63 protein-coding genes and 1 other RNA gene (1 of these 64 running past the window's edge) are annotated in these 57,671 nt (G+C 42.1%); 48 read left to right on the top strand and 16 right to left on the bottom strand.

The genetic code is table 11. The annotated features are described in order from the left end of the window. The 20 genes from BB781_RS08035 to BB781_RS07940 form a co-directional block, all read left to right on the top strand. Window positions 1–641 carry the 3' portion of a response regulator gene (locus tag BB781_RS08035; protein WP_094227979.1) on the top strand. Its footprint begins 121 nt before the window's first position, so 641 of the gene's 762 nt are visible here — the last part of the coding sequence; the start codon falls outside the window, past its left edge; the stop codon is at window positions 639–641. A gap of 267 nt (window positions 642–908) precedes the next feature. Then, a complete protein-coding gene (locus BB781_RS08030) occupies window positions 909–1,499 on the top strand; it encodes a 50S ribosomal protein L15e (RefSeq protein ID WP_094227978.1) in 591 nt (196 codons plus the stop codon). 14 nt (window positions 1,500–1,513) lie between these two features. Further along, entirely contained in the window at window positions 1,514–1,951 is a 438-nt protein-coding gene (locus BB781_RS08025; protein WP_242492581.1) for an RNA-binding protein, read from the top strand. Further along, entirely contained in the window at window positions 1,944–2,690 is a 747-nt protein-coding gene (gene rnp3 / locus BB781_RS08020) for a ribonuclease P protein component 3 (RefSeq protein WP_094227976.1), read from the top strand. Before BB781_RS08025 ends, rnp3 begins: the two co-directional genes overlap by 8 nt. Continuing rightward, window positions 2,687–3,061: an Rpp14/Pop5 family protein gene (locus BB781_RS08015; protein ID WP_094227975.1), complete on the top strand. Its 375-nt coding sequence runs from the start codon at window positions 2,687–2,689 to the stop codon at window positions 3,059–3,061. The genes rnp3 and BB781_RS08015 overlap by 4 nt, the downstream gene beginning before the upstream one ends. A 65-nt stretch (window positions 3,062–3,126) precedes the next feature. Further along, the gene (gene psmA / locus BB781_RS08010; RefSeq protein WP_094227974.1) at window positions 3,127–3,906 is read left to right on the top strand and encodes an archaeal proteasome endopeptidase complex subunit alpha; all 780 of its coding nucleotides are present in this window, start codon (window positions 3,127–3,129) and stop codon (window positions 3,904–3,906) included. 33 nt (window positions 3,907–3,939) lie between these two features. Then, on the top strand, window positions 3,940–4,632 hold the full coding sequence (locus BB781_RS08005; protein WP_094227973.1) for a ribosome assembly factor SBDS: 693 nt from the start codon (window positions 3,940–3,942) through the stop codon (window positions 4,630–4,632). A gap of 9 nt (window positions 4,633–4,641) precedes the next feature. Next, window positions 4,642–5,421 (top strand): exosome complex RNA-binding protein Rrp4, encoded by a 780-nt coding sequence (rrp4, locus tag BB781_RS08000; RefSeq protein ID WP_094227972.1) that lies wholly within the window; start codon window positions 4,642–4,644, stop codon window positions 5,419–5,421. A gap of 57 nt (window positions 5,422–5,478) precedes the next feature. After that, on the top strand, window positions 5,479–6,498 hold the full coding sequence (gene rrp41, locus BB781_RS07995) for an exosome complex exonuclease Rrp41 (protein ID WP_094227971.1): 1,020 nt from the start codon (window positions 5,479–5,481) through the stop codon (window positions 6,496–6,498). Window positions 6,499–6,510: 12 nt separating this feature from the next. After that, window positions 6,511–7,293 (top strand): exosome complex protein Rrp42, encoded by a 783-nt coding sequence (rrp42, locus tag BB781_RS07990; protein WP_164997821.1) that lies wholly within the window; start codon window positions 6,511–6,513, stop codon window positions 7,291–7,293. A 50-nt stretch (window positions 7,294–7,343) separates the two neighbouring features. Beyond that, window positions 7,344–7,631: a 50S ribosomal protein L37ae gene (locus BB781_RS07985; protein ID WP_094227970.1), complete on the top strand. Its 288-nt coding sequence runs from the start codon at window positions 7,344–7,346 to the stop codon at window positions 7,629–7,631. A 6-nt stretch (window positions 7,632–7,637) separates the two neighbouring features. Then, window positions 7,638–7,775, top strand: a complete 138-nt coding sequence (locus BB781_RS07980; protein WP_094227969.1) for a DNA-directed RNA polymerase subunit P — start codon at window positions 7,638–7,640, stop codon at window positions 7,773–7,775. Between the two features lie 5 nt (window positions 7,776–7,780). After that, a complete protein-coding gene (locus tag BB781_RS07975) occupies window positions 7,781–8,254 on the top strand; it encodes a hypothetical protein (RefSeq protein ID WP_129582668.1) in 474 nt (157 codons plus the stop codon). Then, window positions 8,245–8,481 carry a KEOPS complex subunit Pcc1 gene (locus tag BB781_RS07970; protein ID WP_094227967.1) on the top strand — a complete coding sequence of 79 codons (237 nt, stop codon included), beginning with the start codon at window positions 8,245–8,247 and terminating at the stop codon, window positions 8,479–8,481. Before BB781_RS07975 ends, BB781_RS07970 begins: the two co-directional genes overlap by 10 nt. A gap of 126 nt (window positions 8,482–8,607) precedes the next feature. After that, window positions 8,608–8,961, top strand: a complete 354-nt coding sequence (locus BB781_RS07965) for a prefoldin subunit beta (protein WP_094227966.1) — start codon at window positions 8,608–8,610, stop codon at window positions 8,959–8,961. A gap of 61 nt (window positions 8,962–9,022) precedes the next feature. After that, a complete protein-coding gene (locus BB781_RS07960; protein ID WP_094227965.1) occupies window positions 9,023–10,012 on the top strand; it encodes a DHH family phosphoesterase in 990 nt (329 codons plus the stop codon). Between the two features lie 19 nt (window positions 10,013–10,031). Further along, window positions 10,032–11,336 (top strand): phenylacetate--CoA ligase family protein, encoded by a 1,305-nt coding sequence (locus BB781_RS07955; RefSeq protein WP_094227964.1) that lies wholly within the window; start codon window positions 10,032–10,034, stop codon window positions 11,334–11,336. 43 nt (window positions 11,337–11,379) lie between these two features. Continuing rightward, the gene (locus BB781_RS07950) at window positions 11,380–11,817 is read left to right on the top strand and encodes an ACT domain-containing protein (protein WP_094227963.1); all 438 of its coding nucleotides are present in this window, start codon (window positions 11,380–11,382) and stop codon (window positions 11,815–11,817) included. A gap of 102 nt (window positions 11,818–11,919) precedes the next feature. Next, window positions 11,920–12,273 carry a DUF2103 domain-containing protein gene (locus BB781_RS07945; protein ID WP_094227962.1) on the top strand — a complete coding sequence of 118 codons (354 nt, stop codon included), beginning with the start codon at window positions 11,920–11,922 and terminating at the stop codon, window positions 12,271–12,273. Between the two features lie 6 nt (window positions 12,274–12,279). Further along, complete coding sequence (locus BB781_RS07940; protein WP_207205260.1) at window positions 12,280–13,263, top strand: methanogenesis marker 12 protein; 984 nt, start codon at window positions 12,280–12,282, stop codon at window positions 13,261–13,263. A 122-nt stretch (window positions 13,264–13,385) separates the two neighbouring features. Here the strand turns inward: BB781_RS07940 and BB781_RS07935 are convergent, their stop codons facing one another. After that, on the bottom strand, window positions 13,386–14,936 hold the full coding sequence (locus tag BB781_RS07935; RefSeq protein ID WP_094227960.1) for a thiamine pyrophosphate-dependent enzyme: 1,551 nt from the start codon (window positions 14,934–14,936) through the stop codon (window positions 13,386–13,388). Then, window positions 14,933–15,844: a methanogenesis marker protein 11 gene (gene mmp11 / locus BB781_RS07930; protein WP_094227959.1), complete on the bottom strand. Its 912-nt coding sequence runs from the start codon at window positions 15,842–15,844 to the stop codon at window positions 14,933–14,935. The genes BB781_RS07935 and mmp11 overlap by 4 nt, the downstream gene beginning before the upstream one ends. 188 nt (window positions 15,845–16,032) lie before the next feature. Here mmp11 and BB781_RS07925 point away from each other — a divergent pair, with 188 nt between their 5' ends. The 3 genes from BB781_RS07925 (at window position 16,033) to BB781_RS07915 (ending at window position 17,913) form a co-directional block, all read left to right on the top strand. Then, window positions 16,033–16,908, top strand: coding sequence for a hypothetical protein (locus BB781_RS07925; RefSeq protein WP_094227958.1), 876 nt, complete (start codon window positions 16,033–16,035; stop codon window positions 16,906–16,908). A 220-nt stretch (window positions 16,909–17,128) separates the two neighbouring features. After that, the gene (locus BB781_RS07920; protein WP_129582667.1) at window positions 17,129–17,632 is read left to right on the top strand and encodes a hypothetical protein; all 504 of its coding nucleotides are present in this window, start codon (window positions 17,129–17,131) and stop codon (window positions 17,630–17,632) included. 56 nt (window positions 17,633–17,688) lie between these two features. Beyond that, window positions 17,689–17,913 carry a hypothetical protein gene (locus BB781_RS07915; protein WP_094227956.1) on the top strand — a complete coding sequence of 75 codons (225 nt, stop codon included), beginning with the start codon at window positions 17,689–17,691 and terminating at the stop codon, window positions 17,911–17,913. 144 nt (window positions 17,914–18,057) lie between these two features. On the opposite strand, the gene radC is transcribed toward BB781_RS07915, so the two are convergent. Then, window positions 18,058–18,747, bottom strand: coding sequence for a RadC family protein (gene radC, locus BB781_RS07910; RefSeq protein WP_094227955.1), 690 nt, complete (start codon window positions 18,745–18,747; stop codon window positions 18,058–18,060). Window positions 18,748–18,893: 146 nt separating this feature from the next. On the opposite strand from radC, the gene BB781_RS07905 reads away from it, so the two are divergent. Continuing rightward, complete coding sequence (locus tag BB781_RS07905) at window positions 18,894–19,724, top strand: molybdopterin synthase (RefSeq protein WP_094227954.1); 831 nt, start codon at window positions 18,894–18,896, stop codon at window positions 19,722–19,724. Window positions 19,725–19,753: 29 nt separating this feature from the next. Here the strand turns inward: BB781_RS07905 and BB781_RS07900 are convergent, their stop codons facing one another. After that, the gene (locus tag BB781_RS07900; RefSeq protein WP_094227953.1) at window positions 19,754–20,164 is read right to left on the bottom strand and encodes a winged helix-turn-helix transcriptional regulator; all 411 of its coding nucleotides are present in this window, start codon (window positions 20,162–20,164) and stop codon (window positions 19,754–19,756) included. A gap of 170 nt (window positions 20,165–20,334) precedes the next feature. Here BB781_RS07900 and groES point away from each other — a divergent pair, with 170 nt between their 5' ends. From groES to clpB, 4 genes are all read left to right on the top strand, one after another. Then, window positions 20,335–20,610 carry a co-chaperone GroES gene (groES, locus tag BB781_RS07895; RefSeq protein WP_094227952.1) on the top strand — a complete coding sequence of 92 codons (276 nt, stop codon included), beginning with the start codon at window positions 20,335–20,337 and terminating at the stop codon, window positions 20,608–20,610. A gap of 22 nt (window positions 20,611–20,632) precedes the next feature. Next, entirely contained in the window at window positions 20,633–22,240 is a 1,608-nt protein-coding gene (gene groL / locus BB781_RS07890) for a chaperonin GroEL (RefSeq protein ID WP_094227951.1), read from the top strand. Between the two features lie 168 nt (window positions 22,241–22,408). Further along, entirely contained in the window at window positions 22,409–22,870 is a 462-nt protein-coding gene (locus tag BB781_RS07885; RefSeq protein ID WP_094227950.1) for an Hsp20/alpha crystallin family protein, read from the top strand. A 187-nt stretch (window positions 22,871–23,057) separates the two neighbouring features. Continuing rightward, window positions 23,058–25,715: an ATP-dependent chaperone ClpB gene (gene clpB, locus BB781_RS07880; RefSeq protein WP_094227949.1), complete on the top strand. Its 2,658-nt coding sequence runs from the start codon at window positions 23,058–23,060 to the stop codon at window positions 25,713–25,715. Between the two features lie 88 nt (window positions 25,716–25,803). Here the strand turns inward: clpB and BB781_RS07875 are convergent, their stop codons facing one another. Both BB781_RS07875 and BB781_RS07870 read right to left on the bottom strand, forming a co-directional pair. After that, window positions 25,804–27,675: a hypothetical protein gene (locus BB781_RS07875; RefSeq protein ID WP_094227948.1), complete on the bottom strand. Its 1,872-nt coding sequence runs from the start codon at window positions 27,673–27,675 to the stop codon at window positions 25,804–25,806. Window positions 27,676–27,860: 185 nt separating this feature from the next. Continuing rightward, window positions 27,861–28,712, bottom strand: coding sequence for a TrmB family transcriptional regulator (locus tag BB781_RS07870; RefSeq protein WP_094227947.1), 852 nt, complete (start codon window positions 28,710–28,712; stop codon window positions 27,861–27,863). A gap of 195 nt (window positions 28,713–28,907) precedes the next feature. Between BB781_RS07870 and BB781_RS07865 the strand changes: the two genes are divergently transcribed. From BB781_RS07865 to BB781_RS07830, 8 genes are all read left to right on the top strand, one after another. Next, entirely contained in the window at window positions 28,908–29,102 is a 195-nt protein-coding gene (locus tag BB781_RS07865; protein WP_094227946.1) for a hypothetical protein, read from the top strand. A gap of 565 nt (window positions 29,103–29,667) precedes the next feature. Next, on the top strand, window positions 29,668–32,034 hold the full coding sequence (locus BB781_RS07860) for a hydrophobe/amphiphile efflux-3 (HAE3) family transporter (RefSeq protein ID WP_164997825.1): 2,367 nt from the start codon (window positions 29,668–29,670) through the stop codon (window positions 32,032–32,034). Further along, window positions 32,031–33,137: a COG1361 S-layer family protein gene (locus BB781_RS07855; RefSeq protein ID WP_094227945.1), complete on the top strand. Its 1,107-nt coding sequence runs from the start codon at window positions 32,031–32,033 to the stop codon at window positions 33,135–33,137. Before BB781_RS07860 ends, BB781_RS07855 begins: the two co-directional genes overlap by 4 nt. Before the next feature lie 11 nt (window positions 33,138–33,148). Further along, complete coding sequence (locus BB781_RS07850) at window positions 33,149–34,246, top strand: COG1361 S-layer family protein (protein WP_094227944.1); 1,098 nt, start codon at window positions 33,149–33,151, stop codon at window positions 34,244–34,246. A 37-nt stretch (window positions 34,247–34,283) separates the two neighbouring features. Further along, a complete protein-coding gene (locus tag BB781_RS07845) occupies window positions 34,284–35,102 on the top strand; it encodes a helix-turn-helix domain-containing protein (protein ID WP_094227943.1) in 819 nt (272 codons plus the stop codon). 25 nt (window positions 35,103–35,127) lie between these two features. After that, window positions 35,128–36,201 carry a PGF-pre-PGF domain-containing protein gene (locus BB781_RS07840; RefSeq protein WP_164997820.1) on the top strand — a complete coding sequence of 358 codons (1,074 nt, stop codon included), beginning with the start codon at window positions 35,128–35,130 and terminating at the stop codon, window positions 36,199–36,201. A gap of 20 nt (window positions 36,202–36,221) precedes the next feature. Further along, window positions 36,222–37,265 (top strand): AI-2E family transporter, encoded by a 1,044-nt coding sequence (locus BB781_RS07835; RefSeq protein ID WP_242492579.1) that lies wholly within the window; start codon window positions 36,222–36,224, stop codon window positions 37,263–37,265. Window positions 37,266–37,448: 183 nt separating this feature from the next. Then, window positions 37,449–38,144 carry a DUF169 domain-containing protein gene (locus BB781_RS07830; RefSeq protein WP_094227941.1) on the top strand — a complete coding sequence of 232 codons (696 nt, stop codon included), beginning with the start codon at window positions 37,449–37,451 and terminating at the stop codon, window positions 38,142–38,144. Between the two features lie 88 nt (window positions 38,145–38,232). Here the strand turns inward: BB781_RS07830 and BB781_RS07825 are convergent, their stop codons facing one another. The 3 genes from BB781_RS07825 to BB781_RS07815 are packed head-to-tail and all read right to left on the bottom strand — an operon-like array spanning window position 38,233 to window position 40,516. Then, on the bottom strand, window positions 38,233–39,216 hold the full coding sequence (locus BB781_RS07825; protein ID WP_094227940.1) for a radical SAM protein: 984 nt from the start codon (window positions 39,214–39,216) through the stop codon (window positions 38,233–38,235). A gap of 37 nt (window positions 39,217–39,253) precedes the next feature. Further along, complete coding sequence (locus BB781_RS07820) at window positions 39,254–39,916, bottom strand: MBL fold metallo-hydrolase (protein WP_094227939.1); 663 nt, start codon at window positions 39,914–39,916, stop codon at window positions 39,254–39,256. 27 nt (window positions 39,917–39,943) lie between these two features. Further along, complete coding sequence (locus BB781_RS07815; protein WP_094227938.1) at window positions 39,944–40,516, bottom strand: DUF1847 domain-containing protein; 573 nt, start codon at window positions 40,514–40,516, stop codon at window positions 39,944–39,946. Window positions 40,517–40,691: 175 nt separating this feature from the next. On the opposite strand from BB781_RS07815, the gene BB781_RS15340 reads away from it, so the two are divergent. The 5 genes from BB781_RS15340 (at window position 40,692) to BB781_RS07795 (ending at window position 45,932) form a co-directional block, all read left to right on the top strand. After that, window positions 40,692–40,871, top strand: a complete 180-nt coding sequence (locus BB781_RS15340) for a hypothetical protein (protein ID WP_129582666.1) — start codon at window positions 40,692–40,694, stop codon at window positions 40,869–40,871. Window positions 40,872–41,079: 208 nt separating this feature from the next. After that, window positions 41,080–42,804 (top strand): sodium-extruding oxaloacetate decarboxylase subunit alpha, encoded by a 1,725-nt coding sequence (gene oadA, locus BB781_RS07810; RefSeq protein WP_094227937.1) that lies wholly within the window; start codon window positions 41,080–41,082, stop codon window positions 42,802–42,804. Window positions 42,805–42,814: 10 nt separating this feature from the next. After that, window positions 42,815–44,296, top strand: a complete 1,482-nt coding sequence (locus BB781_RS07805; RefSeq protein ID WP_094227936.1) for an acetyl-CoA carboxylase biotin carboxylase subunit — start codon at window positions 42,815–42,817, stop codon at window positions 44,294–44,296. Between the two features lie 60 nt (window positions 44,297–44,356). Further along, on the top strand, window positions 44,357–45,328 hold the full coding sequence (locus BB781_RS07800; RefSeq protein WP_207205259.1) for a biotin--[acetyl-CoA-carboxylase] ligase: 972 nt from the start codon (window positions 44,357–44,359) through the stop codon (window positions 45,326–45,328). Window positions 45,329–45,347: 19 nt separating this feature from the next. After that, the gene (locus tag BB781_RS07795) at window positions 45,348–45,932 is read left to right on the top strand and encodes an S-layer protein domain-containing protein (RefSeq protein WP_164997819.1); all 585 of its coding nucleotides are present in this window, start codon (window positions 45,348–45,350) and stop codon (window positions 45,930–45,932) included. A gap of 21 nt (window positions 45,933–45,953) precedes the next feature. Here the strand turns inward: BB781_RS07795 and BB781_RS07790 are convergent, their stop codons facing one another. The 5 genes from BB781_RS07790 to BB781_RS07770 form a co-directional block, all read right to left on the bottom strand. Further along, window positions 45,954–46,877, bottom strand: coding sequence for a coiled-coil protein (locus tag BB781_RS07790; protein ID WP_094227933.1), 924 nt, complete (start codon window positions 46,875–46,877; stop codon window positions 45,954–45,956). Further along, a complete protein-coding gene (locus tag BB781_RS07785; protein WP_094227932.1) occupies window positions 46,874–47,548 on the bottom strand; it encodes a hypothetical protein in 675 nt (224 codons plus the stop codon). The genes BB781_RS07790 and BB781_RS07785 overlap by 4 nt, the downstream gene beginning before the upstream one ends. Before the next feature lie 18 nt (window positions 47,549–47,566). After that, the gene (locus BB781_RS07780) at window positions 47,567–47,857 is read right to left on the bottom strand and encodes a DUF424 domain-containing protein (protein WP_094227931.1); all 291 of its coding nucleotides are present in this window, start codon (window positions 47,855–47,857) and stop codon (window positions 47,567–47,569) included. 12 nt (window positions 47,858–47,869) lie between these two features. After that, complete coding sequence (locus BB781_RS07775; RefSeq protein WP_094227930.1) at window positions 47,870–49,960, bottom strand: minichromosome maintenance protein MCM; 2,091 nt, start codon at window positions 49,958–49,960, stop codon at window positions 47,870–47,872. Between the two features lie 116 nt (window positions 49,961–50,076). Beyond that, entirely contained in the window at window positions 50,077–50,805 is a 729-nt protein-coding gene (locus BB781_RS07770; RefSeq protein ID WP_094227929.1) for an RNA methyltransferase, read from the bottom strand. Between the two features lie 260 nt (window positions 50,806–51,065). Between BB781_RS07770 and BB781_RS07765 the strand changes: the two genes are divergently transcribed. The 5 genes from BB781_RS07765 (at window position 51,066) to BB781_RS07745 (ending at window position 55,592) form a co-directional block, all read left to right on the top strand. Next, window positions 51,066–51,854: a disulfide reductase gene (locus tag BB781_RS07765; RefSeq protein ID WP_094228040.1), complete on the top strand. Its 789-nt coding sequence runs from the start codon at window positions 51,066–51,068 to the stop codon at window positions 51,852–51,854. 1 nt (window position 51,855) lies between these two features. Next, window positions 51,856–53,103 (top strand): (Fe-S)-binding protein, encoded by a 1,248-nt coding sequence (locus BB781_RS07760; RefSeq protein WP_094227928.1) that lies wholly within the window; start codon window positions 51,856–51,858, stop codon window positions 53,101–53,103. 71 nt (window positions 53,104–53,174) lie between these two features. Beyond that, window positions 53,175–53,813, top strand: coding sequence for a DUF116 domain-containing protein (locus BB781_RS07755; protein WP_094227927.1), 639 nt, complete (start codon window positions 53,175–53,177; stop codon window positions 53,811–53,813). After that, on the top strand, window positions 53,806–54,426 hold the full coding sequence (locus BB781_RS07750) for a DUF116 domain-containing protein (protein ID WP_094227926.1): 621 nt from the start codon (window positions 53,806–53,808) through the stop codon (window positions 54,424–54,426). Before BB781_RS07755 ends, BB781_RS07750 begins: the two co-directional genes overlap by 8 nt. Window positions 54,427–54,440: 14 nt before the next feature. Next, complete coding sequence (locus BB781_RS07745) at window positions 54,441–55,592, top strand: geranylgeranyl reductase family protein (RefSeq protein WP_242492586.1); 1,152 nt, start codon at window positions 54,441–54,443, stop codon at window positions 55,590–55,592. Between the two features lie 9 nt (window positions 55,593–55,601). On the opposite strand, the gene rnpB is transcribed toward BB781_RS07745, so the two are convergent. After that, window positions 55,602–55,985, bottom strand: an RNA gene (gene rnpB, locus BB781_RS07740) — RNase P RNA component. Window positions 55,986–56,162: 177 nt separating this feature from the next. Here rnpB and BB781_RS07735 point away from each other — a divergent pair. Together BB781_RS07735 and BB781_RS15695 are read left to right on the top strand one after the other, a co-directional pair. Continuing rightward, window positions 56,163–56,408 carry a hypothetical protein gene (locus BB781_RS07735; protein WP_094227925.1) on the top strand — a complete coding sequence of 82 codons (246 nt, stop codon included), beginning with the start codon at window positions 56,163–56,165 and terminating at the stop codon, window positions 56,406–56,408. 248 nt (window positions 56,409–56,656) lie between these two features. Then, window positions 56,657–56,770, top strand: coding sequence for a DUF6444 domain-containing protein (locus BB781_RS15695; protein WP_394335331.1), 114 nt, complete (start codon window positions 56,657–56,659; stop codon window positions 56,768–56,770). 235 nt (window positions 56,771–57,005) lie between these two features. Here BB781_RS15695 and istB read toward each other — a convergent pair. Then, window positions 57,006–57,671: IS21-like element helper ATPase IstB (istB, locus tag BB781_RS07730; protein ID WP_129582663.1), on the bottom strand; the 666-nt coding region annotated here is incomplete at its 5' end.

Here is a 57,671-nt window from a genome sequence, read left to right as displayed (position 1 = left end):
ATAAGGTTAAGAGCGAGAAGCCTGACCTAATTCTGCTTGATGTGATGATGCCTGATATGAATGGGTATGAGGTTTGCAGGGTTTTGAAGACTTCTGTGGAAACTCAGTTCCTTCCGGTTGTTATGGTTACTGCTTTGTCCGGAAAGGATGACCGTATCAAAGGGATCGAGGTTGGTGCCGATGAGTTCCTTGGCAAGCCTGTGAACAGGCTTGAACTTGTTACCAGGGTGAAATCCCTTCTGAGGATAAAGCATCTTCAGGATAAGATCCTTGCTGAAAGGAACGAAGCAATGAACTATCTGGACGTTGCCGGTTTTATTATTTTTGTCCTTGATATGGATATAAAGATCAATCTGGTTAATAGCAAGGGCAATAATATACTGGATTATGGTGAATTTGAGTTGATTGGGCATGATTTTTTAAAAACCATGTTGCCGGAAGCTCTAAGGGCTGATATCAGTGAAAAGTTCAATAAAGCTTTAATTGGTGAATCTGAACTTCCTGAATTTATGGAGCATCCTGTTCTTGCAAAGAATGGTAGGGAAATTACAGTGCGTTGGTATAACGTTGTCTTAAAAGATAAAGAAGGCAATGCCACAGGTATTTTGTGCTCAGGTGAGGATTTGAGTAAATTCCAGTGATCTCTCTTGCGTTATAGTATGGGATTTCTTATCTTATGCTTCTGTGGGAATGCTCTCCTTTTCCTCTTCTTTTTAAAAAGACCTTATGTTGCACAAGGCATTCTTTAAGGTATTGCAAAGTACATGTTTTTCCTGATTGAATGTGCAAAGGTTTAAATCCAATCACGTTAAGTACTAGTCCTGTTTCATTGTCGGGATAAGTCCCGTGGGAATGTGGCTTTACAAAAGCTGAACCGTGAAACTAGAAATGAAACTTAGGTGAACAAATTGTCAAAATCATTTTATGCATACGTAAGAGACGCATGGAAAAACCCTGACACTACATATGTCCAGGAACTAAGATGGGAAAGACTCCAGGAATGGAGGAAGGAAGGATCTGTTACAAAGATCAGGCGTCCAACCCGTATAGATCGTGCCCGCTCCCTTGGATACAAGGCTAAGCAGGGTATCGTTGTAGCCCGTGTACATGTACGCAGGGGTAGTCTTAGAAAGTCAAGGTACATTCGTGGAAGGCGTACCCAGCGCATGGGTAAGAACAAGATCACTGCCGGAATGAGCCTTCAAAGGATGGCTGAAGGGCGTGCAGGCAGGAAATTCCCGAACATGGAAGTTCTCAACTCCTACTGGGTAGGCGAAGATGGAAAGTTGAAGTGGTTCGAGGTTATCCTTGTGGACCCAAGCCACCCTGTAATAAAGAGTGACAAGAACCTTAACTGGATCTGCAACAGCACCCAGAAGGGACGTGCAGAGCGCGGTAAGACCAGTGCAGGCCGTAAGGGTAGAGGTATGATGTCACGCGGAAAAGGCACTGAAAAGACCAGACCAAGTCTCAGGTCAAACCAGAACCGGGGCAAGTGATCCATTATATTAACTTGCGTGTGATCGCGCACTCAACTGAGGATCTTTCCAGGGTACGTGCTGCCCTGGACTTCTTTTTAGGAAATGCCATTGGCAAATCTGGAAATACTGTTACTGATGAATTAGTCGAGGTAACGGATATTGAAGGCCACTATGGTAATTCCTTTGTGATGCTCAGTTCACAGATCGCCCGCAAATCGGACTGTGCAAAACTTGCCAGGTTCATCCGGGAGGCTATGTCTCCTGAGGATGTTGAGTCCCTGTGCAATGAAATGCCTGACAGGCTGGATGACGAGCAGTTATTCCATATGAGGTTTGACAAGCAGGCTGCTTTCCTTGGGAAAGTAGTATTGAGTTCTTCATCTGATGCTATTACTGTAAAGGCAAAGATAGCCACTTACCCCAAGGACCGTCTTCAAGCGGGGCTGATAGTGGAGGAATTGTTTGGTTAAGCCCAAATTTTACGATTTGAATGTCTATTCTGTGCCCGAAGGTAAAAACACCGTTGAAGAACTGGCTGCTCTTGCAAAGCATTTTGGATATAGGGGCATTGCCATTACGAATCCTTCAAATTCATGTCCCCCTGGAAAACCCACTGTAGCAGATGGTATCGACATTTTCAGTGGTGTTGAACTGAAGGTGGAAAATGCATCAAAGTTGCACGGACTTATAGGAAAGTATCGGAAGATCGTTGATGTTATTATTGTTTATGGTGGCAGTGAAAGCGTAAACCGGGCAGCTGTAGAGAATTCCAATGTAGATGTTCTATCGAATTTTGGTTCTTTAAAAGATAGCGGACTGAATCATGTGCTGGCTAAGTCCGCACATGAGAATGATGTTGCAGTTTCTTTTGACCTCGGCGAGATAATCAGCCAGCATGGCGGTAGAAGAATCAGGGCATTATCGAATTTCAAGAAAGACCTGAAGCTTGTTCGCAAGTACGATGTTCCTTTTCTGCTAACGGGTAATGTCAGATCTTGTTATGACCTGCGTGCTCCTTATGAGTTGATGGCCCTGGCAGAGCTTTTTGGTATGACTCGTGAAGAAGCAATGTCCGGTCTTTCTACAACTGCGGAACAGATTATCTCAAAGAACCGGCCTTCTGCCAATTATGTGTCTTCTGGCGTGGAAATTGTCAGTGTTCCTTCAAATGATGCTGGTATTTTTTTGGAAGAAGGTGATGGACAATGAAGGTGCTTCCGCCCACCATGCGAGAAAACAAAAGATATCTTGCATTTGAACTTATTGCCGATGGCCAAGTAAGCAGGGATGACCTGATCAGGGAAATGTTCTCTTCATCTGGTAGTTTGCTTGGTGATCTTGGTTCAAGTGAATGCAACATATGGCTTTTTGCCTTTGATGACCTTAAAGGTGTGGTAAGTTGTGACCGGGAGCATGTTTCTAAAACACGTGCTGTTCTAGCTACAATTACCAGTGTAAAGGGCAAAAGGGTCAGTTTCCATATTCTTGGTGTGTCGGGTACGGTTCTCGGTGCAACAAAAAAGTATTTAGAGGGTGTGGATATATTTAACCCCGAAGAACAGTCACGTATAAATGAGTAGAAAGCATATTTCAGTTATTATCGTATATATTCTATTATTCAAATAAATTAGGAGATGAAGCGAAGATGCAAATGACACCACAGATGGGCTATGATCGTGCCATTACAGTTTTTAGTCCAGACGGACGTCTCTTTCAGGTAGAATACGCAAGAGAAGCAGTTAAGAGGGGTACTACCGCAGCAGGAGTAAAAGCAAAAGATGGTGTGGTACTGCTTGTGGATAAAAGAATCACAAGCAGGTTGATTGAAGCTGAATCCATTGAGAAGATATTCCAGATCGATGACCATATTGGTGTTGCCACTTCAGGCCTGGTAGCCGATGCTCGTGCACTTGTAGACCGGGCAAGGGTAGAAGCCCAGGTAAATATGGTATCCTATGATGAGCCAATAGGTGTTGAAGTGATTGCCAAGAAAATATGTGATCACAAACAAACCTATACTCAGTATGGCGGTGTTCGTCCTTACGGTACTGCTCTTCTTATAGCAGGTGTTGATGATTCTAGGCCACGCCTTTTTGAAACAGATCCAAGTGGTGCACTACTTGAATACAAGGCAACAGCTATTGGTGCTGGAAGAAATGCCTTTATGGAGATATTTGAGGCAGACTACAGGGCTGATATGGATATTGATGCTGCCATCATGTTAGGAATGAAAGCACTTTACACTTCCACAGAAGGAAAAGTGGACGCATCTACCTTGGAACTTGGTGTTGTAACTCTTGAAGGCCGTCAGTTCAGAAAGCTTTCAGAAGAAGAGGTTGAAACTTATGTTTCAAGAGTTCGCGAAGAACTCAAAGACAATATCAAAGAAGAAAAAGCAGAGAATCAGGAAGAAACAACTGAATAAAAATCTAACATTACAAGCATGGAGTGAACTAACATGGTATCTCTTGATGGGTCTGTGACTGCAAGGCTCAAGAAAGGAAAGAATCATTTCGAAGTATTTGTTGATCCAGAAGGCGCGTTTGCGTTTAAAAGGGGAGAGAATCTGAATATAGAGGATATAATAGCCGTAGAGTCTATCTTCTCTGATGCCAATCAAGGAGACCATGTTGCGGAATCTGATCTGGTAAGTACTTTTGGTACTAACAATGTAATGGAGATTGCCAAACAGATACTCTTGCACGGTGAGCTTCAGCTCACAACAGAACAAAGAAAGCGCATTCTGGAAGAAAAGACCAGGAAGGTCATCACTTTCATTGCGCAGAATGCTATCAACCCCCAGACAAAAACCCCTCATCCTCCTGCAAGGATCGAAAAGGCAATGGAAGAAGCAAAAATCCATATAGATCCTCTTAAAAGTGTTGATGAACAGGTAAATATTGTAATGAAAGCCATTCGGCCGATAATACCTATAAGATTTGAAGAAGTTGATGTTGCTGTAAAAGTTCCGCCTGAATATGCAGCAAAGGCTTACGGGGAGATCGCCAAATTTGCAACCCTTGTAAAAAATGAATGGCAAGGCAATGGGTCATGGGTTGCAGTTGTAAGGATGCCTGCAGGCATGCAGAATGATTTCTATGGTCTTGTCAATCACCTTACAAAAGGGGATGCTGAAACAAAATTATTATGAGGCTGCATAATGGAGCGTGAAATTGTAATTCCGGGGCAGCTATTGTCCGAAAACAAGGCGGATTCCGGTTCTGGTACTTATGTAAAGGACGGGAAAGTCTATTCCTTTTTATATGGGGTAAAGAATTCCAAACATAAGATATCTGTAATTCCTTTTTCCGGGAAATATATTCCTTCATCCAGGGACTATGTTATCGGTACGGTTATAGAGGTAACTCCTTCTAACTGGATATTCGATATTGGTTCTCCTTATGATGGATTATTACATGTGTCAGAGTATCCCAGGCGTGTGGACTCAGACAAAATGACGGAAATTATGGATTTCGGTAGCTCGGCTTTGCTTCGCATAAAAGATGTAAGTTCATCCATGAAGGTCGAACTGACTATGAGAGAACATGGTCTGAGGGCTCTTAATGTGGGCCGGCTTATTGAAATAACACCTACAAAGGTCCCGCGTATCATAGGGCACAGCGGTTCTATGGTATCTATGCTTAAGAAAGAAACAAATTGCGAGATATTTGTGGGTCAGAATGGAAGAATCTGGATCAGAGGGACAGATGCTGAAATGGACCTTCTCAATGAAGCTATTGAGCTTATACTGAAACATTCTCACACTTCCGGCTTAACGGATCGAATCTCTCATTTTTTAAAAAATGAGGTAGATGTTGTTTCTGAGAAGGATGAAACTGTTTTACAGGAAGATCTCGCAGAGGATGCAGAAGATGAAAGCGAGATACAGGAAGAGACCTACAGAAAAGTGGATGCACTTCTGGAAGAGGATGGTAATTGATCCGGATGTATCTCTTTTTTATCAACAGGGAGAATGTGCGAACATTGGAGAATTAATATGAGTGATAAACCTGAAAAGTTCATTGATGAAAATGGATTGCGTCTCGATGGCAGGCGCGTTGATGAGATCAGGCCTATGAAAATGGAGATCGGCGTACTCTCCAGGGCTGATGGTTCATGTTATCTGGAATGGGGTAAGAATAAGGTGCTTGCGGCTGTATATGGTCCAAGGGAACTTCATCCAAGAAGATTACAGAAGTCAGATTCTGCATTGATCAGATATCGTTACAATATGGCTGCTTTTTCCGTAGAGGATCGCATAAGGCCAGGTCCAAGCAGAAGAAGCATTGAAATATCAAAAGTAAGCAGGGAAGCATTCGAGCCCGTTGTACTGACTCATCTTTATCCGGGTGCTGTTATTGATATCTTTGCAGAGGTCCTTCAGGCAGATGCAGGAACTCGTACTGCGGCTATTAATGCAGCTTCTATGGCACTTGCAGATGCAGGAATTCCTATGAAAGGACTTGTCTCTGCCTGTGCTGTGGGTAAGGTTGATGGCCAGCTGATACTTGACCTCGATAAACCTGAGGATAACTATGGCGATGCTGATATCCCAATGGCTATGACCTCCGAGGGTGAGATCACCCTTATTCAGATGGATGGTGACGTAACCCCGGAAGAGTTCAAGAGGGCAATTGAAATGTGCAGGGAAGGGTGTCGCCAGATCCTTGAGATCCAGAAAGAAACCCTTCAGAATAAATTTGCCAAACTGAATGAAGTTGAAGTGTCTGATGATGAGGGGGAGGCTGATGTTTCTGCCCTTGTTGAATGCACATTGGACCCTTTAGAAGGTAATGAAATACCTGATGTTGGCGAATCTGAAGATGATGAATCTATAGAAGAAGACCTCGTGGAAGATGCCGAAGCAGAGGATGAGGTTGAATCTGTGGAAGGACAAGATGATACAGACGATCTGTATTCTGATGACGAGGCTGGTGAGCAGGTTGAGGAGTTCGATGACTCCTTCAAGGATGTTGATGAAGAGGACATTCCTGAAGATGATGAAGAAACTGCCTGAGGTGTGTTAGTCATGAGTAATGAAGTAATGTCTGTACTTAAGAAAGATTATATCTACAACCTTATGCTCAAAGGGAAACGTGAGGATGGTCGTACCTTTGATGAAATGAGGAAAATAGATCTCAGGACCAATGTTATAGAAAAAGCAGAAGGTTCCGCATGGATTAAACTGGGGGAAACTGAAGTTCTCGTAGGTGTAAAACTTCAGGCAGGAGCTCCTTTCCCTGATTCTCCTGGTGAGGGTGTGATCATCACAAGCATGGAGCTGAATCCAATTGCTTCTCCTGATTTTGAGGCAGGCCCTCCTAAAGAGAGTGCAATAGAGATGGCCCGTGTAACTGACAGGGGTATCCGCGAATCAGGCGCAATTGATTTAAGTAAGTTGTGTATTACGGAGGGAGAAGAAGTTTGGATCGTATTCATCGACATCCATGTTCTCAATAATACAGGGAATATTCAGGATGCTTCCTCTCTGGGTGCAATTGCCGCCTTGTTAACCGCAACTGTTCCTGGCGCACGTGAGGGACGTGGGGAGGATATGCCTGTGCCTATCAGAGACATGCCTGTGTCCGTTACACTGGTAGATATCGGTGGCGAGATGATGGTTGATCCTGATCTTGATGAAGAAACAGTCTGTGACTCCCGCATAACGATCGTTTCCAATCAGGATGGTTCTATATCAGGGATGCAAAAAAGCGGCAATGGCGCACTTACTGAGGAAAAGCTATTAAAAGCTGTGTCATTGGCATGCCAGAAAGCATCCGAACTGAGGGAAACTCATCTGTTGAATATCTAAACATAATGATTTAATCATAAAATTCACACCATTTCAAGGAGATAAGATTCATGGCAAAAAAGTATACTAGGAAAGGGCGTGTAACAAGATCTGCCGGTAGGTTTGGTACACGATATGGTAGAAAGGACCGTAAACTGGTAGCGGACCTTGAAGAAAAGATGCGTATGCCTCATAAGTGTTCCAACTGCGCACGTCCTACTGTCAAGAGAATAGGTACTGGTATATGGAAATGTACCAAATGTGACTATACTTTTGCAGGTGGCACTTTCCTGCCTCAGACAAACGTAGGCAAGACAGTTGCACGTTCAGTTAAGAAAGCTACAGAAGCACTTGAGTAGGTGAATATGGCCTATAAATGTACCAGATGCAAAAGAAATGTTGAGGTCGATTATGAGTACACCGGCATCCGCTGTCCTTACTGTGGACATCGTATTCTTGTAAAAGAACGACCAACATCAATCAAACGCATCAAAGCAGAGTAGAAGCGATGTTAATCACTTCTTCTCGTAAACCTTCTGCCAGCACGCGTACATTATGTAAGCATCTGGCATCTTTTTTCGGTTGTGAGTATGTCAATCGTGGTAAGATGGGTATGGGTGAGGTTCTAGACCTTTCTCATGATACTCCTCTCATCATGGTTGGTGAATACCATGGCAATCCGGGAAGTATTGTTTTTTATGATGCCAAAGGTTTCTGTGTATTGTCACTCCATATTTCATTGCTGTCTGCACAGTCCTCATACTCCAAATATCCCGTTGCTATTCCTTCGATAAAAGGTGACAGTGAACTTGTGTCTCTTATATCGAATGTTCTTTTTCCCGATAGTTCCGAAATATCTTCAGGTCAATTGTTACTGGAAATATCAGGTGATAGGATGGATTTTAAGGAGCATGAAAAATTGCTTTTCAGCCTTAGAATAAAAAGTCATATGATATATGAGGATGATACTGATTGCTCCTGATCGCACGTTCTGTTTTTGAAACACCCGAAGCCGGTTCAATTTACCGGTCTCTTAAACCTGAACTTGAGACTCCGGTAACTGACAGGTCGTCTGTTGATATGATGGTAGAGGGTTCATTCCTATATATTACTGTAAGGTCTGATGACCTCGTTGCCATGCGTTCTACTTTAAATACATGGCTGCGTCTTATTCAGGTTGCATCTGAAACTGCAGCCTGTCTGGCATGATCTGGTAAGTGCTTATCTGTTCTGTACCTTTTCACATTTCATTCTTTCCATCGTTGTTTTTTTGTATAAGTGTACATAGAAACATTAAAATCACTTCAGGTTTATTGGTATTCCAGGTGAAACCAAATGAGTACGCAAATACCCCCGCAGATACAGAACCAACTGGCTCAGTTGCAGCAGGTTCAGCAGCAGGCGCAGTCCCTTGCTATGCAGAAATCCCAGATTGAATCCATGCAGAAAGAGTCTGAGATGGCGCTGGAAGAGCTGGATAAATTTTCTGATGACGTTGTAATCTATCGTACTGTAGGTGAATTACAGATCAAGTCCAGCAAAAAAGAAACCGTTTCTAAATTAAATGAAAAAGTTGAGACACTTTCACTAAGGTTACAATCCATCTCCCGACAGGAAGAAAGGATCTCAAAGCGTTTCACACAACTTCAGGAACAGATCGAACAATCCATGGGGACGCAGGCCCAGTAAGCCTCATCCCTATGCTGATGACATCATCGGTGTAACTTGCCGGTAATGTTCAGAGGTTTCCATGCGAGTTGAAGAAACGGAGTTTTACAATAAACTTCTGGATTACCATAATATTCTTTATCTTTGCCATCGGAATGCTGATCCAGATGCGGTAAGCAGTGCGTTTGCCCTTTCTGAGGCCCTGGGTGGAACGATAGGTCTTGTGGACGGATGCAACAGGGTTGCTTCACTTCTTATTGATAAGCTTGGTATTGATGTGGTCGAAAAGCCCGACCCTTCGGAATATGATATCACGCTGGTAGTTGATACTTCGACTAGTTCCCAGCTAAATGACATAAAGCTTGGTAAATATTGTGTCATAGACCACCATGCTACTACAGCTCTCATTGAAAATGCTGAATTCTATCTGCACCGTCATGCAACATCCACTGCAGAAATGGTATTTGGTATTCTTCAATCCCTGGGTGCTCCTATCATGCGTCGTACTGCAATGGGCCTTTTAACTGGTATAATTACCGATACTGGTCACTTTAAACATGCCACACAGGATACTTTCAGGACAGTTTCTGAGATAATCGCAGCCAGTGGAGTAGAATATGCAGATGTGCTGGAAATGATGGCTTCAACCCCTCAGGATATTTCAATGCGTATCGCATTATTGAAATGCGCAACAAGGGCAACTATTGAAAGGGTGGATGACTGGCTGGTAGTGGACTCACATGTCAACTCTTTTGGAGGCTCTGCATCTTCTATGTTCCTTAATATCGGTGCAGACGTAGCTCTTATCGGGACTTCACGTGATGCCAACATAAGGGTCAGTGGAAGAGCTAAGCGTGAAGCAGTTGCTGCAGGTGTTAATCTGGGCAAGATAATGGAAGATATTAGTAAGGGATATGATGGTACCGGAGGAGGTCATGCCGGGGCTGCAGGTATAGATGTAGTTGCTGATATGACTACCATCATAGATGAATGCAAGAGCAGGATACGTGATATCCTCAAAGGAAAACCAAATCCTTCTATATGTAATTCTTTGAACGAAGAATCAGAATAATCTAATAAAGGGCGATTAGATGATAGAGTACTGGAACCCATTGGTCGAAAGAATGCCAGTTGATGAACTGGATAAGATGCAGGAAAAGAAACTTAAAAGTCTGGTTAATTATGTCTACCAGCATTCAGATTTCTATAAAAAAAGGTTTGATGATGTAGGAATTAAGCCTCAGGATATCCAGACACTGGATGATCTGAAGAAATTACCTTTTACATACAAATCAGATCTTAGGGACACTTATCCAACGGGTATGTTCTGTGTGCCTAATGAACAGCTTGTTCGTTTTCATGTGTCTTCAGGAACAACAGGGAAACCCACTGTAGTAGGATATACGCGTAATGACATCAATGAATGGTCCACGTCCCTTGCACGGGCATTGACCTCAATTGGTGTCGGGCGTGGTGATGTCATTCAGGTAAGTTATGGTTACGGTCTTTTCACAGGTGGACTTGGTTTACATTACGGTGCTGAAGAAGTAGGTTCCACAGTTCTTCCAACAAGTTCCGGAAATACAGATAAACAGCTTGAATTGATGCAAGACCTTAAAACCAGTGCAATTGCCTGTACTCCCTCTTATTTCCTCTTCATGAACGAAGTTGCAAATCAGACGGGTCTGAGTATAAAAGATGATACTCAGCTACGTGTAGGTATATTTGGTGCAGAGCCATGGTCTGAGGAGATGAGGGTCCGAATAGAGGAAGCTACAGGTATAAAAGCCTATGATATATATGGTACCTCTGAACTTAGCGGCCCTCTGTGTACAGAATGCCAGTACCAGGATGGTATACACATCTGGGCAGACCAGTTCCTTCTCGAGGTTATCGATCCGCAAACAGGTGAACCGCTTGGGGAAGGAGAGCGCGGAGAACTTGTCATCACAACCCTTTCCAAGGAAGCACTTCCGCTTATCAGGTATCGTATTGGTGATATCACAGTTATCAATAAGCAGCCATGCAAGTGCGGACGAACTCATCCACGTATTATGAGGGTTCTTGGACGTGCTGATGACATGCTCATTGTGCGTGGTATCAACGTATTCCCAGGACAGGTCGAATCTGTTCTCATGACCATTCCTGAAGTTGGTGAACATTTCATGATAATTGTTGACAGGATAAATGAATTAGATGTCATGAAAGTTCAGATAGAGATGACCGATGAAGCATTCAGTGATAAGGTCAATGACATCATCATTCTGGAGAAGAAGGTCGAATCATCACTGAAACATGTGCTCAACCTTGCAGTGAAAGTCGAGCTTGTTGAAAAAGGCACAATTCCAAGATCAATGGGCAAGGCCAAGAAAGTGATGGACAACAGAAAGTTATAAACTTTCATAGGGCATAGCTTTCAATAAAATTGCAGGTGTTTATATGGAAGAAAAAATCATCAAACAGATTTCCCTATTCGCAGAGAACAAGCCAGGCCGCCTTGCTAACATTGCAGCAAACTTCAGGAAGGCTGATATCAATATAAGAGCATTCACCATAGCCGAAGCTGGTGACTTTGGTATCATCAGAATGGTCGTGGACAAGCCAGATGTTGCACATGAAGTACTTCATGACGCTGGTTTTACGGTTTCCGAAACCAGTGTGTTGGGTGTGGAGATGGAAGACGTTCCCGGAGGACTTGGGAAGATAGCTGATGTCCTCGGTGGACAGAACATCAACATTGACTATGCGTATGCTTTTGTCACAAAGACTGAAAAGGCTCTCCTCATTCTAAGGGTCAGTGATATCGGCGCATCTATTCAGGTTTTAAGTGGCGCAGGTGTTAAACTGATAGATATGGCTGATATTCAGGAGATATGATTTCCTGAATATTGATCTCTTTTTTAATTTGTTTATATTTTATTATTGTTTATAAACGCCAACCACTAATATTTTATAGTACTTATTGTCATTCCCCTTGAAATGACTGATGCTACCGGTGCAAATGGGGTTCATAAATCGAAATCTAAAATAGGTGGTTCGCATACTACTATAATCGGTGGCCGGAATGGTAAAAAGATAGTCTCTGTGTTGAGCCAACATCCAAAAGTCAAAAAAGTAATACCTTCGGTGATAACTGTAAAAGGAAAAGGCAATTCTGGGGGTATGCTGACTGCCAGGGTACTAAGGCCTGACGACCGGGGAAATCTTAGATTACTTATTTCTCATGGTACTTCTTTTCAGGAACTGCGTATAATCACTACAGTTGGTAGTTTTGCAGAAGGGAAGAGCATCATGGAAGAGCTCAATTTATTATTGCTTGATGAGCAATGGTGATATATTATGTTCATTGGAATTGATCACGGTACGACTGCAATGCGCTTTGTTGCACTTTTTCCCGAATCTGGAAAAGTGCTGAAACTGGAGATTCCAAGAACTGAAGCTGCCGCTATGACCGAGTCGTATCTTATGTCTTTAATGGAGAACTCTTTTGAGATAAATAGTACTGATATCTCACTGATGGCTGTGACATACTCCATGGGTGATGGCATAAGAGATATTGAAGACATAAAGGCCGTAAAGAACAGGGGTGTCAAAAGCATAGAGGGAGCCGGTAAGAAAACAGGTGGTGGGGGGCTGGTATTTGATTCTATCAAGTCATCAGGTATCCCGGCAGTTGTTATACCTGGGATCCATGAAGGCAGTGATACAGATCCGCGTTTGAATATCTTCTCTCATTCTACAAGTCCGGAGAAAATAGGAATCGCATATCATGCATTTTCTAAAGGTTTTACTGATTTCGTTCTTTCTGATATTAGTTCAAATACTGTTACCTTAGGCGTTGCAGATGGAAAAATCATTGGGGCTATAGATGCGTGTATCTTTGCGCCTGGATTGCAGCATGGTCCTCTTGATGTACAGGCTCTGAGGGATGTAGATGCTGGAAAATTAAGCGCAAACGAGGCTTTTGTAAATTCAGGTGTCCTGAAGCACACTCCCTTCTCAGACCGGCATGAACTTCTCAAAGCTGCAGAAAACAAAGACCCGCAAGCAATTCTTGCATTAGACAGCATAGCACTTTTTGCTGCTATGGAAATTGCAGGTATGCAGCTTTTGCTAAAGGATTATGATTCAAAGGGTGTGGTCATCATCGAAGGCTCAGTTGGTGAGATTCCAGATGTTGTGGAAAAAATAGAGAGACACCTTGGTATAAAAGTTCATGTGCTTGACAGATGGAGCGCTGCTGTTGGCTGTGCCGAAATAGCAAGGGATATACATTCGGGTTCAAGGCATATTCTAGGTATCAATGTTAATTTCCCTGAATAATAGTTTGCTATTTCAAATTTGAAATTGTAAATTTCAAACGATGTATTTCAAACAATCAACTTCAAATATCGTTCTATAATATTTTATCATTACTTTAAAATCAACACAAGCTGCTCAAAAACTCAAAACCGTGTACATTTACCTTCTATATAGATAACGGAAACCCCTTTTGTTTTCAGTTTTTGCTGTATAAGGTTCCTTAACATATCACAGGTTTCAGTCGTCCCTTTGGAACTGATACTCATATCAATATCAAGAACGATCATGTCAGGTACAAGAGTTTTCACTGCACTGCGCAGATCCGGTGTCTTCTGTCCTCCTGTCATCGCAGCGATCTCATTCTGAAGTACAATAACAAGAATATCAAACCCACAGGTGACTGCATTTATAAGTCCGATAATGCCGGAGTGCGCAAGCCCGAAATCCCCGATAACTGCTATACCTTTTCCGGGGAATCCGCAGGCTGTGGAGATAGCACCACCAAGTGCGAATCCGGTATCTACTGCATTAAGCGGGTCAGGTGCTGTTCGAATTGAACATCCCATGTCTCCTGCAACCGGTTTAATATCATGCAGTACTTTGTAGAGTGGCATGAACGGACAATCATTGCAGATGGGTGTTGATCCTCGTGAGGCAATGGTCTGGATATCTGTATATTTCAAAACTTCATCCTTGTCGATGTTCTCAAGTGCAAATTCAATGTACTCTTTTTCAATCATTCCAACCGGTAGGTGTCCGCTCTTTTTTCCAAGAAGCCTGTTACAGGTAGTGAGGTATGATTCTATGAAAGCTTCACTTTCTTCTACAACGAGTACACGCTTGTGTAGGTTAGTGAACTGTTTCACAAGGTTTTTTGGCAGTGGTGATACAAGACCAAGTGCCAGATGCGAGTAACCTGAATATGCCAGTTGTGTGGATAGTATGTCATCAACAATTGATGATGGGTAGCCAGAGGATATAATTCCCACCTTTTCTCCGTTCATTGACATGCGGTTGAAACGGGAGTTCTCAGCTTCACGTATCAGAAGGGGTTCTGATTCAATATGAAAACGCTGGTGCTTTCCATGCATCGTGAGTTTCCATATGTTTCTGTCGAACATTTTTCCAGGAGTATAGATCTCTTTCTTTTTGATGACTCTGCTGACTTCGTGTTCATCCTTTTCCAGCCTGTCAGTAATTCTCATTATCACAGGAACTTTTGCTTCCTCTGAGAGTTCAAAAGCCCGATTAAGTGACTCGTAAGCATCTTGCGGTGTAGCAGGATCGAAGACAGCAGTTTCCGAAATCGCTCCGTAGAACCTGGAATCCTGCTCGTTCTGTGATGCTTTTGCCCCGGGGTCATCTCCTGCAAGTATAACAAGCCCGGCACCAATGGTGTGCATCATTGCTGTCATGAGGGGGTCAGCAAGCAGGTTCATGCCCACGTGCTTGACCAGCACCATGGACCTTTGTCCTGTGACCGAGGCTCCCAGTGAAGCCTCAAGAGCAGCTTTCTCATTGGTAAACCAGTGAATATCGTAAGTGTTGGAGCTTTTTTCCTTAAAAAAGAAATCTGCAACTGCAGTCATTGGATATCCGGCAACTGCAGTAATGAACCTTACATTGCTGTCAATGGCTGCAAAGTAAATTGCCTCAAGGCCGGTTATATCTTCGGTTTGTATCATATCTGTCATTCGAGTTGTGAATCCAGCGTGACTGATTCGTCAGGTCGTGCAAACCATGCCAGTGCTGCAAGTGCTCCTATAACGCCGTTGCCATCAAGCCAGATGTCAACGCTATTATCCTTTGCACACTGCACAGCATATTCCTTTGTGAGTTCCCTGCTGCGGCACTGTTTGCTGTACTTGTTCATCTTCCTGGCGTCAAAGTCTGCAAGGACAACCATTCCGGTTTCATCAGAAACACTGTACTTCAGGAGTGCTGCCTTTATACTTTCAAGCAACTCCTGTTTTGCATTCTCGTCCACGCATCCGAATTCCAGTACAGTGGACACGCAGTTCTGCGTCCTTGCAGATACAGGGAAAAGCTGTACAAGTGAGTGGGAGAGGTAAACGGATTCTATGCAGTCCAGTTCCTTTGCCATGTTATGTGTAAGGGTCCAGGTAGCACCCTCTTCCTTGGTGTCAGTGTCATCGATGCCGATGAGCACTCTCTCTCTTTTCGGAACTACGATGGTTCCCTTTGCAGCACGCCCGCCACCAGATTCGGTATAGTTGCAGCACAGCACCCCCTCAGCGAATGCCCTGCATTTGGTGGCGCCTACTCCGCCTCCGCCAAGTCCTGCATATGTTATATGAACCTCATTACCTTCTACAATGACCGATTCAATTCCTGCAGCCGCAGTAGATGGCTTAAGCTCAAGGGTTGATGTGCCTGTTTTAACAATGTATCTGATCATGTTCCCGATGGAACGCGTTTTCAGGATAAGCGGCGAATGTGAATAATGAAACTTTGACCATGCGGCACCGCCATAGCAGTTAGTATGTTCAACGATCTCTGCATATTCGTTGTTCCTGTCGCATATTGCATATATGCCCCTGTATGGAGTGGTATAGGGGTCATTGAGTTCAATCTCTTTCATTTGCGTGTTAATTGCCGGTCAATAGTTTAAATGTTTTGTTTGTGGTGTGGTGTTTACGTTAAAAGGACACTTTTTGAGGTTATCACATGTTTCTCATGCAGTCAAAACAAAACACAGATTTCTTAGTTATTATTAAATATCTGAAATTTAATTAAATATATATCTTAGTATTTTCTCTAATAAAAGTTATGTATTCAGAATTTAAAACTTTATATTTTGGTGTAGTCGGTTTAGTTTCCTTAATCTCTATTATACGTGTTGCCAAAAGTGTCAAAAGTGCCGCTTCTTACGGAATAACAGATACTGGAAAGCTTTTCAGGCATATTTCTGACTATCGGTTACCAACAGAATTAAAAGATCAATTAATACACAAAGTAGATGAGTTTCCCATTCCTGAAATCGGTGTGACCGATTTGCTTGCTCATATAAGTATACAGGAAGAGATATATCCTTGTATAACTAGGGGGAAGCATAAGGAAAGGAGATTTTCTTTATATCCTGATTTTAAAAGCGTTCCATCTGATTTTCCACGCTTTGTAGCAACAACTGATTTTGCTGTGAAAACAAATGCCTTATTGATACCTTCAAGAAGTACAATTTCCTATTATTCGATAACAAAGGTACATGCAGGTTTTCTTGAAGCTTTTTTCGTAAATAATAGGTTGACAGTAACTTTAAATGAATCTGTCTTAGGATATTTTGATTACAACAGCAAGAAACTATGTGATGCTGATGGGCATGCTAAAGCTTCTTTTGATATTCCGTCACGTCCAAGTTCTATAGGTCCGATAAAAACTGGTGTAGAATCCAGTGTTTATGCAGACGATAGAAAAATAGCAGATATTCTCCTGTTGCTGTCATCTAGCAAAAAAAATGAGGAAACAAATGCCTCTGGTCCTGTTAATAATACTAAATTGTTTGATGACCTGAATGTTCGGTCAGAATGGGAAGCTTATATGTTATTGGCATTTGCGATTTCAGAATATGCCTTTGCAAGAACAACTTTTGGTGTGCATACAAGGACTGTTGGGAATCATGGCTTAGCTTCACATCATCGCTGGTGAATACGTAATGATAATGCATTATTTCCAGAAATATGAAACAATTATAAAAACAATAGTTGTTTCACTTTTTTTGATCATTTTTTTCGATATAGGCGATCATCCTGTCTTTGCCAGTTTGAACAACATTATGCTTGCAAATGAGTTCCTTGGTTTTACCTGGAATGATCTATTTTCGTCTGCTGTCTATATTTGTTTCTTTTCCTTATTCATAATTCGAATATTGGGTGAAAAGATCAACCCATTGTTCAAACATATTTCTGAGCACCGCTTACCAAAAGAAATGAAAGATGCGGTGATAAGTAAGATCGATGATTTTGTTCCCTCTGGCTATGATGTGTCTGATCTGCTGAAAATGATAAGCATAAATGAGACTATCTATCACTTCTCTCAACAAACCTATTCAAGTGAGCGTATTTTTTCTTTATATATATATATATATATATATATATTAAATGATGGAAGGCCGGTTGTTTCTGATTTTGTCACGAAAACTTATTTTATTATCAGTTTCAATTCTCCATTTCGTTTCGGAGGGGGTGGCATCTCTTATTATTCTTTAACCACGATCAGTGCAGGTTACCTCGAAACTTTCTATTCAAAAAGAAGATTGACAATTTGTTTAAATGATCAGGTATTAGGTTATTTTGACTATACTAACCGGGTACTATGTGATTCGATGGAACTGCAAACGGTGTTTTTCAAAAAACCCAGGGTTTTGCTCTAGGTAATCATCATAGTGGTGCTAGGCATTATTACAGTGGTGCTAAGTCAAAGATTCGTGTGGACAACAGAACAATTGCAGATATCAATATTGCACCTTCGATAAAACCGAAGCTGATTGAGATGCTGGATCCATCAAAAGGAAATGAACATCAGGATCTATCTTTGTTCGAAAATCTCAATGTTGAGTCGGAGTGGGAAGCATACATGTTATTGGGATTTACGATTTCCGAGTATGCACTTGAAAGGGTATTTTTAAGCAAAAGTTCAAAAATCCAGTTGTAAAATCATCCCTTTTTTATCTGCATTAGTTTATCCATTGCAGAATATGCAGTAATAAGGACTGAATTTAGTGCTCTGGGGGCGTAGTTCCAGAGTTTGCAGGAATTTCAAAATGCCGGTTTAAGGTTGTATTTAGGATATGTGGTGTCATCTTACATATCCTTCATCCTTCAGACTAACATATCTTCCATCACCGATGACAATGTGATCCAGCACATCTATGCCCAGTAACTTACCACCCTCTACAAGTTTCTCGGTCACAGCAATGTCTTCCCGGCTGGGTGTGGGGTCGCCGGATGGGTGATTATGTGAGAGTATGACCGAGGCGCAGGACTCCATAAGTGCTGCTTTGAATACTTCACGTGGGTGGACTATGTTCGCATTCAGACTGCCGATAGATATGACTTCTTCGCGTATCACCTGATTTTTGGTGTCCAGAAGCAGTACCACAAGTCTTTCGCGTTTATGTTCTCGCATTTTCGGGTAGAGAAGCGAATAGACATCTGCAGGTGACCTTATTTTTCTTTTAGGTTCATCGCTAAATCCTTCAAGCTTGCGGGCAAGTTCAAAGACAGCGGCTATCTGTGCCGCTTTGGCATTTCCGATACCATGCATACGGGTAAGTTTAGAGATATTTGCCTGGCTTAGCTGCTTGATGTTGTACTCTGAAAATATACGGCTACACATGTTGATAACATTCTCTTTCTGTGATCCTGTTCTAAGGATGATGGCTAGAAGCTCCGCATTGGAAAGTGCTTCCGGACCATATTTGAGCAGTCTTTCACGTGGTCTCTCATCTTCCGGCATGTCATGGATAGTTATCTTGTACTCGTTCATTGCAATGGCTATAAAATTGTAGGATATAAATTATTCGTAATTACTCTATTATAAATTTCATTGAATCTAAAAAATGATTCCTATGACTTATCCTGTCTGCTATTTGCGTTGTGTACTTATACGATGACTTCTCATAAAGTCCTGACATGAAAGTAATTTGTGTTGCAGGTTACAAGAATTCCGGTAAAACCACATTGGTAACCCGTCTTGTTGATGCTCTTTCCAAAAACGGATCAGTCGGTACTGTAAAACAGATGTTGCACCATCGTTTCAACCCTGAGATTACTGATACGGGTAAGCACTTCGATGCCGGGGCAAATATAGTTGCTGCCATCACTGATACCGAGCTTGTGACCATTAGGCGGAATCCAACTCTTGAAGATGCCTTGAATTCACTCGCAGATAATGGTGCTGACTTTGCAATTGTTGAAGGTGCAAAGAGCAGTGATCTACCAAAGATATTCCTTGGCGACATTGAAGGTTCCGGTGAAATATCCAATATAGTAGTCCGGTTGCCTGCAAGATCAGATTGGGATATTGATGCGCTTGTAGAACTAGTTCTCAGCCAGCCGCAGTGGGTGACCCTTGATTCTCTCATCAGGAAGGTCCGCTCAAATCCTGATATCCGTTTTTCAGGGGGCATAGCAACCTTTACAGGAATTGTCCGGCGTGTGGATGGTAATGTGGAAACCACTGCCATTGAATTTGAAAAGTACGAAGGTGTTGCTGACAGGGCCATTGAAAAAATATGCCGTGACCTTAAGCAAAAGGACAATATCATAGATGTGCTAATCCATCACAGGACCGGTCTTATCAAATCAGGTGATGACATTGTATATATTGTGGTCGCTGCAGCCCATCGGAAAGAACTGTTCGAAGTACTTGCAGATGCACTTGAGCGTATCAAGGAAGATGTGCCCATATGGAAAAAGGAATTTACCATTGAGGGCGATTTTTGGGTTCACGACAAAATGTAAAGAGGAAATGTAAGGGTTCAGCCGGATTTTTATCTGTTCTTCAGTCCCATCTGCTCATCAATTTCTTCTGCGATCTCCTCAAGTTCCTGGAATATGCGCTCGGAGTCCTTTCTCATTTCCCTGACTGCTGCCTTGAGGCTTCCTCCGCGAAGGAAAAGTGCTCTTTTTTGCCTGTATATCAGGCCGGCACTAATGAGATTCCTTATGTGGTGGTTGACCCTTGAAAGATTTACATCCAGGTTTTCTGCAATAGCATCTGATGAAATCTTATCTTCACTCCCGGAAAGTTGTTGCAGCAGGTCAAGCACGATTTGTGTGGAAATGTTCTCAGTATCTCTTCCGGAAGATAATCCGAAACTGTTACAGAACCAACGGACGTCCTCCTCCAGTTTTTTCTCCCTTGGTTTTTCCAGATTGATCAGGATTATCTGCTGTGGCATATGATTTATCTATTTCTCTGGCTGTATATAAATCTTATGTACTTTTGTAGATATCATCTCTATAAAAGTTATTAAATCACGACAATATGCAACACATTTATATACAGGTTTGGCAATATTATTACTAAGTTAGCCGGGATTTTCCGGTCGTATGATTGGAGGAAATCAACATGATTATCAGGCCAATTGGTGAAAGAGTATTAATCAAATCTATCAAAAAGGCGGAAGTGACTGAAAGCGGGATCTATATCCCTGATTCTGTTCAGGAAGCAAAAAAAGAAGGTATTGTCGTTGCTGTTGGGACCTTTGAAGATGGAAAGGAACTTCCCTTAAAGAAAGGCGATCGTGTAATATATGGGGGTTACAAGAGCGATGAGATCGATCTGGAGGGGGAACTCCATATGTTCATTGATTTTAAGGATGTCTTGGCAGTAGTTGAGGAATAAAGAAGAATCAGAGGGAAGATACATGTCCAAACAGATAATGTTCGATGAAGATGCACGCAAAGCGCTGTTAAACGGTGTCGATAAAGTAGCAAATACCGTAAAGATTACACTTGGGCCCAAAGGTCGTAATGTAGTACTTGATAAACCTGGCAATCCTGTGGTGACTAACGATGGTGTGACCATTGCAAAGGAAATAGAGCTCAAGGATAAATTCGAGAACATGGGTGCCAAACTCATCAAAGAGGTTGCATCAAGGACTCAGGACAATACAGGTGATGGAACTACCACTGCAACCCTGCTTGCCCAGTCCATGATACGTGAGGGCTTAAAGAATATCAGTGCCGGCGCGAACCCGATTGATGTCAAAAAGGGTATTGAGAAGTCAACCGAGAAAATAGTCGCACACCTGAAGGAAAAAAGCCAGGATGTAAAGGACAAGGAAAGGATCCTGCAGGTTGCAACCATTTCAGCCAATAATGATGAGGTAATCGGCGCACTCATAGCAGACTCTATGGAAAAAGTAGGGTACAATGGTGTCATCACTGTTGAAGATTCAAAGACCATGGAAACCCACCTTGATGTAGTTGAAGGTATGCAGTTCGACCGTGGTTTTGTATCACCTTACATGGCAACAGATCATGAGAAAATGACCTGCGGATTTGAGGACCCCTACATCCTTATTACTGACCGCAAGATCAGCACCATGAACCAGTTGATACCTGTACTTGAGAAAGTAGCCAAGGAAGGCAGGTCACTTGTCATGGTGGCAAAGGATGTGGAAGGTGATGCCCAGGCCGGACTCATACTTAACATCATACGTGGTTCATTGCGCGTCTGCGCTGTAAAAGCACCTGGCTTTGGTGACGAGCAGAAGGAGATGCTTGAAGACATCGCAATCCTTACAGGCGGAATGGTCATCAGCGAAGATAAGGGAATGAAGCTTGAGGAATTCGCAGAGCACATGCTTGGAACTGCACGCAAGGTCAATGTTGACAAGAACAAGACCACTATTATTGAAGGTAAGGGCGACAAGGCTGAGATCGAGAAGAGAATGAAGCTCATCGAATCGCAGATAAAGGTCACTGATGCAGAGTTCAGGAAAAAGGAGCTCAAAAAGCGCCTTGCAAAACTTGGTGGCGGTGTTGCTGTCATTAAGGTAGGTGCAGCAACCGAGACCGAGCTCAAGGAAAAGAAGATGAGGATCGATGATGCCTTGAATGCAACAAAAGCTGCGGTAGAAGAAGGTGTTATCACCGGCGGTGGAATCTCACTGTTCCGTGCCAGCTCCGTGCTTGAAGGTCTTGAACTTGAAGGTGAACAGAATATTGGTCTTAAGATCGTTAAACGTGCACTTGAAGAGCCCATCCGCCAGATCTCACAGAATGCCGGAAAGGATGGTGCAGAGGTTATCGCACAGATAAGGTCCGAGTCCAATGACCAGTATGGTTACAATGCCAAGAAAGACATTTTTGAGGACCTCTTTGAGGCCGGTGTGATCGACCCGACAAAGGTCGTCAGAAGCGGATTACAGAATGCTGCATCAATTGCAGGCATGATCCTGACCACCGAGGCAGTTGTAACTGACTATGATGATGAGAAAGATGAGAAGACAGCAGCGATCATAATCTGATCGTTTTCTCATTTTTATTATTTATTATTGATTCCGGATGAAATACAAAACATGAAGAGGTGCATACCAAGGTCAAAGGTACTTTGAAACTGTATCCAGAACAAAAAGAAAGAACAGCCCGATAAACAACTAAAATCTGAATGTCCATAAGCTAAAAGGAGTGATTGTATGAGATTTGGTTTGACTAAAGTGACACCTACAAAAGGAGGATTGTGGAATCCAATGGAAGAGATGGTGCAGATGCAGGATATGCTGAACAACATGTTCAAAGAGAGAAGTTTTGGTGACAGGTGGTCAGAAACCGGAATACTGGCGCCACTTGTGGATGTAAAGGATGAAGGTTCAAGTATCGTGGTCACAACAGATCTACCGGGAGTGGAGAAAGGCGATGTTGATCTTGATATTAGTGATAACCGGATGACAATATCTGCAAAACGCAGTGCCAGTTCTGAAGAAAAGGAAGAAGGCTACTTGCGCAGGGAAAGGACCTACAGTTCCTTCTCAAGGACTGTTACCCTGCCGCAAGCTATTACGGCTGATGGCGCAAAGGCAAAGCTTGAGGATGGCGTGCTTACTGTAACTCTTCCAAAGATACAGATCGAAGAAAAGAAGAGAATACTCATCGAATGAGTTCAATTTGCATGAGTGGTCATGCCTGCAAATTAATAAATTTTGGGATATATTTGCAGGCATTTCTTTTTATACATAAGTCCGGGTAGTACCTGCCTTTAAAAAACGTATCAAAAGTGATTTAAGTTCATCTTTCGAAATTAAAGAATGGGATAATGGGATGTACTGTCCCGGGGAGTTTTTTACAATGGATCTAAATCGTTTCACACAGAAAGCCCAGGAAGCTGTCCAGGGCTCCGGTACTATTGCTGCAAGGTATAGAAATCAGCAGATAGATTGTGAGCATATGTTCCTTGCGTTGCTGGAGCAAAGCGGGGGACTTGTAACCACATTACTGCATAATATGGAAGTTCCTGTGGATCGCCTGAAGCAGAAAGTCGAGTCCCTGCTCGCAAACCTGCCACAGGTTTCCGGGCCTGGTGGTGAGCAGGTCTACATGACACAGACTATGAGGCGTGTCCTTGATTCTGCTGTGCAGGAAGCCGGGAAGATGAAGGATGAATATGTGAGCGTTGAGCATCTACTGCTTGGCATGGTTGCGGAGAAGGATAGCCATTGCGGTAAGATCCTTGCAAGCGAGGGTGTGACACGTGACCGGTTGCTTGATGCTATCAAACAGGTAAGGGGGAATAGGAGAATTACTTCAGAGAATCCGGAAGATACAATGGAGCCACTTAAGAAATACGGCATAGACTTCACAGAACTTGCCGCTCAGGGAAAACTGGACCCTGTTATCGGCAGGGACCAGGAGATAAGACACTCAGTTGAGATCCTTTCACGTCGCAGGAAGAACAATCCTGTGCTCATTGGTGAGGCTGGTGTCGGTAAGACTGCAATCGTCGAGGGACTTGCACAGCGTATTGCAAAACGTGATGTCCCGGATGCCATGAAGGAGAAGCGTATCATAGCTCTTGATATGGGTTCTCTTATTGCTGGTGCGAAGTTCAGGGGTGAGTTTGAGGAAAGGCTCAAGGCAGTGCTCAAGGAAGTTGCTGATTCTGAAGGCCAGATAATTCTGTTCATAGATGAGATACACACCATTGTAGGTGCAGGTGCCACAGAAGGTGCCATGGATGCGGGAAATCTCCTGAAACCGATGCTTGCCCGTGGTGAACTGCATTGTATCGGTGCAACAACTGTAGATGAGTACCGTAAGTATATCGAAAAGGATGCTGCACTTGAACGCAGATTCCTGCCGGTTTTTGTGGAGGAGCCTACGGTGGAAGATACGATTTCCATTCTCCGTGGTCTGAAGGAGAAGTATGAGGTCCATCACGGTGTGCGCCTGAAGGACTCCGCACTTGTTGCTGCTGCTGTTATGAGCAACCGCTATATCGCAGACAGGTTCCTTCCTGACAAGGCCATTGACCTTGTAGACGAAGCTGCTGCAAAGAAAAGAACTGCAATTGATAGCAAGCCTGCGGAACTTGATGAAGCTGATCGTAAGATTATGCAGCTTGAGATCGAGCGTGAGGCACTCAAAATGGAGAAGGATGCAGCTTCAAAGGATCGTCTGGAAGTCCTTGAAAAGGAACTTGCAGACATCAGAGCTGAATCCGATGCAATGCGGGCCAGATGGGGCCGCGAGAAAGAAGCCATTGCAAAGCTTGGTGCCTTGAAGCAGCAGATAGAAGATGCCAAGGTTCAGTATGAACTCGCTGAGAACGACGCCAATCTTGAACTTGCTTCCAGGCTGAGGTATGGCGTCCTCACTCCATTAGAACATGAATATAAGGAAGAGGAAAAGAAACTTCAGGGGATGCAGGGTGAGATGCTCCTGAGCGAAGAGGTGGGTGAAGAGGATATCGCAGAGGTCGTAAGCCAGTGGACTCACATACCGGTCACACGGCTCATAGAAGGCCAGCGCGAAAAGCTCGTTCATTTCGAGGATAATCTCCACAGGCGTATAATCGGCCAGGGGGAAGCCGTCAAGGCGGTGGCTGATGCTGTTATACGCAACTATGCAGGCATCAAGGACCCGAAACGTCCAATTGGAAGTTTCATATTCCTTGGTCCGACCGGTGTTGGTAAGACCGAACTTGTGAAGGCACTTGCGGCTGAACTGTTCGATAATGAGAATAACATGGTGCGCATTGACATGTCAGAATACATGGAAAAGCACACCGTTGCAAGGATGATAGGTGCACCTCCTGGTTATATCGGACACGAGGAAGGCGGGCAGCTAACTGAAGCAGTGCGCAGGAGGCCATACTCGGTCGTGCTCTTCGATGAGATCGAAAAGGCTCATCCGGATGTATTCAATGTCATGCTGCAGATCCTTGATGATGGCAGGTTAACTGATTCAAAGGGAAGGACCGTGGATTTCAAGAACACTCTGATAATCATGACCTCTAACATCTTCGGCGGTGATCTTACTGAACTGTTGAAGTCCGGTGAAGAGCTTTCCCGTCCGGAACAGGGGCTTCCTGATCAGGTAAAGGGTTCCAAAGTTGTGGATTATGCCACCTTGCAGTTGCGTGCTATGGCAGAACTTGGCAAGTATTTCAGGCCGGAGTTCCTTAATCGTGTTGATGAGATAGCGATCTTCCACACATTGAAGCCACAGGAGCTTGTAAAGATCGTTGACATCAAGGTTGCAGACCTTGTTGAAAGGCTCAGAGGCAAGCGTATCAGCCTTGAAATAACGGATGCTGCAAAAGTCTATCTTTCAAAGGCAGGGTACAGTGAGACCTTCGGTGCAAGGCCGCTGAAGAGGGTCATTCAGAATGAGGTTGAGACCCGGATCGCCAAGCTCATCGTTGCAGGTGAGGTGCCGGAAGGTTCCACTGTGCATGTGGATAGCAATGGTGCAGAATTGCTTGTTGATGTGAAGTCCGCAGAATAATCTACAAGATCAATAAAATATCGAATTAAAAATGAGGAGACAGGTTGCTTTATAAGCAACCGTCATTTTTACTTTTCAGTTTACGTACTTAAAATCCAAGTGCCATCCTTATAAGCACTATAAATCCTACGAAAAGGTCAAGGACTATTAATCCGCCAATGACCATGCCACCCAGTTTCAGGTACTTTGTGTCAAAGTCCAGTATTGAAAGGGCATTTTTCACTGAGTCCATTGTATCGTTGGCTTTTGAAAGGGTCTGTTTTGATTCTTCAAGGTTGGCGTTGACATTGTCCAGTATCAGGTCGATACGCGGCTGCTCCTCTGTTCTGACATTCTGGAGCACTCCATTAAGTCCGTCAAGCGTCTGAGGGATGTTCGTGCTCAGGCTATCAAGGAGGATATCGATACGCGGCTGTTCTTCGGTCCTGAAGGTTCCAAGTACACCGTTCAGTTCGTTGAGTGTCTGGGGGATATTCGTGTTCAGCGTATCAAGGAACATATCTATACGTGGCTGTTCCTCTGTTCTTAAATTGCTGAGCACACCATGCAGTTCATCCAGTGTCTTTGGGACGACACCGGGTTCTTCAACCCACTCATTCGACAGCAGCTCGTATTTCTTTTCCATTTTCAGGGATTGCCTGAAATAGAATGCCTTCTGGGCTTTGAGCAGGTCATAATTTCGCTGGTATCCGTCAAATTTGGTACTGAGGGATGCTGCAATCTTTGCACCATGGGGCTGCATCACAGACATTGCATATCCGGGTGATTTGCTGACAGCAGTTGCCATCCTGGCCATATCTACTGCGGAAATGTTTGCAGCTTTTGTTTTAATGCCGGTTGCAGCTGTTGCCGCCGTGGTTCGCATTATGGGCTGTGAACTTAGGTTCCTTACAGTCCGGTTGACTGTACTTGAATCTACATTTTTTGTTTCATCCTTTATGTTAATGATGTTAATATTGTCTTCCAGTTTTTCTTTGTCAATTGCGACGACATCACCGGCTCCAATATGCACATTGTTATCCTTTACATCAATAATATCTGTGATATTGATGTCGTCATTTACCACATCTATTATACTGATGTCAGTATCGATCATATTGGCAGCATTCATTACCTCGTCAAGGATGTTGCTGGCGTAGATGTTCTCTTTAGGTACCTTGATGGATCCGACTGATATCTCGTACCTATTTTCAGGATGGACTCTAATTATGTCTGATAATTGTGCTGTGATTATGTCCTTTCTAGAGATAAGTTTTTCAAAGTAGAGCTTATCATTGCGGAGCATTTCCAGCTGATCCCTTATTGAAGGGCTGAGTTCTGTAATTGAAACCGGTACTTTTTTCTTTGTGATAAAGAGTTTCTTTACTTCCTGAAGTACCTCTTCGCTCACATCAAGGTTATCGTCAAGTGATGCTAGTATGTCTTCTATCATCGGCTGTTCAATTGTGTTGACACGCTCGAGCACTTCCTTGGCATTATATATGCCTGTGGTGAGCACGCCTGGTTCCTGATAGAAGATGTCGTGGATCTCCTTATTTACAGCTGCAAGCCTTGCCAGTAGCTGGAATGTTTCCATTACATCATTGAAGTTGGTAATAAGATCCCAGAAATTAAAATCAAAACTACCTGTATTGCTTACTCCTTTCTCCTTGAGTTTGTTTTCAAGCCTTGTCTTTTCCTGTTTCAGGGAAGTGAGCCTTGCTTTTTCCTCATCCCAGAGGTCCGCTTCACTTCGAGGTGTAAGTCTTTGTATTGTAAGGAGCTCTTCTGCTTCTTTTAGTGTAGATTCAAGCTGCTCTCCCACAGCCTGTATAGTAGAACCGATCACTGCAAGTGCCATTCCTGCTTCTTCGGCTGCATTTCCTGCAGATTCTGCTGCATTTCCTGCCTGATAGATAGCTTTTCCAGCTGTATATAGACCACCTGTAGCAACACCAAGTACAACATCATACCATGCCATATTTTTTCCTCCTGTCCTTTCCTTTTGTTATCCAAAAGTGACAGGCCCCCCTGTTTACGTGTACCACTATGAAATGGATCGCCTATCCATAAATGTAGTCTCCACCCCGGATTACTTAAAAGGACTTCTTTAATTTTATAGGCTGCTTATAATATATACTTTGCCTATATTTTAAAACAGAGTATTCAGAAGTTCAGTTCTCCTTTTATTCCCTTAGTCCAAAGCTCCTCAAATTTCTCTTTCAGTTTGCCTGCATATTCCTTGTCGTATACTTTCAGTTCTCCGAACATCTTCTTTGGCTGTAGGGGATCGTGAATTGGTATGTGGGTAATGTATTCATCAATGAGTATGAAGTCATATTCACAGTCAAGAAGCTTTATCTCTATGTTCTTTTTTATCATTGTTCTGATCATGGGGTCCTGTATTTTTTCATATTTTTCTTTCAGACCAATTAGGAATATTTGTTCAGGGACAATGGTTTTTATTTTGATCCCTTTCTCTGCAGCTTTTATAAACTCCTCAATAATAGTTGGGATAAGCGTCTTTGGATCGATGCATTTTTGTTTTTGTAATATCTTCGTGATACTTGCCGGCTTCACATGCAGTATTTCTTTTTCGGTTTCATCCAGCATATGCTTCATATTCTTTATGATGTCTTCTTCACCTATCATGGTGGACCAGAATTGTATTTCGGTGTGGTCTGGCTGGGCAACATTTGAGAATCTGGTTTCCAGCTCTGCAACTTTTAATTTAAAATTCTCCAGCTCATTTTTTGTATCTTCTTCTTTTTTTGTGTAGAGGTTATTAAGGGCTATTGTAGGTTTGACTGCTTTGTACTTTCGGGGTCTTGATCTCTGGAACTCCACAAGTCCTATGTTATTTAGGTTGGAAAGCACTTCGTATATCTTTCCTACTGGTATGTCGGATTTGCGGGATAGTTCCTGAGCACCTGTTATTCCTTCTTTTAACAGGGTTGTATATGCAGATGCTTCGTATTTTGTTAATCCTAAATCCCTTAATGCCCTTTCATTGTCCATGTTTTTCACTCTTTGTTAGTTTTTGTACAGGTATGATCCTTATTAATATGTAAGTTAAAACAACTATAAAGATGTTTTTAATATGGAACTAAAACGCATATCTTAAACGGATATCTTTATATCTATTCAACCCATCGTCATACTTGTCGATACATAGTCTGGAATTTGTAGGGATAATTGAAAAGGTGTTTTACAATGGGTTCAAATTCAGCAAACTCACAAAAATCAGCATCTTCTGTGGAAATATTGAAAGCCCATATGGATGAGATGTCTGTTCGAAATCTGGATGATGACTGGATAAACGAAACAAAAATAAATCTGTCCTCATTGATGGAAGATCGGCACACAAGGATTGTTTCGGAAAAACTGGTCCGGGATTTTGAGGGATAAGGCTGTTTTATTAGTTTAATATTTATAATGTCCCGGTTTGTCGGTTTTTTACGGAGTGAAATCCTTATATTGAACTGCTGTATATACAATTCTCCCAGAATACATTTGTTTGAATTTTGCCTATTTATCCAAAATTTCTGGTCACTTATTATATTTGTGTATCTATTCGTTTCGAGTTATCATTAACTAACTAATGAATAATATGTCTGTTCTGTCGATATATCGAAAGACTTATCTACTAAAAACAATGTTTTACATATTGTGTACCATCAACAACACGCTTGTCGTGTCGTTAGTACCACCCTATCCAACCCCCAAACGAGGCATCCTTTTCAGGATGTCTCAAACCTTGTTTTTAATAACAACTATTAAAGTGATGGTGCACACTTTTTGTATTATGTGTTTCTTCTTTATTTTACCGGTCCAATTGAACCAATTTTAACTATTTATCAGTTTATTGAAGGGTAAAATCTTTATATATATTTAATAAGGTATTCAAGTTTATATTAAAACAACTATTATGGAGTTTTTTTATTATCATAATTAAACATAAGGAGTGTTAATCATAAAAAATATCTTTGAAAAGCTGGGTGTCTTCGTAGAAGACAATACGGTACCTATCGTATTGATAGCACTGCTTTTGATTATTATTTCTTTCCAGGGTGCCCAGTTGATCGGAATGGCTTCCGGTACAGACACTTTTGTAGATAAGGATTCAAAGCTCTACCAGAATTTTGATCACCTGTATCTGAATCTGTTCGGCACAGAATCCATTGTTATTATGGTGGAGGGAAGTGATGTTACTGACCCGGAGCTCCTGAAAGCTTTTGACAGGGCATACATTTCAGTTCAAAGAATTCCTGGTGTTATAACTGTAACATCCCCGTCAACTATTATAACAGAAGTCAACTATCAGATGACTGGCAAAAGTACAATTCCAGATGACAATGCAGTTATCGATGAAATTATTGATTCATATATGCCTGCTGTTCTCATGCCAGATGGCACGCATGCTGTAATGTCTGTGGTCCTTGAAGCCACAGCATCAGATTCTACTAAGGAGGAAATACTCCGGGAGACTGAGGTCTCTATAGGACTTGCAAATTTCCCTGCTGACTACAATATAATTGTAACCGGTGATCCGGCCTTCAACATTGCCATGAACGATGAAATGACCAGCAGCATGGGATTATTGTTGTTATTATCCATTATTTTGATGATAGTTGTACTTTATCTGGTGTTCAAACATGTGAGGTGGAGATTACTTCCCCTGCCTATAGTATTGGTTGGTATAATTTTCACGTTTGGGGCGATGGGTTTCCTTGGAATTCCTATGTCTATGGTCTCCATGGCGGCTTTCCCGGTTCTCATAGGTATTGGTATAGATTATGCCATCCAGTTCCATAGCAGAATAGAGGAAGAACTCGCACGCGGAAACACTGATGAAGAAGCTGTAATCGATACTATTAAACACACAGGCCCCGCAGTTCTGATTGCGCTTATCATTACAGCTCTTGGTTTCTTCTCTCTGTTCACATCTTCCGTTCCGATGATCCAGGACTTCGGAAAGCTTCTGATCATTGGAATTGTAATGTGCTTCATTTCATCACTTTTCATAGGAGTAACTATTCTTTACGGATTCCACAAGGTCTCTGAAAAGAACATACTTGGGAAATTAGGATTGAAGGGAAACTCTTCTAATAATGTTGTTATGGTGACAGAAGAGCCCCCTGAGCCAGATTTTCTTGAAAAGAACTTAAAAAGGATTACCACACTATCACTGAAACATCCATTCATGATTTTAGTCATTGCCGGTTTTTTCTGTGTGGGCGGACTTTACGTGGATACAATGGTGCCTATTCAGACCGACACCCAGACATTTGTACCATCGGATATGCCTGCACTTCTTGATATGAAACATATGGGCGAGATACTGGGCGGGGATGACCAGTTAAATCTCATCATAACGACTGATGACAACACTGACCCTGCTTTACTGGAATGGATCGATGAATTCTCACAACATGAAGTTGATAGCCGAAGTCACATATACGGATCATCCAGCATTGTGGACCTTGTAAAACAGGCGAATTCCGGTACCATCCCCCATAGTTCCCAAGAGCTCGTAGTTATATACGAGCAGTTTTCAGACACCCAAAAAGAAGCCTACCTTCATGGAAATACCATTGTTCTTCTAAATCTTAATATTGGAAATGCAATGAGTGAACTTGGCCTTGAAGGAATAGAGGTGATATCAGATCTAGTCGAAGAGGATATTCTCTGGATGGCCCCTCCTCCAGGAACAAGTGTGACTATAACCGGCAACTCAGTTGTTTTTGTAGAAGTCATTTCTGCTCTTACTTCTGGCCGGGTACTCATGACAATGATTGGAATAGTGCTGGTTTTCTTTGGTCTGCTCGTAATATACAGGGACTTCCTAAAAGCCCTGACACCGGTTGTAACCATGTTTATGGTTGTGGGTTGGTCAGGCGGGCTCATGTATTACACCGGAATTGAATATACTCCAATGACGGCAACGCTAGGTGCGCTGATACTCGGTGTTGGTTCGGAATATGCCATTTTGATGATGGAACGTTATTTTGAGGAAAGGGATAAAGGTGTGGATCCCGAAGCTGCAATGCAGGAAGCAAGTGTTAAGATCGGTAAGGCGATTGTAACATCCGGCCTGACAACCGTGTTTGGTTTCTCAGCGCTCATTGCATCGCCATTCTCAATAACAAGTAATTTCGGTTTTGTCACAGTTATGAATGTAGCACTTGCCTTACTTGCAACATTTGTAATCTTCCCGCCGGTGATCGTTTCACTTGACAAGTTCCGGGAAAAGAGGAGACTCTATATGACAGCGCTTAAAAAGAGCAACTTATCAAAAAAAGATGTTCTTAAGAACATTCTGGAGGCAAGTACCCAATGAATGTGAATTATAGGAAAATAATGAGCTTTAAAAAGTATACCATTCCGTTAATAATATGTATTCTACTTTCAGCTGGTTTTGTAGCTGCATCTCCTTCTGCATCTGCAAAAGAATACCTGTCTCCTACGTATGAATATACGACGAATTTCTATAACGCGTATGGAGAGCCGGACCTGTATGCCACTGTACTTGGTGATACGGAATTTGAACGTGGGGAAACTGTAAATCTAAATGTAGTGCTTTCAAACAGGGGTGTCATTTATGGTTTTAAGGCAGCCAAGGGCGTTGGCACATCTACAAGCCTGCATGAACTATCCCTTATAGAGTTACAGTATGAGACTCTCAGGACTACAGCTTATGGTGTGAAGGCAAGTCTGGTATCAACTAATAGCATGATCAAGGTCGACCCGGCAGCAAGTATTCAAACCCTGGAAGAATTATCTCCGGGTGTTCTCCCCGATGATCCCATGAAGTTCACGATAACCTTGTCGAACAATATTCCGGCAGGAATGTATATTCTGAAGCTACCTCTAAGTTACGAATATCAGAAAGACGTCAGGATGACACAGGGCGAAACCATAATACTGGGAAGACCCGACCTGGATCACATATCTTATTATGAGAATGTCGAAACAATTCTTCAGATCCCTATAATTGTCAAGCCAGAAGCCAAATTTCAGGTCACCAACGTTACAGGGTCTCTTATGGCTGGCAGTACCAGTGTTGTGAATATTACTTACACCAATACTGGTGAACTTCCTGCCGAGGATGCGATTGCAAGGATAGTAGTTATGAAACCCCTGAGCACCCTACGTTCAACAAGATCCCTTGGGACAATACAGCCCGGGGAGAGCATGACAGCTTCCTTCACAATAATTTCGGAGCAGGATGCAATTGAAAAGATATATGGTATTGACAGTGAGATAAAATATCGCAATGTAGACGGAGAAGATGCTTTCTCAGATAATATGAAGGTTGATATTGACCTTAGATCACCTGAAAGAAAACTCAATGTGACAGGACTGGCTCTTGCGGGAATTGTAATTATACTTATTGCATTGGTCTTTAAGAACAGAATGAAAAAACGGTCTAATAATAATTAAGAGGGATACTTATGATTAAAAAAATCGATTTAAAACTGGTAATTTCAGTATCAGTGATATTCAGTATGCTCTTTGCATTGCCTGCGGGCGCTGAGACTTTTGACATGAATCTGGAGCTTCCGGATTTCTTCAATTTTGATGAGAACTATTACACCGTTTACGGTGGTCCGGATGTGAGCGCTACTCTTGTTGGGAGCAATGAATACTCAAGAGGCAATGAAGTAGCCCTTAGTATTAACCTTATGAATAAAGGTGTAATAACAGGTTTCAAGTCAGAATCAAACACAAATCCAGTAACCACGCTTGAACAGAAGATACAGAAGACTGAAATGGGTTACGAGGCCCAGAAAACCACAGCTATCGGTATTGTTGGTGTCCTTACATCCGATACTCCTTATGTAAGAGTGAAGTCCGGTCCCCAGGAAGCAGGCACTCTTGCGTCTGGCGAACAGACCTCCGATCCACTTAAATTCAACATTGAAATATCAAAGAATGCTCCTGCAGGTGAGTATCCGCTTAACCTGACAATGTATTATGGTTATCAGGAAAATGTGCAGATAAATGGTGACAACGAAACAGATCTTGGTATCACTAACATGGAGGTTGGTCTCTGGTATGGTGTTGGTCAGCAAATCGAAACTGTAAAGGTCGTTGTAAAGGACGAGGCCAAATTCGAGGTTGTGAACGTGACTGGCAAGTTAATCCCGGGAAAGAATGGCTTAATCTATGTTGTCTACAAGAATGTTGGTGAAGCGAATGTAAAGGATGCCACTGTCAGAATAAGCGCCGGTGACCCTTTCAGTACCACTGATGACCAGTCTTTTATCGGTTCACTTGCACCCGGAGAGATGGCAGAAGCTGTTTTTAAGATAAAGGTGGATGATGCAGGTGTTGCAAAAACATATGCTATCAACAGTGAGATCAAATATGAGGATAAGGACGGGCACAGCAAGATATCCGATACTCTTAAAATAACAACTGAGGTACAGCCGGCAACTTCTTCCGGTTTTGGAACAGGTGTTTATGCAGGTATTGTTGTACTGATCATTGCAGTAGTTGTTGTGGTCGGTGCCAGAAAGTTCCTCGGAAAGAAAGAAGGAGATAATTAATTTCTTTTTTCCATTTTTATAGGGCTTAGTAGGTGATATCATCAAATCACTTTTATCATCTCTCCAGAAACTTGGTTTCACATCATATGAGGCAAAGGTCTATGTGGCCCTTGTGAAGATCGAGGATGCCACGGTATCAGCTCTGCATCTGGATTCAGGTGTTCCTAATGCTGCGATATATGGGGCACTCAAAAAACTGGAGAAAAAAGGTATAATTGAATTCCAGAATGCAAAACCAATGCGCTACAGGTGTATTCCCCCAGAGGAGGCCATTGCAAAACTTAAACGTGATTTTGAAGATGAATGTGATGCTGTTCTCAATGAATTGAATACTATCTATGGTGAATCTTCATGCGAAAAAACGGAAGAACTTATATGGACTATCAATGGTGTCCGCAATGTTACAGATAAGCTTATTCAGATGCTTGAAGGTGCACAAAAGGAGATCATGATACTCAGTTCTTCAACACCTTTCCGTAATATTGCAGAAAAGTATGCTTCACTAAAAAAAGATTATACTACAATTATTGGGATATTTAATAGAAAAACAGCTGAAGAAGGCGTAAGTCTTAAGTTTATCAGTTCATGCGAAGAAGAAGCCGGAAAGATTTTGAATATGGTCCCTCTTGCATCTGTAAGGGTAAATTGCATGGCGGGTTGCCCACTATCACTGAAAAGTTTTGTAATTGTTGTCGATGATTCGGAGATGCTTGTGGATATAATAAAAGAAGACGATGGTGAAACCGATCTGACTGCAGTATGGACCAACGGGGCAGAGTTCTCTTCCACAATGTCACATCTGCTAAATGCCAAATGGCAAACATCAGGGGAATATAATCCGGCTGAGAGCTATTAGTGAGCGTCCCCAGGGGTGTATTGTTTTGAAGACTTTTGAGATATCTGTTTCTTTTAACTTGTTCCTGTTAACGGTTGTAATGGTGTTAGCAATGCTCCCCGTTTCTGCAGTGGGTAATGTAACTTCAGATTTCAATGTTACTTTTTCACCGGACTTCGCAGTTAGTACTTCCAGGCTTGACCGTGCACCAGAATTCTCTGTGAATGTAAGTGAGGTTTCCGATATACTCTGGTATCTGGACGATGAATTGCTAAGCACTTACAATGATGTAAATACTTCTGGTTTTGTACCTTCTCTCTCAAAAACAGGGAACTATAGTATTAAAGCATTTATTTCCAATGGTAATGGAACTGTCTGGAACCAATGGTACTGGGTAGCCACATCTACTCCTTCACAGATAATTTCCGGGGGAAGCAAAGGGGGAGGATCTTCCATATCTATATCTTCCGGTGAGGATTACAATAATATTAAAGTAAAAGATGTAAAGATGCAGTTCGTCAATAAAGATGCAGTAACAAAATACTCTTTCCATGGGGGGCAGAATCCGATAGATTTGCTTGAATTTAAGTCCTCAGTAAATGCCGGTTATGTTAAAGTTACAATTGAAGTTCTGAATAACATGTCCTCGTCTGTTTCCAAGACTCCTGATAATACTGTTTATTGTTATGTGTATATTGTTCCTGGAAACACCGTTCTGGAAAATAAATTGAGTGATACTCGTATTGTCTTCCATATTGATAAGAGCTGGATAGATGAGAGCAATATTGATGTTGACTCTGTCCGTCTGAATCGTTTCAGTGATTCCGGCTGGAAATCGTTCCCGACAAAGGTCATAAACGAAATTAATGGAAATGTCACCTTTGTTTCAACAACAACTAAATTCGGATACTTCTCAATAACCGGGAAAGCCAATGAGAATCCCCGGGATGATGTCATTGTTGTGGATATGGGTGGCAATGCTGGGGGTCATTTGGCAAATGAAACTTTTGCTGGATCTGATAATGGAATATATGCAAAAACAGGGGATGAAGATGTGTTAAGCTCTCTCTTGAGGTCTATGACAGAACTATTTATAAAAAGAAATCCTGTAAATAGTTAAATTCTATTATAGGTGAAAGAATGGCATTGACTACCAATTCAAAAGTATGGAACATAATGTTCCTCATTTTTGTATCTCTGACTGCTTTTTTTGTGATACTTTTCCATTTTGAGGATCTGTTCATTGTTCTTGTTGTGGGCGGTATTCTAGTGCTGGTAACTGACAGGACTATTATTGAGTTCAATAAACGATTTGGGCATAAATCGTTATGGGCCCGGAGAATGTATGCAATCACATTTATAGTCATTGGTTTTGTTTTATTCAACTTGCTTATCGTTGGTCAGCTACAGGATATGGGCTCTTTGATACGCAATTCACAGCAGGAGTATGAAACCGGAAGTTCCACCATCTTTTCAAATTATGGGTATTTGTTCTCTTCTCCTGATGGGGGGCAAATGTTTTCAGGTGAGGATCTGAAATCCATTGGTGACTATATATTCAGTTTTCTTTCCTCCATAGTCTCAAAATTATCTTACTTTGTTTTCACCGGATTGCTTGTAATACCTCTTATGTTTCGCTTATATTTCTCAAAGAAGGATGTAATGGCAAGGGAATTGATAGATATTTTCCCTGTGAAGTATCAAGAGTGTGTGGATTTATCAATCTCGGATATTGGAAAAAGGCTTCGTGATTTCTTCTCTGCCAAGATCCTTGAAAGTATTATCGTAGGACTTATTTGCTGTATAGGCTTCTATCTTGCAGGTATAAAGGGCTGGTTTTTCCTGGGTGTTCTTGCAGGTTTGCTGAACATTGTGCCCTATATAGGCCCGATAATCGGTGCCATTCCTGCTGTGACCGTAGGCTTCATTGCCAGTCCGGCCACTGCTCTGTTTGCAGTCATTACTGTTATTATTGCTCAACTTGTGGATAACTTATATTTGATACCTTTCATGATATCTGGAAAGGTTGATGTAAATCCGTTGTTGAGTATTTTGCTGACTCTTATCTTTGCAGATATGCTGGGTGCTCTGGGGATGATTCTTGCAATTCCGATTTATATTATTTATAAAGTGGTATTAACTGAGTTTTATAATGAACTTTTGAAGATATATCATGATGAATGAAATCTTGCTGTTTCGATTGGATTTTGTTGAGATTCTAGTTTCACCAATTATTCAAATGTTGACAGAAGTAACTATTTAGTGGCGTAGTATGCCGTTTTGTATTTGAATGGTAAGTTAGATATACCATTTGTTCATAGTAGCCGCACATCCAGAGACTAATTTTTTTTAATAGGAGATACTACAATGAACAACGAATATATTCAGAGACTAGGAAAAGAACTTATAGATATACTTCAAATTAACACATCTCCGGTTGCTGTCCATCTGGTAAAAACGGACGAAGAAATTCCTGCAGGAATTAATCATATCGGTGAAACAACAAGGCACTGCCAGATGGTAGATAATGTCAGAAGGCTGGGTACCCAATTCTATTCTTTTCTTGATGACCAGATGTGTAAAGGTGGGGCTGCTGTCATGGGGCTAACTGAGATGAGTCCTAAACTTAAATCTGGTGAAGTTTACTATAATCTGAATCACTTTTCTTCTCTTGATTCTGCAAAGTCAACCATGGGAAGAGTTCCGATGGTGGAAGCAAATTCCATCAAAGCTGTTGTTTATTCACCACTTGAAAAAGTTACATTTAAGCCAGATGTAATCCTTATTATTGCCACGCCTAAACAGGTCATGGAGCTTTCACAGGCATTGCTCCATAAGTCAGGAGGTCGTGTTAATGCCGGATTTGCAGGTAAGCAGAGTGTCTGCGCAGATGGTGTTGCCTATCCATATCTTACTGGAGAGGCAGGAGTGACCATTGGCTGCAGCGGAAGTCGGAAATACACTGAGATACAGGACGAGGAAATGATACTGAGTATTCCCGTAGACATGCTGCCTGCAATGGTAGAGTCCGCAAAGTCCATGTTTGGTACTTACGCCTGTTAATTCATATAGATGTAATTCAGCACTTTCAAGTACTGAATTATCTCTTTTTTGATATTTTAAGTCTAACTCTTCCTGGAGTATGTTAGACTCAGGCTGCTTTATAATATCTCTCTTCTACATTTCCGGTTTCGAATATACTTTTTGATGACCTGAGTTTATCAATTATAGGGGCAAGTTCTACGCTCTTTATTCCAAGGGATGCGCATATCTGCCTGAAAGTACAGGGTCGTCTTAGTATGAGGTCATAGACCTCTTCTTCCAGATTTCCGTGCTTCATACTTGAGCGCCCCCTTTTCAAGCCTTTGAGCACCAGTTTTACCTGCTCCGTTCCAAACGCTTCATCGAATCTGGAGGCAATCTCCTTTAACCTTGTTTCTGAGACCGGGATGATATAATTATCTGCAGGTGGCCTGCTGATGGTTAGGATCTCTATTTCATCAGGATCGATTTCCCGGATGACTTCTATTAGTTTATTAATTTCTTTTTCGGTGTAATTTACAGGAAAATCAATTGTAGAATCAACAAGCATTACCTCAATTCCAAGCTTTGGGTGTTTTTTCATTTTTTTGATGGCCTTCAGTCCTTCGATGATATTCTCAAGCCTGATACCATCGGCAGGCCGGTGGATAGCCTTGAATGTATCTTCATAACCGGAGACTAGGGTTGCTACTATAAGGTCTGCTTCAGCAAGGTTTGAGCGTACGTCCTCTCTTTCAACAAGTGAAGAATTCGTTATCACACATATCGGCTGCTTACTGATTTTCCTTATGCCCATTATCATCTCTCCAAGTCCCAGGTTCATTGTAGGTTCACAGGTGCCGGAAAAAGTGATGTAATCAAGATTATCGATATTTTTGTGATATGTCCTGATACCTTCGATTACTTCTTCAGGTTTAACAGCTCCTTTAACATATTCGGGTCCTGTGACTTTATAGTCCACATGTCCAAGCTGGCAATACACGCAATCGAAATTACAATTCTTCTTTGTCCCGGTATTTTTTATTACATCGATTCCGAGTGATCTTCCCAGCCTTCTTGAAAGGATGGGACCGTAAATGATCCTTGAGGTCATAAAGTTACTTCCTGTTATCTATAACACTATGTATTATTCAGAGGTCTGCTGAATATCCTGCAAATATTTCCACGAAATTTTCAGGATAAAGTTTCATGATGGCACTTTTATTCTTTGTGCAATGACCGGCACCTATCAGTTGCATGTTCCTGAACAATTCATAATCCTGGGTATCATGCAAGCCGCCAAAGATGCCTGTGATAGTTCCAAAGGTAGAGGCAGTTTTTATTATTGAGGGGAGGCCAGGGTGTGCACAGCCGGTTATAATATAGATGCCGTCAGCGGAATCAAGGATCAAAGATTGTTCTTTAATCGAGTCTCCCAGTTCTCCGGTTGTGTATATGCCCTTGCATATTTCCTGTGGACCTTTGATTTCATGCAGGCTCCTTTTTCCTCTGGATTCCATCTCTTTTTTTAGATTGGCCGAAAAGCTTGCAGGAACATATATGTCTGCATCAGGGTTCCGATCAAGGAAAGTGGTCACACCGCCAATATGGTCCCAGTGCTGGTGGGACAGTACAAGACTGTCTATACTTTCTGGTTCTATGGCCAATCGTTCCATGTTTCTCAGGAGCAGGTGCCCATCCCATCCGGTATCGAACAGGATAATATTGTCCTCTGTTTCTATCAGGCAGGCAAAACCCCAGCCGCTCTGTAATCCTTCTTTTGCTTCATTGTCATAAATTACTGTCATTTTCATCTTTTCACCTCAAACCACACATCAATGTCATTCTATGATGCCGAACCTCTTTTTGAGATAATAGCCTGAATAGACGGCTCCTGCGGGGTTATGTGCAAGCACACGGTCCTTGACGATCAGGGTTGTGACCGGGGCGGCCGAATGTTGCGTGAACAGAATGTCGTGGCCGATGCACAGGCCTATGATTATGTTCAGTTGTGTGTCTTTATTCTTAAGAAGCATTGCCTGGCCAATGGGGTTGCAAGTAGGGTCGAAGGTACCTGGATGCAGTTTTTCAAGGCAGTATTCATCTTTGTCGATAGCAGAGACTTTGCAGCATACAGAATAAACGTCAAAGTCCTTTTCCAGTATCTTCTGGATTATCTTTGCTTCTTTTTCCAGGCCCACGCAAAAAGCAAGCCCAAGTCTTTTGCATCCCATCTCCTTAGCGTAGATGATTATCTCTTCAAGTCTTGTTTTTTGCATATAGTACCGTGCTTCTACAGCAGCCGAAACCTTCATGGATTCAAGTTCCTGTCCTGCATACTTGATATCATCGGTTATACCTGCACAATCCTTGCCTTCCCGGCATATTTTCTCATCACAGAGTGCACATTTCATTTTGATCACCATGCAGGCCCGAATGTTGCTTGCATATATCTGTATATTATCTCATATGAGATAAAATATGTATGTATGATGTACTTAAACAGTAATTTTTGACAAAAAACACTATGAAATTCTTCGAAGAAAATACATAAACAAATGAAATTACTCCACAATAACCTTTTTAGCATTGTTAACTAAAATCCAGATTGTTGCATTTATTCTTGAAGACAAAAATGGAAAAATTCGAGGAATTGTTGCGTCAGGGCAAACATTACGGAGCAAAATAGAACGGAAAAGAACTAAAGGAATGAAGACAAAAATATCCCTTGTAGAAGTTCATCTAAATAAAATACATATTCAGGAATAAACAACAAACGTATATTTATTTTAAATAGTTTTGTGGCTGCATGCTGCTTTTATACTCGCTAACCGGTCTTATGGGGCAATTTACAAATGCTCACCAGAAACTACATAAAAGAACATGATATATAAGTTACAATTTCATCTGACATGGCGTTAGATGATTCTCTATTACAATAATCACTCACTATTATAAAAATTCCAGGAGGATTCCCATGAAAGTAAAAATCACTGAAACCATTCTTCGAGATGCGCATCAATCTCTTATCGCCACCAGAATGCGCACCCGTAACATGCTTCCGATTGTGGATAAGCTTGATGAAGTTGGATATTATTCACTTGAGATGTGGGGCGGAGCAACATTTGATAGTTCCATCAGATATCTCAATGAGGACCCATGGGAAAGGCTGAGAGACCTGAAAAAACATATGAAAGAAACTCCGGCCCAGATGTTGCTCAGAGGACAGAACCTAGTTGGATACAGGCACTATTCTGATGATGTTGTGGAAAAGTTCGTTCAGAAAGCCCACGAGAATGGTATTGACATCTTCAGGGTCTTTGATGCTGTAAATGACATCCGCAACATGGAAAAAGCCATAACTGTCGCTAAAAAGGATGGAGCGGAAGTACAGGGAGCTATAGCCTACACCATAAGCCCGGTCCATACTATTGAAAAATATGTTGAACTGGCAACAGGCCTTGCTGAACTGGGATGCGATTCCCTTTGTATCAAGGACATGGCCGGTCTTATCTCCCCACAGCAGGCATATGACCTTGTAAAAGCACTCAAGACGGAGGTTAACCTTCCTGTTGATCTGCATTCCCACTGTACTTCAGGAATGGCACCCATGAGTTACACTGCCGCATGCAGGGCAGGTGTTGATATACTTGATACTGCACTTTCTCCCTTTTCATGGGGAACATCACAGCCACCTACAGAATCAATTGTGGCAGCTCTTGCTGAAACAAAGCGTGCAACCGGACTTGACCTTGAATTGATATCGGAAATATCGCAATACTTCAAGGATATCAAGGAACAATATCGCTGCATACTCGATCCAATATCAGAACAAATTGACACAAATGTATTGCTTTACCAAATACCAGGAGGTATGCTCTCAAACCTGGTATCCCAGTTAAAGGAACAGAATGCACTGGACAAATTTAAAGATGTACTCAAGGAAATGCCCCTTGTGCGTAAAGAACTAGGATATCCGCCGCTAGTCACACCTACAAGCCAAATAGTTGGTACGCAGGCAGTACTCAATGTGCTGATGGGCGAGAGGTACAAAGTAATTCCAAAAGAAGTCAAAGATTACGTACGTGGACTTTACGGAAGACCACCACAAAAGATCAGTTCCGAGATAATTGCAAAGATCATCGGCGAAGATGAACCAATTACCTGCAGGCCTGCGGATCTTCTCCAGCCGGAATATGAGAGGATGAAAAAGGAAGCAGAAGAAATGGGCATTATAAAAAAGGAAGAGGATATCCTCACATATATACTCTACCCGGCCATAGCTCCTGCCTTCCTGAAAGGTGAACTTGAAGAAGAAGACCTTACACCAATCATGGAAAAGAGACAGCCGTGTGCTACAGCAGACTTTTCCGGCATACCTACCGAGTACAAGGTAGAAATTGACGGAGAAATATACACTGTCAAAGTAAACCCAGTAGGAGGTGCGATAAAAGTAGTAGAGGACGAAAAGCCTACTGCAGATTCTGTGCCCGGAGCTGTGACAAGCCACATGCAAGGAATGGTACTTTCCATAAAGGCCAAAGTCGGAGATTGCATTGAAGAAGGCGACACCGTCTGTGTCATAGAGGCTATGAAAATGGAAAATGCAATCCATGCACCACACGGAGGGACTGTCAAAGCAATACTTATTGCAGAAGGTGCTCCTGTGAAATCCGGTGATGTACTAATGAGTATAGAGTAGGTGAACAGTTATGTTCAAAAAAGTACTAGTCGCCAACAGGGGCGAGATAGCGATACGTGCAATGCGTGCATGTCGTGAACTTGGAGTCCAGAGTGTAGCAGTGTATTCAGAAGCCGACAAGAATGCTCTTTTTGCAAAATATGCAGATGAAGCATATCATATCGGCCCTGCCCCATCAAGCCAGAGTTACCTTAATGGTGATAAAATTATAGAAGTAGCACTTGAATGTGGAGCAGAGGGAATTCACCCAGGATACGGATTCTTATCTGAGAACAGTAAATTTGCCCGCAAGTGTGAGGAAGCAGGAATTACTTTCATAGGTCCTTCAAGCAGGGTCATTGAACAGATGGGAAGCAAAATAGCTGCCAGAAATACTATGATCAAAGCAGGTGTGCCTGTAGTCCCAGGGACCAATGAAGCTATATCAGACCCTGAAAAGGCAGCAGATATTGCAGATGGCATTGGATATCCCGTTATAATCAAGGCATCAGCAGGCGGTGGCGGCATAGGAATGAAGATAGTACATTCCAGGAAAGAATTCCACAATGCCCTCAGTTCCATACAATCGGTTGCTGAATCAGCTTTTGGCGACTCGACTGTTTTTATTGAAAAATATGTAGAAGAACCAAGGCACATCGAGTTCCAGATACTTGCAGATAAATATGGGAATGCGGTGTATGTTATGGAAAGGGAATGTTCGATACAACGCAGACATCAGAAACTGATAGAAGAAGCACCTTCTCCTATAATGACGCCAGAACTTCGCAAGCAGATGGGAGGGACTGCAGTAAAGGCAGCAAAGGCTATTGGATACGAAAATGCAGGAACTGTTGAGTTCCTTTATTCAAAAGGTGAGTTCTACTTCCTGGAAGTCAATACCAGACTGCAGGTGGAGCATACTATCACTGAAATGATCACAGGTATCGATCTGGCAAAACAGCAGCTTCATATTGCTTGTGGTGAGGAGTTGCCTTTCAAACAGGAAGATATCAGCATCAGAGGATGGGCGATTGAATGCCGTCTTAATGCTGAGGATCCGCTTAACGATTTCGCCCCTTCTCCTGGTAAGATCAGAAGATATCGTTCCGCCGGTGGGCCGGGAATCAGGGTTGACAGTGGAGTTCATACAGGATATACCATTTCACCTTACTATGACTCTATGATATCAAAACTCTCTGCCTGGGGAAGTGACAGGAACGAAGCCATCGACAGGATGCAGCGCGCACTTTATGAATATGTTGTCGTCGGAGTCACAACTAACATTGCATTCCACAAGGCAGTTATGAGGCATCCTGCCTTCAGAGAAGGAAAACTTACAACTCATTTCATAGAGGATAACAACATTATAGAAGATGTAAGAAAGGTTGTTGTGGAAGATTCTGCCAAAGGAGCGACCCTGGCTTCAGCACTTGATAATAAGGACCAGAAAATAGCTGCAGCGACAGTTGCTGTAAGTTCATATGTAAGTGCTGCCAAAAAACAGACAAAGTAATAAACATTTGACAACATAATAACATAGATGGGCAGCAACATTTGTATGGTGGAATGCCTTTTGAATGACAACAGAAAAGAGATCATAAGGTTGCTAAGACAATCTGAAGGAAATCCAGTATCCGGCCAGGAGATTGGAGTAAAATTGGGTATAACCCGAGCAATGGTCTGGAAGTATATAAAAGCCCTCCGAAAAGACGGATATGATATTCGATCTTCTCCAAAGATAGGGTACATACTTGATGCATATCCTGACAGAGTAGATCCCGATGAATTGAAAAAGATAATGAGGACAAGCCTCATCGGAAATGATATCCGGTATTATTCAGAGCTTGACTCAACTAACAATACGGCACGGGAAATTGCACCCAAATCCCCGGAAGGTACTGTAGTCATTGCAGAAACGCAGAATAAAGGTCGTGGACGCATGGGCAGTGAGTGGCAATCAATTCCCGGTGGCATCTGGTTATCACTTATTCTAAAGCCATCCATACCACTTGACAATGTATCAAAGATAACACTTGTTGCAGGAATTGCTGTGACGACAGCATTAAGGAATATAGGAGTTGATGCACGCATCAAATGGCCAAATGATGTACTTGTCAAAGGTAAGAAGATATGCGGAATACTTACAGAAGTAAGTGCTGAAGTGGATAAGGTCGATTATATTATCCTCGGGATCGGCATCAACGCAAACGTCAAAATTGCAGACCTTAAGGATGAAATCAGAAAGAATTCAACAAGTATTGCTAATGAGATGGGGAATCCAATTGATAGAACAGCTTTTGTTGCATCCCTTCTTTATGAACTGGAGCAGCAGTATATAAAGTTCAAAACACAACAATTCACCAACATTGTTGACGAATGGATTAACCTTTCCGACACTATTGGAAAGGAAGTTAAGGTCACAACACCAAGCAAACTCATTGAAGGAAAAGCTGTGGGAATTACTGAAAAAGGAGCACTGGTTGTCCTTGACAGAAACAACAAGAAACAGGAAATCATTGCAGGAAACTGTCGTTACAGATATTGAATTAATGAAGTGGTCTTTTATGTCATACCGGAAAAGAAACTGCAGTTTTATCATTGCGTTTCTCCTTTTTTTTTCAATTATATCCTCAGCATACGCAGAACCTTTACTTATAAATGAATACAGTGCGCCGTTCATTGTAAAAGGACACGATAATCTTTTACTTATCAATGGGACTGGAATATTTCTGACAACAGGAGATTCATGGGATTTTTACCAAGGATATGTTTTTGCTGTGAGAAGTGTGAACCTTGAGCAGAAGCAAGTATGGGTTAAACTCCTGCATGAAGATGAGCTACTGAAAGAAGCCATTCTGTCAGAAGGAGATAGTTTTGTCTATTCGAAAGAAGAAGAAATACTGAATATCACAGTAGATACGATATATGCAAGCACCAGTGGTGAACTCATTACATTCAAATCAGTATACCAGTATCAGGATAGTGATCTTCCAGAACCTGACTTTGCAGAAGAGGAAAATGACTATAACGACAGCGATGAAAATGTATTGCCTGGAGATGATATTAGCAGGCAAACAAACGGATTCACAATATTCCAGACATTTGCAGGCATATCACTTATAATGACATGCCGGCGTTTTTTAAATTGAATTAAAAGAAAGAAAGGGAGATCAGAATTTCAGATCCCCTTTCTCCATTAATACTTTAAGGTCCTCAAGGCTCAGGCGGCCACTCTTCTCCAGTTTCTCTTTGGCGACAACAAGATGTTCTTCCTGCTTCCGGTCATCTTTTTCAACCTGGATGTCATTGAGTTTCTCAAGGTATATGCCAAGCTCATCCCTGAGCAAAGCGATCTTGCTCTTAAGAGGATCTATTTTTTCCCGGAGAGGAGCCGTGACAGAATATTTTTCAGATATCTGCAAGTGCGCAGTATCGGCAGCTTTTCTTAATTCATCAACCTGATTATAGAGCCCTATCATCTCAAGATGGTGTTTCTGAGATTCCTCTGCAAGTTTACCAATCTCATTTCCAAAGTCATCCCTTGATTCAAATACATCTTTTGAGGCATCATATGTCTTCATCAATTTCTGATGGATATCATTTGCATCAAATGCCGCACCAAGGCGCTCTTTGAGATCTAGCAACCTGCTGAAAACATCAATCTCATGTTTTAGCGGGATGTCAGCATTCAGGAAAAGGTCAAGGTCTGCAGCATAGGCTTTTGACAGTGTTTCAACACTTCCCTTGGATAACTTATTGAGATCATCCCTCTTTGTTTTAAGTTCATTTATATTATCTGAGAACATGCGTGTCTTTTCATTAGCTTCATTCCTTGAGGACTTCAAAGCAGCTATCCTTGCATTGATAGAGTCCCTCTTAGACTTGGCATCGCGGGCCTTTGACATCAGACTTTTCACCTGGGAATTAAGATTATCACGCTTTTCTTTCAAGTCATCAGTGTTAGTACGATGCAACTTGAGTTCCCTATAGATAGCCTTTAGCTCACGTTCATTATGGGATATCTGAGTCCGAAGGTCATTGACTTTATTCTTCAGGTCCTTCTCACTTATTGAAGAAACATCTACATCCGTCATACTTTCACCTCTTCTGCATCAGCAACTACCGGCTGTTTTTCCCAGTACTGTAATGCCTCTTTGTGACTTTGTATCCTATTCTCCAGCCATTGGTATCTTGGAGCGATTTCTTTTATATCCCCATCTAAAGAAGACAAGGTATTATTATAGCTCTCTTCAGAACTATCAATTGAACTGAGTTCCATGTTTGAAGTAAGAGCATCCTTTATCCTTTCGTTTACAACAGCAAGACGGCTTTCAATACCAGATGTTTTTAAACTGAGGGAAGAAATGTCTTGCAAAATGGACTCGGCCTGCTTTTGCTCCTCTTCCGGAGCCAGTGAACCTTTTAATTTTGAAAGTTTATCTTTGACAAATGACATCTCTCTGGAAAAATCACTATTTGAGACCGAAGAATCCAGATCATCCAGCAGTTTTTCTGCCTGGTGGTAGAACAACTGTCTTTTTTCAGTCAGTATCTCTACTTTTTCCAGAGCATTTTCCCTGTTATTTTTAGTGGACTCAACGCTATCCTGTAGTGTTTTCATTTTGTTCTCAAGTTCATTGAACTCAGAAGCATATTCATTTAAGAATTTATTATGCTTCTGCATAACCCCTTCAATAAGCTCTTTTCTGTCAAAGGTATTTAGCGCATTGTTCTGTGCGCCCGAAACCGCAATCTCGTCATTCATAATAAAACCTCGTAGCAATTATATCCTGAATATCTGGGCATGTGCTACATCATTTATAATCTTTACATTATTAGTATCTACAACCCCACATTTAACAGCACAGGAAACTGCCTTTTCACCAAATATATTGACATTTGATGCCTTTGATATTATGGCAATTGCATCTTCCTCTGATATGATAGAGCCTTTGTAGAATTCTTCTGTTATTGTAACAGTAATATTGCCTTCTTTAAGCGTCTTTCCTATCAGTTCCCTGTCACACAGGGCAACGATAGTGCTGCTGCCTGATTTGTGAATCTTGATATACATGTGATCACTTCTTCAAACTACTTTTACATGCTCTTTATCGGGTTTAATCAGATCACCGGAACGTCTCATCTTGGAGATTAACTCTTCTGCATGTTGCCTGTCTATCTGCTGATTCTGGGCTTCGGTATAAACCTCTTCAAGCGGCGCTTTTCCCCCCGGATGCTTTTCACCGACCATTTTAATGATCTCCCTGATCACCTTGATCTTATCCCTCTGGCTTTTACTTGTACCGGAAGCTATGACATCCACATCAAATGCCCCTGTGTCAGGATCAACGCCAACCTGACGAAGACAGGAATAAACTATCCGGGTCGCCCTTTTTGCATCCTCGATGGTTGCAACGTTATTAAGTCGCAGGCGTGCGCTTGCCTCGGCAAGTCTTACAAGGGCCTCGAGCTGACGTGCAGTAACAGGCACCGGGGCATCTTTTCCCTCTCCCATCCTTCGCAGGTCCATGTAGAACTTGACAAGATGGTCACGTGCGTCATCCTCCATTACCGGAAAAACATTCCTTCTGGAATAAGCAATATACTTCCGGAGCTTATCGGCCTCTATGGTTGGTTTGATAACTTCCATATGGTCATCTACCTGTTCCTGGGTTATGGCACTCGCGAGCAGGTTCTTACGTTGCTCGGAGAGCTCACCTGCATAATGGGACTTTAGGATGTGTTTTGCTATCCTTGAGTCCAGGTCCTCATTGGGAGTATCCAGAAGAACGAATATCATATCGAATCTTGATACCAGGGCAGGTGGCATGTTTATCTGCTGAGCGATACCTTCATACCTGTCAAAACGCCCGTATTTAGGATTGGCGGCACCAAGAAGGGCACATCGTGATTTCAATGTTGCAAGTATGCCTGCTTTTGCAACACTTATGGTTTGCTGCTCCATTGCCTCGTGCAGTGCACTCTTATCTTCAGTGCTCATCTTATCCATTTCGTCAACTGCTGCAATACCCATGTCGGCCATAACTAGAGCACCTGCTTCCAGTGTCCATCGACCATCCCCCATATCGTCACGCACTGCTGCAGCAGTCAGACCACTTGAGGAAGCACTCTTACCGGATGCAAAAACACCTCTTGGGGAAATCTTTACCATGTAGCGGAGCAACTGACTTTTAGCAACACCTGGATCACCTACAAAAAGAATATGGATATCCCCACGCACCCTGGAACCATCGGGAAGATGTTTTGGAACACCGGAAAATAGTTGAAGGGAAAGAGCTTCTTTTACGTCCTCATACCCATAGATAGAAGGAGCTATCGACCCTATCATTTTACTGAATAATTCCGGGTCACGACTCAGAGCAATTATTTCTTCTTCCTCTTCAGGGCTTATTTCAAGCTCGTCAAACACCTGGTCCATGTATTCGATGGAATTGGCCTGTACGACCAAGTCATAGAATGGTGATTTACCCTCTCTGGTAGTTCTCTGGTGAGAACGCAGAACCCCATTGATAATTACACGATCCCCGGGCCTTACAATACCGGCAAGATCATCCTCTGCGTCCACATCAAGACTCTGAGGTTGTGAACCGCCTTTGAGGTTCTCAGGCGATTCTTGTACCTGGAGTTTTTGGGCATCTATAAAGACAGACTGGTTGATCAGTATTTTAAAAGGACCTTTCCTTCCACATGTTTCATTCTCACACTCAACAGGTTCCACAAATTTGAGCTCATTCTGAGGGACCATGGTCACGTGCTCACAACGCATACACTGAAATGCAGCGTTAAGTACCTTCGGACGAACTTCCGTTGCCTTACGTATCATACCCTCAATAGCAACGAACTGCAGCAGATGTTTACTGCGAAGGTCCCTGTTAGGTATCTTATTTGGTATCTTTATAAAACGAACCTTTGCATCATCCAGACTTTTCTCCACAGGAAGGTCTATCTGCTGAAGTGCATTGTCTGCACTGGGCAGCACCTCATCCGGATTGAAAAGGAGTTCACTGGCAATTTCCCTATCAAATACTTCCAGATCGGAGAAATCAACTTCCAGACTACGCTGATCAGGATAATTGTTTGCAAGTTGCAGAACACTATCCCAATAATACTTTTTAAGGAACATTATGAATTTTTCGTCCCACTTACCTTCAGTCATGTTTACACAGATAATTAGTTAAAAATCATTTAGGGAATCCAACATAGCATTCAAATGATATGAACATTTCGAAACATCTCTTATATGCTATTATTATATGCAATTATTATATGCTATTATATATGATATTTGTCATCCTGCTCACATTCGTTATCATAACGTCTCTGGACCTTTCGCAGGATACCATGAAGTGTATGAACTTCACGGGAAAGCAGGCATGCTCTTCCGAATATTCTCTTGAGCATCAGTTTGGTCTTTTCCCTTTTGTGCACCGGGTAATCAATATCATCAATCAGCTCTGAAAGATGCTCATACAGTAGCCTCATGTCAAGGGAATCTGCCAGAGGTGCATCACCACCTTTGAGGTCACTGAACTCATAAAGGACAACAGCCACTGCATGGGATAGATTCATGACAGGATAGACATCTGATGTGGGAATTGTCATTATGAGATCACATAGTTTCAGTTCCTCTTTATTGAAACCATGGTCTTCCCTTCCGAAAAGTACTGCTACCCTGCCACTTAGACCTGTAAGACGTGCCTTCACCTCTACAGGAGAATATCCGGGAACTCTCCAGTGAAAGTCAAATCTTGAACCCGCTATACCAGTAGTACCTATTATAATACTGCAGTCATCGATAGCCTCTTCTAAAGTTGAAACTATTCTCGCATTATCAAGTACATCCTTTGCATGCGAGGACATTGCCCTTGCTTCTAACTCAAGCTTACATGGATTTACAAGCACAAGGTCCGAAAAACCAAAATTTTTCATTGCCCTTGCAACAGAACCGACATTTCCCTGATACAGGGGCTCAACAAGTACTACTCTGACATCCATATGAATGATACAACCGATTATGTCTTTTGTGGTTTGAACTACTTAAGCGTGTGACGACATATAAGGTTAATTAGCCAATGATGACTTGTTGTGTGGGATCTGAGCACAACAACATGCCTCCCGATATAGGTTTCCGTGATGAAAATCTTTAAATATCATTGACACCACAATCATGCAAACCAAACCGGTTACTTATAAGTAAAAACAATCTCAGTTCTTGTAGTAATTATAAGCTTATTATTGTATCAGGAGAAAATTATATGGCTATGGAGTATTTTGCAGGCGTAACTGACGCCTTAAGACTTACATTTGTGCAGGTTATGATTATGGCAAACCTGTCCATTGGTATTTTCATTATAGGAATGTATATAAACATAAAGAAGTGGGGAATGGGTTCCACTGGCTACGGGCAGGCACCTTCAAAAAGCATTTTAGCCTTCCCTAAGATGCTCATGTACCAGATGAGCGAGCATGCTCATGTCCACAACCAATCCGTTCTGGAAACATTTATACTTGACATACTTTTCCAGAGAAGGATCCTGAGAAGAAGTCCTCTCCGATGGTTTATGCACTTCACTATTTTTGTTGGCTGGATGGTTCTTTTTGTAATGTCCCTTATGATGTTCCTCGTGGAAATGATCCACATGGTAGGGGAAAAAGCAGGAATCCACTCATTCCCTGAATTCATGAACCCGGAGATATTCAGAGAGATCCTGTCCGTACCAAACGACATCTTCAGTTACATACTGCTTGTAGGAATTATAATAGCGATCTACAGGAGACTCTTTGTCGCAAAGACAAGAGAGGCCACAATTGCATACGATTCAGTACTTCTTATCGGACTTACCGTAATCACAATCTCAGGGTTTGTCGCAGACGGGATCAGAACCGGCAGATTCTGGGGATTTGAGATGCCTATTGAATGGGCACCACCCATGGCACTCTTCCACGTAATTATCTCACTGCTGTTCTGTATCGCATACATCCCTTTCAGCAAGTATATACACATGATAGCAATACCACTCGCACTCCTTGCAAACAAGGGAGGAGAATAAAATGGCAAAACGTGAACCTTCCATTAATACAGAGAACTTTACAGCAGTCCAGCTTATGGAACTGGATTCATGCAGCCGCTGCGGCGAATGTGTGGACTGGTGTCCTACATATGACGCATCCGGAAAGAATCCCGGACTTGCACCAAGGGATAAGATCCTCAGATGGAGAGAGTATATGAACAAGTCCTACGGACTTCGTGCAAAGCTTTTTGGCCCAAAGGAGATCCCGGAGGAGGAGATCGAGCAGTTCAAGAATGATGTGTACGGATGTACAACCTGTGGAATGTGCGCCACGGTCTGTGAATCCGCGATCAACACTGTCGAACTCTGGGAATCCATGCGTGCAAACCTCGTGAAGCGTGGGAACGGCCCATACGGTAAGCAGGGTGCTTTCCTTAAACTCATTGGTGAGTACAAGAACCCGTACATGGCTGACAACAAAGACAGGACCAACTGGTTCCCATCAGACATTAAGATAGAAGATAAGGCAGAAGTACTCTATTTTGGTGGATGTACTGCAGAACTCAGGCAGAGGAAACTTGCACTTGCAACTGCACGTGTACTTAACAAACTTGGAATCAAGTTCACAATGCTTGGGGAAGATGAGATCTGCTGCGGTTCAGCACTTATCAGGACAGGACAATATTACATCAATGATATCGCAAAGATAAATGCACAGAAGAACATCGATAACATCAAAGCAAAAGGTGCAAAAATAGTGCTCTATGCCTGTGCAGGATGTTACAGAGCTTCAAAAATCGACTGGCCAAGGCTCACAGGTAAGGAACTTCCATTTAAGGTAGTCCACATTACAGAATTCCTGCAGGACCTAATCGAACAGGACAAGATAAAATGGGAGAAGTCCATTAACAAGAAAGTCACGTACCATGACCCGTGCCACCTTGGACGTCACGTCGGTGTATTCGAGCCACCAAGAGCTGTTCTTGAAGCAATTCCTGGTATCGAGTTCATTGAAATGGAAAGGATCGAAGAGAACCAGCGTTGCTGTGGAGCAGGTGGTGGTGTAAAAGCAGGTATCCCAGACCTTGCACTCGGCGTTGCCTCAACACGTGTTGAAGACGCTCTTGCAACAAGTGCAGACATCCTTTCAAGTGCCTGCCCGTTCTGTAAGAGGAACCTCAGTGACGGAAGGGATGCAATTGGTGCAAAGGAGCTTGAGGTCGAAGATGTCATTGTACTGACTGCAGAAGCAATGGGGATCGATCTTAGCGACACACCGGCAGAGTGATCTGATCACTCTCTTTTTTCTTTATTTTCAGGGCAAACTGAATATACCTATTAGTACAATTTACTTTCCTCATGCAAATCCCTTATGAATTACTGGGCAAAATATTCGTTATACTTGCTGTAGCCACACTGGTTGTGCTTGGAATAGCGTTACTGCTTGGAGCCTACAGTTTCAAGAAACACAAGGTACTGTTCCCTAATTTTGTTCTGTTCATCCTTTACCTGTTCTACGGACCTGCAAAATGGATATGCAGAATATTCGGCATCAAGGACACCCTGGTTGATGAGATCCTGGTAGAGGTCCGCAATGCAGTCATGCTTGAAAGTTTCAGAAAAATCAGGAATGGAAGAGTCATATTCCTGCCACAGTGCCTGAGGCATCCTAATTGTAAAGCCCGTTGCGACCCTTTGATGGGGTACGAGTGTAAGAAATGCGGTCTTTGTGATATTGGGACTATATGCAAAGCTGCTGAAGAAAGGGGTTTTGAGGTTTATGTTATCCCAGGTGGGAGCTTTGTTAAGAAAATCATCAAAGCCCGCCGGCCTGAGAGCTGTATAGGGGTAGCATGTTATCCGGAACTTGCAGAATCCATGCAGGGAGCATCTCCTTTTATGATAGTACAGGGTGTTTCACTTTTACAGGACGGATGCTATAATACAAAAGTAGACGTTGAGGAAGTGATCAGAAAAATGGAGGAGTGCGATGTATAAAATAATTGGGGAATTAATTACTATAGTCTTCGTACTTTCTGTCTTGCTGGCAGCTATTGCATTGATCGTAAGTCGTGTCAGCCTTAAAAGACATGTCTGGCTTGCAGGGTTTTTCGCCGGAATATTGGACTTTTTCTACATGCCTTTAAAATATTTCTTTTATAAATTATCAGACCCGCGAATACTTGACAAATGGATGGTATCCCTGAAGAACATATCAAACAGGAACAGCTTCAGAAAATCTAAAAGGCGCATGATAATAGCTCCCCATTGTATGCGCTCCATGGAATGCCCCGCATCCTCAACAAAAACAGGGATTCAGTGTGTTTCCTGTGGCAAATGCATTTTTGGCAAACTTAAGGGAGATGCCATAAAATATGGTTATGATCTGTACATTGTAACCGGCTCTTCATTTGTAAAGCATGTCCTAAGGGAAAAAAACTATGATGCAGCTTTGCTGATAGCCTGCGATTATGAACTGAACAAGGTAATGATGGGTCTTAAAGGCAAAGAGATCGTTACCTATGGTATTCCTATGCTCAATGACGGATGTTTTAATACTGAAGTTGATTATGGGATGGTAATTGATACGTTGAATATGTTTTCTAATTAAACCATGTGAGAGAGATGGTGCAGCAGATGTATGACCTTATAATAATTGGCGGCGGACCTTCTGGTTCGTCTGCCGGAAGGATAGCAGGAAAAAAAGGAATTAAAACTCTGATAATAGAAAAGAAGATGTTTCCCCGATACAAACCATGTGGGGGAGCATTATCTGAACATGCGATGTCCTATCTTGATTTTGAAATACCGGAAGAGATCATTGAAAAGAATATTTTTGGAGGAAGGGTTCGCTTCCGGGGAAAAAGTATAGAATACTACAAAGATCATCGGCTTTCTGTAATCGTAACAAGAAGTATATTTGATAATTACCTGCTTGAAAAAGCAAAAGATACAGGCATTGAAATTCATCATGGGGAAAAAGTCACGGATATATTTCAGAACGATGCTCACGTTTCAGTAACAACGGATAAAGACCGCTATAAAGCCAGATTTGTGATAATTGCAACCGGTTCACAGGGTAAGCTTAAAACGGTGGTCAGAAAAGATGACAACAAAAATGAATACGGAGTTTGTCTTGTCACCGAAGTTAAGGAAAATGATGAAGTTATTGACCAATACATTAAGGATGCTATCGAAATGCACTTTGGTGTATCAGGAGTAGGATACGGATGGGTATTCCCACACAAAGGATACTACTCAGTGGGGGCTGGCAGTGTGATGGCAAAACATCTTCCATATCCAAAAAAGGCAATGCAGGATTATCTGAAAGTTAACGGGTTCACTGGAGAACACAAACTCAATGGGCATGTGATCCCATGTGGCGGCCATAAAAGAAAAATGGTAAAAGGAAGGATAATATTAAGCGGCGATGCAGCAGGATTCGTTGATGCATTTACAGGAGAAGGGCTGGCATATGCCATCAGATCAGGGCAACTTGCAGCTGAGATAATCTCAGAGAAAGTAGTGAATGGAACAGATCTTAAAAAGCTTTTAGATTATGAGAAAAGATGCTATTCTGAATTCGGAGAGCACCTGAAATATTCACTTATCTTTGCAAAGATGATGCATTTCTTTCCTGAAAGGTCTTTCAATGCATTTATAAATGAAACGGATATCCTCGACACGTTCCTTGAGGTTGTCACCTTTAAGAGGACATATAAGGACCTTGTTAAATGGCTTATATTCAATTTTAAGCCCAACTGGCTCCTTAAATAATAATTTGTTGAGTGAGGAGAGTAAGCTCCCTTCTGTTGATGCAATACAACCATCCCGCCTGGCAGGATGATGCGCTCCTTAAGAGCTGCATTGACGGCATTCGGCTACGCGTCCACAAACTTCGGGAATGGTCTAAACAACCATTGCCCCCTACTCCTGACTTGCACCCACGAGGATTCGCCGTTCCATCCGCGATCCATGCGACCTCAGCTTTTCAGCATCACAGCATTAACATAGTGCGGTATCGTTTCTGTGCCAGCATGCAGAAAACTGCTTGAGTTGCAAAGCAACTGCCCGGGCTCTCGCCCGATGCCCTTTACAGGCATTCGTGTGTTTAGAAGGTGGGGAGACTTTCCTCAGGTCAAATGACCCGGCGGCCGTCCTTCCTCTCTCAGGCACAGACAGGATATTAAGTGATATATATCTTATGATTAAAAAGCAGACCTATTTATGCAGTCTTTTTAAATTCATAAGCAATTGTAATTTCTAATAGCTTTTAAAAATAAGACATGTATCGAAAATAATTAGGGATCTATCACAACATTTATAAACAAACAGTGAAAACTCTAATTGGTTGGTATGAAATATAATCGGTACCTTATAACTGGTATCACTTTGTTGACAATATTGCTATTGTTTCTCTTCTCAGGAGCAGTTTCTGAAACTGAGACCGAATTGTTCAAGACCAATAGATTCGATGCATCTGAAAATGGATACAGTGCATTGTTGGTGGGGATTGGATTACCTCTCATACTGGCAATGCTTTATGTCTTTACCAGAGTGAAAAAAGAAGAAACACTGGAAAATGAAAAGTGAGCTGTAATTTAATTTGTAACAATTCATCCATACGCTCCATAATAATGCAAGAATCAATATACCATAAACTCATTATAAAATCCCGAATAAAAGTTCTTTTGATCCGAGGATATTTCTATAGATTGCGAAGAAATATGAAGCTGGTCCCGAAAGCAGTAGTAGAACTTGTAACTCGATTGCTTGGAATAATTGAACGGCAAACTCTCTAAATTGCACAGCTTGAAGAACGTGTCAGGCACTTGGAAGAGATGCTTGATAAGAATGGTCGCAATAGCAGCAAACCACCTTCTACTGATTTTTATGCACGGAAAAACCACAGGTCAGAGCCAGAGAAAAAGAGCGATAGATCTGCAGGTGGGTAAAATGTTCATCCCGGTACTTTTAAGAATGAATGATTAATTATTTCGCAGATAGAAAAGGAGGTTCAGATGCAATGGATGCGATGGGAATTCTACCTTGTTACACTGGTGTTGTAACACATGATTTTTGGAAACTGTACAACATGTCAATGGCGGTTTACTTTTCCCCACTTTCGTCGGTCTAAAATTCCCCACCTTAAGATATAAAATTACCCCCCCCCACATACTTAATTAAATCTTACAGTTTTCCACTCTGCAATCCCAGTTTCCTTCTGTCCTTGAGCCTGTAACTCTCCCCTTTGATATTGATCGTAGTGCAGTGATGTAATATCCTGTCAAGAACAGCAGAAGCAATAACATTGTCCTGGAATATCTCTCCCCACTGACCATACGATTTATTCGACGTAAACATAATAGAGCTCTTTTCATAACGTTTAGAGATCAGCTGGAAGAAACAATGAGCCCCTTCCTCATCAAATGGGAGATAACCCATTTCATCAATGATCAGCAGCTTATGCCTGGTAAGGTCCCTGAGCTTCTTCTCAAGAACTCCCTCTCGGTTTGCTTTTTTCAGTCTCTCAATAAGATTTCCTGCATTGATGAAATAAACAGATAATCCTGCTTTTGTACTCTCCATTCCCAGAGCAATTGCAAGATGTGTTTTTCCCACTCCCGGAGGACCAAGCAGTACAACATTCTCTGCATTATGGACAAATCTCAGAGTAGCCAGATCCTCAATAACCTTCTTTTCAATTGATGGCTGGAACTCAAGATCAAACTCCTGAAGTGTTTTTCTCACAGGGAATACAGCAAACCTTGTCCTTCTCTCAATTGCAACAGCTTCCCTGTGTTTTCTCTCCTGCTCGAACAGATGATCAAGCACTTCCATTGTAGTTGTTCCATC

It is taken from the genome of Methanolobus psychrotolerans (assembly GCF_002243045.1).
GTDB classification, from domain to species: domain Archaea; phylum Halobacteriota; class Methanosarcinia; order Methanosarcinales; family Methanosarcinaceae; genus Methanolobus; species Methanolobus psychrotolerans.
Note: the sequence above shows the minus strand (reverse complement) of the source record. Positions and strands in the feature narration are given on the sequence as shown.

Bases quoted from the DNA above. Each gene is read 5' to 3' on its own strand.
- BB781_RS07765 (WP_094228040.1), top strand. From the start codon at position 51,066: ATGGAGTATTTTGCAGGCGTAACTGACGCCTTAAGACTTACATTTGTG.
- mmp11 (WP_094227959.1), bottom strand. From the start codon at position 15,844: ATGAAAGAGATTGAACTCAATGACCCCTATACCACTCCATACAGGGGC.
- BB781_RS07940 (WP_207205260.1), top strand. From the start codon at position 12,280: ATGTTCATTGGAATTGATCACGGTACGACTGCAATGCGCTTTGTTGCA.
- radC (WP_094227955.1), bottom strand. From the start codon at position 18,747: ATGAACGAGTACAAGATAACTATCCATGACATGCCGGAAGATGAGAGA.
- groES (WP_094227952.1), top strand. From the start codon at position 20,335: ATGATTATCAGGCCAATTGGTGAAAGAGTATTAATCAAATCTATCAAA.
- BB781_RS07790 (WP_094227933.1), bottom strand. From the start codon at position 46,877: ATGACGGATGTAGATGTTTCTTCAATAAGTGAGAAGGACCTGAAGAAT.
- rrp4 (WP_094227972.1), top strand. From the start codon at position 4,642: ATGGAGCGTGAAATTGTAATTCCGGGGCAGCTATTGTCCGAAAACAAG.
- clpB (WP_094227949.1), top strand. From the start codon at position 23,058: ATGGATCTAAATCGTTTCACACAGAAAGCCCAGGAAGCTGTCCAGGGC.
- BB781_RS07780 (WP_094227931.1), bottom strand. From the start codon at position 47,857: ATGTATATCAAGATTCACAAATCAGGCAGCAGCACTATCGTTGCCCTG.
- BB781_RS07830 (WP_094227941.1), top strand. From the start codon at position 37,449: ATGAACAACGAATATATTCAGAGACTAGGAAAAGAACTTATAGATATA.
- BB781_RS07985 (WP_094227970.1), top strand. From the start codon at position 7,344: ATGGCAAAAAAGTATACTAGGAAAGGGCGTGTAACAAGATCTGCCGGT.
- BB781_RS07820 (WP_094227939.1), bottom strand. From the start codon at position 39,916: ATGAAAATGACAGTAATTTATGACAATGAAGCAAAAGAAGGATTACAG.
- BB781_RS07980 (WP_094227969.1), top strand. From the start codon at position 7,638: ATGGCCTATAAATGTACCAGATGCAAAAGAAATGTTGAGGTCGATTAT.
- BB781_RS07795 (WP_164997819.1), top strand. From the start codon at position 45,348: ATGTCATACCGGAAAAGAAACTGCAGTTTTATCATTGCGTTTCTCCTT.
- BB781_RS07885 (WP_094227950.1), top strand. From the start codon at position 22,409: ATGAGATTTGGTTTGACTAAAGTGACACCTACAAAAGGAGGATTGTGG.
- BB781_RS07865 (WP_094227946.1), top strand. From the start codon at position 28,908: ATGGGTTCAAATTCAGCAAACTCACAAAAATCAGCATCTTCTGTGGAA.
- BB781_RS07875 (WP_094227948.1), bottom strand. From the start codon at position 27,675: ATGGCATGGTATGATGTTGTACTTGGTGTTGCTACAGGTGGTCTATAT.
- BB781_RS07825 (WP_094227940.1), bottom strand. From the start codon at position 39,216: ATGACCTCAAGGATCATTTACGGTCCCATCCTTTCAAGAAGGCTGGGA.
- BB781_RS07945 (WP_094227962.1), top strand. From the start codon at position 11,920: ATGACTGATGCTACCGGTGCAAATGGGGTTCATAAATCGAAATCTAAA.
- BB781_RS07785 (WP_094227932.1), bottom strand. From the start codon at position 47,548: ATGAATGACGAGATTGCGGTTTCGGGCGCACAGAACAATGCGCTAAAT.
- BB781_RS07950 (WP_094227963.1), top strand. From the start codon at position 11,380: ATGGAAGAAAAAATCATCAAACAGATTTCCCTATTCGCAGAGAACAAG.
- BB781_RS07925 (WP_094227958.1), top strand. From the start codon at position 16,033: ATGTATTCAGAATTTAAAACTTTATATTTTGGTGTAGTCGGTTTAGTT.
- BB781_RS07835 (WP_242492579.1), top strand. From the start codon at position 36,222: ATGGCATTGACTACCAATTCAAAAGTATGGAACATAATGTTCCTCATT.
- BB781_RS07975 (WP_129582668.1), top strand. From the start codon at position 7,781: ATGTTAATCACTTCTTCTCGTAAACCTTCTGCCAGCACGCGTACATTA.
- BB781_RS07745 (WP_242492586.1), top strand. From the start codon at position 54,441: ATGGTGCAGCAGATGTATGACCTTATAATAATTGGCGGCGGACCTTCT.
- BB781_RS07850 (WP_094227944.1), top strand. From the start codon at position 33,149: ATGATTAAAAAAATCGATTTAAAACTGGTAATTTCAGTATCAGTGATA.
- oadA (WP_094227937.1), top strand. From the start codon at position 41,080: ATGAAAGTAAAAATCACTGAAACCATTCTTCGAGATGCGCATCAATCT.
- groL (WP_094227951.1), top strand. From the start codon at position 20,633: ATGTCCAAACAGATAATGTTCGATGAAGATGCACGCAAAGCGCTGTTA.
- BB781_RS07775 (WP_094227930.1), bottom strand. From the start codon at position 49,960: ATGACTGAAGGTAAGTGGGACGAAAAATTCATAATGTTCCTTAAAAAG.
- BB781_RS07815 (WP_094227938.1), bottom strand. From the start codon at position 40,516: ATGAAATGTGCACTCTGTGATGAGAAAATATGCCGGGAAGGCAAGGAT.
- BB781_RS07955 (WP_094227964.1), top strand. From the start codon at position 10,032: ATGATAGAGTACTGGAACCCATTGGTCGAAAGAATGCCAGTTGATGAA.
- rrp41 (WP_094227971.1), top strand. From the start codon at position 5,479: ATGAGTGATAAACCTGAAAAGTTCATTGATGAAAATGGATTGCGTCTC.
- BB781_RS08005 (WP_094227973.1), top strand. From the start codon at position 3,940: ATGGTATCTCTTGATGGGTCTGTGACTGCAAGGCTCAAGAAAGGAAAG.
- BB781_RS07750 (WP_094227926.1), top strand. From the start codon at position 53,806: ATGTATAAAATAATTGGGGAATTAATTACTATAGTCTTCGTACTTTCT.
- BB781_RS07760 (WP_094227928.1), top strand. From the start codon at position 51,856: ATGGCAAAACGTGAACCTTCCATTAATACAGAGAACTTTACAGCAGTC.
- rrp42 (WP_164997821.1), top strand. From the start codon at position 6,511: ATGAGTAATGAAGTAATGTCTGTACTTAAGAAAGATTATATCTACAAC.
- BB781_RS07900 (WP_094227953.1), bottom strand. From the start codon at position 20,164: ATGCCACAGCAGATAATCCTGATCAATCTGGAAAAACCAAGGGAGAAA.
- BB781_RS07855 (WP_094227945.1), top strand. From the start codon at position 32,031: ATGAATGTGAATTATAGGAAAATAATGAGCTTTAAAAAGTATACCATT.
- BB781_RS07805 (WP_094227936.1), top strand. From the start codon at position 42,815: ATGTTCAAAAAAGTACTAGTCGCCAACAGGGGCGAGATAGCGATACGT.
- BB781_RS08015 (WP_094227975.1), top strand. From the start codon at position 2,687: ATGAAGGTGCTTCCGCCCACCATGCGAGAAAACAAAAGATATCTTGCA.
- psmA (WP_094227974.1), top strand. From the start codon at position 3,127: ATGCAAATGACACCACAGATGGGCTATGATCGTGCCATTACAGTTTTT.
- BB781_RS15695 (WP_394335331.1), top strand. From the start codon at position 56,657: ATGCTTGATAAGAATGGTCGCAATAGCAGCAAACCACCTTCTACTGAT.
- BB781_RS07935 (WP_094227960.1), bottom strand. From the start codon at position 14,936: ATGACAGATATGATACAAACCGAAGATATAACCGGCCTTGAGGCAATT.
- BB781_RS07960 (WP_094227965.1), top strand. From the start codon at position 9,023: ATGCGAGTTGAAGAAACGGAGTTTTACAATAAACTTCTGGATTACCAT.
- BB781_RS07755 (WP_094227927.1), top strand. From the start codon at position 53,175: ATGCAAATCCCTTATGAATTACTGGGCAAAATATTCGTTATACTTGCT.
- BB781_RS07905 (WP_094227954.1), top strand. From the start codon at position 18,894: ATGAAAGTAATTTGTGTTGCAGGTTACAAGAATTCCGGTAAAACCACA.
- BB781_RS07870 (WP_094227947.1), bottom strand. From the start codon at position 28,712: ATGGACAATGAAAGGGCATTAAGGGATTTAGGATTAACAAAATACGAA.
- BB781_RS07965 (WP_094227966.1), top strand. From the start codon at position 8,608: ATGAGTACGCAAATACCCCCGCAGATACAGAACCAACTGGCTCAGTTG.